The organism is Xanthomonas albilineans (genome assembly GCF_009931595.1).
Classification (GTDB): domain Bacteria; phylum Pseudomonadota; class Gammaproteobacteria; order Xanthomonadales; family Xanthomonadaceae; genus Xanthomonas_A; species Xanthomonas_A albilineans.
This window is the reverse complement of record NZ_CP046570.1, coordinates 2,106,359-2,164,029: the sequence shown is the minus strand read 5'-3', so window position 1 is coordinate 2,164,029 and position 57,671 is coordinate 2,106,359. Positions and strand designations below refer to the sequence as shown.

Here is a 57,671-nt window from a genome sequence, read left to right as displayed (position 1 = left end):
TGACCGAGCGCCTGGGCGATGCCGGGCGCAAGATCCACACCGGACGTAGCCGCAACGATCAGATCCTGGTTGCGACGCGACTGTGGCTGAAGGACAAGCTGACGCGTTTGGCCCAGCTCAGCGCCGAGATCGCCAAGGTCGCGTTGGACCGCGCGCAGGCCGAGCAGGATCTGCCGGTGCCCGGCTATACCCACATCCAACGTGCCGTAGTGTCGTCGGCGGGCATGTGGTGGGCTGGCTGGGCCGAGGCCTTCATCGACGATGCGTTACGCGCCGGCGATACGCTGCGGCTGGTGGACTGCAATCCGCTCGGCACCGCCGCCGGCTACGGTGTCAACCTGCCGCTGGATCGTGACCACACCACCGCTGCGCTGGGCTTCGCACGCCTGCAGGTCAGCCCGATCTACGCGCAATTGTCGCGCGGCAAGTTCGAAATGGCGGCACTGGAAGCGCTCGGTAGCGCCACCTTGGATCTGCGCCGTCTGGCCTGGGACCTGTCGCTGTTCACCAGCGGCGAGTTCGGATTCGTCGCGTTGCCGGCGCAGTACACCACCGGCAGTTCGATCATGCCCAACAAGCGCAATCCGGACGTGATCGAACTGATGCGCGCCACCCATGCCAGCGTGGCCGCGGCGCGGACCGAGATCGAACAGCTGCTCTCGCTGCCCTCCGGCTATCACCGCGATTTGCAAAGCAGCAAGGGGGCGATTTTCCACGGTTTCGGTCGTGGTCTGGCCGCACTTGAGTTGTTGCCGGCGTTGCTGGCCAATCTGGAGTGGCGCCAGGACATGCTGCGGGCGGCGATCGACTCCGGTATGTACGCCACCGACGTGGCCGTGGAAGCGGCGCTGGCCGGGGTGCCGTTCCGCGAAGCGTATCAGGCGGCGGCGGCCACCGCTGACAGCGCTGGGCAGGGGCGCACGCCGGAAGGCAGCCTGGCCGCGCGGGTGTCGCCCGGCGCCGCCGCAGATCTGCGCCTAGCGCAATTGCAGGCGCGTTGGCACGCGCTGGGTGGCTAATGCCGATCACCGCCGCGCCTGGCGCACACCGAACCGATCCAGCAAGGACACCTGACGATGACACACTACTTGGTCATGGCGATGCGTAAGCCGACGTTTCCGGAGTCGGTGATCCAGCCGCACCGCGATTTTCTCGCCGCCCTACGCGCGCAGGGGCTGTTGGAACTCACCGGCGGTTTCGCCGACGGCAGCGGCGGTGCCTATGTGTTGAAGAACGTCGCCAGTCTCGAACAGGCGCGGGCGATTGTCGCCGAGGATCCGTTGCTGTTGCAGAATGCGTCCGAGTTGACCATCTACGCTTGGAATACCCATTGAGCCGCACGAGGCCACGATGAGCGTACCGACCGCCCCCATCGCTGTGTCCGCCTTCGCCGAGCAGGTGCTGCCGCCATGGCGGCGCGCGGTGCTCAAGGTCGGTAGCAGCTTGTTGGCCGCCGATGGCGGCGGCGTCAGTCCGCGCTTCGCGCTGGGTCTGGCGCAGTTCGTCTCCGCCAACCTGGCGGCCGGGCGCGAACTGGTGATCGTCTCCTCCGGCGCGGTCGCCGCCGGCCGCGCGATTGTGCCCAAAGCGGCCGAGGCGGGCGCGGCGCTGGCCGCGCGGCAGGCGCTGGCCGCGCTCGGTCAGGCGCAACTGATCGCGTTGTGGCAGCGCTTCTTCGAGCGACCGGTGGCGCAGGTGTTGCTGACCCACGACGATCTGCGCAACCGCCGCCGCTACCTCAACGCGCGCGCGACGCTGTGCGAACTGCTGCGGCTGGGCGCGTTGCCGGTGGTCAACGAGAACGACACCGTGTCGGTGGACGAACTCATGCTGGGCGATAACGACAATCTTGCCGCAATCGTCGCCGCGCTGATCGATGCCGATGCCTTGTTCATCGCCACCGACATCGATGGCCTGTACACCGCCGATCCGCGTCGCGACCCGCAGGCGCAGCCGTTGCACGAGGTGCAGGAGCTGAGCGCGACGGTGCTGGCGATGGCCGGTGGTCGCGGCAGCGGTGTCGGCACCGGCGGCATGCGCACCAAGTTGGAGGCGGCGGCCAAGGCTGGCGCTGCCGGCATCGAGACCTATCTGTTCAACGGTCGCAGTGCCGAGGTGGTGCGCGCGCTGGCGCAGGACCGTCTGCGCGGCACCCGCATCCATGCCGCACGTACCCGCATCGCCGCGCGCAAGTACTGGTTGCGCCATGTGCCGGTGGAACCCGGTGCGATCCGGATCGACGCCGGTGCTGCGGTCGCGCTGGTCGAGAAGGGAGCTTCGCTGTTGCCCGGCGGCGTTGCTGGCGCCGATGGCGAATTCCGCCGTGGCGACATGGTGGAGGTACGCCTGCGCGACGCCGCTGGCGAGCGCTGCCTGGCACGCGGCATCAGCCAGTACGCGGCGCCGGACATCCGTCGCATCGCCGGTCGTCATTCGCGCGACATCGAGGCGATCCTGGGCTACAACTATGGCGAGAACGTGATCCATCGGGACGATCTGGTGCTGCAAGCGCCGTGATCGGGGATCCGGGAACGGCTGCATCGCGTTACGCTCGCGTGGTCGCGCCGAGATCGCGCCGAGATCGCGCCAGCGCGAGTGGCTCGGTTCGCACATCCGCCGAACGCGCGGCTTTTTAAGGATCATGCATCTCGCTTTAATTCAATCATCCGATCATCTGGAACCGCGCCATGACGTCCATCCGCTCCCTTGTCCTGCAATGCCGCGATGCCGCGCAGGTGCTGGCGCAGTTGTCGTCCGCGGCCAAGCAGGCGTTGCTGGAGGCGATGGCGGCGGCGTTGCAGGCCGATGCCGAGTGCATCCTCGCCGCTAATGCGCGCGATCTGGACGCGGCGCGGGCCAAGGGCGTCGGCGCGGCGTTGCTGGATCGGCTGGCGCTGGACCACCCGCGCCTGGACGCGATTGCCGCGGCGTTGCGCGAGGTCGCGGCGCTGCCCGATCCGGTTGGCCAGATCACCCGCGACGACGTGCGCCCCAACGGCATCCGGGTGCAGAAAATCCGCGTGCCGCTGGGTGTGGTGGCGATGATCTACGAGGCGCGTCCGAACGTGACCGCCGATGCCGCGGCGCTGTGTATCAAGGCCGGCAACGGGGTGATCCTGCGCGGCGGCTCGGAAGCGATCCACTCCAACACTGCCATCGCCGCGGCGCTACGCCGCGCGCTGCGAGAGGCCGGTCTCGGCGAGGCCGCGCTGACCCTGGTCGAGGACCTGCGCCGCGAGACGATGCTGGAGTTGCTGCAGCTCAACGATCTTGTCGATCTGGCGATCCCGCGGGGCGGCGAGGGCCTGATCCGCTTCGTCGCCGAACACGCGCGCGTGCCGGTGATCAAACACTACAAAGGCGTGTGCCATCTATTCGTGGACGCCTCGGCCGACTTGGACCTGGCGGTGAAGCTGCTGATCGACGGCAAGACCACGCGTCCGGCCGCCTGCAATTCCCTGGAGACGTTGTTGGTCCACGCCGACATCGCCGCGCGCTTCCTGCCGTTGGCGGCACGAGCGCTGCGCCAACGCGGCGTGGCCCTGCGTGGCGACACCGCCACCTGCGCGCTGCTGCCGCAGATCGAACCGGCCAGCGACGACGACTACGCCGCCGAGTACCTCGATCTGATCCTGGCGATCGCGGTGGTGCCTGATCTGGACGCGGCGATCGCGCACATCCGCCGCTACGGTTCGGACCACACCGAGGTCATCGCCACCACCGATGCCGCCAATGCCGAGGCGTTCGTGCAGGCACTGCGCGCGGCGGTGGTGATGGTCAATGCATCCTCGCGGTTTTCCGATGGTGGCGAGCTGGGCCTCGGGGCGGAGATCGGTATCTCGACCACGCGCCTCCACGCCTATGGCCCGATGGGCCTGGACGCGTTGACAGTGGAGCGTTTCGTGGTGCGTGGCGAAGGTCAGGTGCGGCACCCAGACACCGCGTCCTGACGGCCATCGCGTACCTGGGCGCGGCTTGCGCCAGCGGCATTGACGGCGGTGTTGGGCGATGTCCGGCGCGCATGGACGGCGGTCGCGTTCATCCGGCTGGGTCTGCTCGGCAGTCTGCCGTGGAGCGGCATGATCGGCTCGCGCTGCAATCGATGCCTGGCCTCGGCGCTGGTGGGTGTGGCGATTTGTGCTGGTGGTTTGCATCTGGCGTATCGGGAGGCCGGGTTATCTGGCGAGCGTCGAAGCCAGCAACCCGATACCTTTGACACTTTCCAAAATGCGCTTTGCCGTCTAGCGTGGCGAACTTGCCTTCTAATTCGATACGATCAGCCCATGCGCCGTTTTGCTCCCCGCCTGCTTGCCACTGCCATCGCCTTCATGATCGCCGGTGGTGCGATCGCTCAGACCGCGCCCATGACCCCGGACATCACCGGCAAGCCCTTCGTCGCGCCGACCGTGGCGGACGACTACATCAAGCGGGAGGTGATGATTCCGATGCGCGACGGGGTGAAGCTACATACCGTCATCGTGCTGCCCAAGAACGCGCACGGCGCGCCGATCCTGCTGACTCGCACGCCCTACGATGCCAGCGGCCGCGCCAGCCGTCTGTTCTCCCCGCATATGCGCGACCTGCTGCCGCAGAGCGATGAGGTCTTCGCGGAGGGCGGCTACATCCGCGTATACCAGGACGTGCGTGGCAAGTACGGATCCGAGGGCGATTACGTGATGACCCGGCCACTGCGCGGTCCGCTCAATTCCACCAAGGTGGATCACGCCACTGACGCCTGGGACACCATCGACTGGCTGGTCAAGCACGTGCCCGAGTCCAACGGCAAAGTGGGCATGATTGGCTCGTCTTACGAAGGCTTTACCGTGGTCATGGCGCTGACCGATCCGCATCCAGCGCTGAAGGTGGCGGCGCCGGAAAGCCCGATGGTCGATGGTTGGATGGGCGATGACTGGCTCAACTACGGTGCTTTCCGGCAAGTCAACCTGGATTACTTCACCGCCCAGCTGAGCAAGCATGGCAAGGGGACGAGCATTGCGCGTCAGGGTTACGACGACTACAGCAACTTCCTGCGTGCCGGTTCGGCCGGCGCCTACGCCAAGGCCGCTGGCCTGGAGCAACTACCGTGGTGGCACAAGCTCACCGAGCACCCGGCTTACGATGCGTTCTGGCAACTCCAGGCGCTGGACAAGGTCATGGCGCGCACCCCGTTGAAGGTGCCGACGATGTGGCTGCAAGGATTGTGGGATCAGGAAGACATGTGGGGCGCAATCCACAGCTACGCGGCGATGGAGCCGCGCGACACCGGCAACGACCGCAATTATCTGGTGATGGGGCCGTGGCGGCATAGTCAGGTCAACGCCAGTGGCGCATCGTTGGGCGCGTTGCAGTTCGATGGCGACACCACGCTGCAATTCCGCCGCGACGTGCTCAAGCCGTTCTTCGACCAATACCTGGTGGATGGCGCGCCCAAGGCCGACACGCCACCGGTGTTGATCTACAACACCGGTGCCAATCACTGGGATCGCCTGCAGCACTGGCCATTGAGCTGCGCGCAGGGTTGCGCGGCGCAGAGCAAGCCGCTGTACCTGGAAGCTGGCGGTAAGGTGTCGTTCGAGGCGCCGAAGGCCGGGCAGGGCGAGTACACCGAATACGTGTCCGACCCTGCCAAGCCGGTGCCGTTCGCGCCGCGCCCAGTCGCGTTCGAAGACCGTGGCATGTGGACCACCTGGCTGGTCCACGACCAGCGTTTCGTCGACGGTCGCCCGGACGTGTTGACCTTCGTCAGCGAGCCCCTGCAAGCGCCCTTGCGCATCGCCGGCGCGCCACAAGTGCACCTGCAGGCCTCCACCAGCGGCCGCGATAGCGACTGGGTCGTCAAGCTGATCGATGTGTACCCGGATCAGATGGCCTCCGATCCCCAAATGGGTGGCTACGAATTGCCGATATCGCTGGCGATCTTCCGTGGCCGTTACCGCGAGAGTTTCGAACATCCCGCGCCACTGGCGCCAAACCAGTCGCTGGCCTACACGTTCGGCTTACCGACCGCCAACCACACCTTCCAGCGCGGCCACCGCGTGATGGTGCAGGTGCAGTCCAGCCTGTTTCCGCTGTACGACCGTAATCCGCAGACCTACGTGCCGAACATCTATTTCGCCAAGCCCGGCGATTACCAGAAAGCCACGCAGCGGATCTGGCACACGCCACAACAACCCAGCTTCATCGAACTGCCGGTGTATTGAACATGCCGTGAGCGTTCTCGTGTTGCATTTGTGGGACGCTTGCTGGCGGGCGTCCCATCGCGGTGCCGCGCGCTACCGCTGTCGGCGTCGGATATCGTGGTTTGGCCAGGCACACTCGCAGGTAATGAAGGTGCTTGTGCTATCCAATCTGTGGGTGATGTCCCCAACGTTGTTGCGGGTCAGATTGCACGTCAACGTCGAGCGTTGTTGTGGGGTTATCTGCGTGCACGATGTCAGTTTCGCTAAAAAAGTGGAAGAGCTCGGCTCCACACGCAGGCATCAGCGGTAGAGCTGATCGAAAGCCTCAGGCTGAGAGTCTTACGTAGATCTCTACAGTGGCGAACCTGCATTGTCGCGTCGATTAAAGCGTCGGCCCTAAAAAACTCAACATAGTCTCGTCGCAAAAATCGTAGCTGTACTTGAGGTGCAGCAATCCGGCCATCGGCTGGATCGATGGCGCCTGGCGTTCACCGCGGACAGGGTCTGCCGGCATACACATTGAAAGCGTCTTTTGCAGTGCGGACCATGGCGTTTTCCCGATCAACTGGGACTGAGGTTGTCGCAGAGCAATCTGGTTCTCAAGAGCCGAACGGAGCAGGTTTTCACTGGGAAGCGTTATCGATGGCAGAACGAGGAAGGCGTTTGCTCGAACGTTGCAAGGAAGTCGATGTCAGCGTAACGAAAGTGGATGATCCATACGCGCCTCGCAGGGTACCAAGTGCATCAATTAAAAATCGATGCTGGGTTTATCATGGGTAATTAAGGGGATGGGTATCTCAATATTTTAGTGAAACAGATGATTTGAAATTTATGTTTCCTTTGTTTCATGGGTTGATTGGCGATGTTTTCACGAATTTTCTGGTGAATTTTTTGATCATTAGGAATGCGGCATGACGATGGCGTGAAACCCATAAAATTTTTTCATGGCTTTGTCTACGCTTAGTGCGCGCGTGGTGGTGTATAAGTTTATCTCTAATATTTCCTCTTAATTTTCGCTTTGAATTTTGGAAATACGTAAATTTCGAGAAGTAATAAGAGGTAGAGGTCATCTTTTCCTTGATATGAGGATGAATTCGACTTCATGGAGATGAGAGTGAAGTCGGCGCTCTGAGGATCCGATTGGGATCAAGTGTTGTTGAATCAAAGGGCGATGTGTCGTTCGTCGATAAATTTATAAATTATTTTTTGGGTTGAAGTGATTTGACCCTTGTGTCGTCGTTGCTGCATCTTGCTTCGTTGCTCGTCGTAGTGCGATATCGCGCATCGTCAAAGTTGCTTCGTTTTATTTTTATTGGAAAATCTCGGGCTCTAATTTTTCGCTGTGATGTTTCATCAGTGGTCTTATGTCTTTATTATGTAAAAAAATAAACATTCCGATAATTCATTGCCAATAGGGCGATTGATCGATAATTCCCATTGGCGCACACGCAGGGGAAATGAATGAAGACGCCATACAGCAATAGCTGGAACGCAGTCGTTGGACACGCAAAGATGATCTTGAAACTGGACGCGTGTGCTGTCGTGGCCGGCAGCGGCATTGACCCGCGGCGTCGATCGCGGTTGACCGCATCCGCGCTGGCGCTGGCGCTGGCAAGTGCGGGTTGCTCGGCGACGTGCTGGGCCAGCGTCTTTGCCCCGATTAATTCCAGTGGCACGGTCACTACCTGTAACTCTGGCGCAGGCGTTCTCGTCGGCAGGAACAATCCTGGGGCCACCAATGCCTACCCGGTCGATGGCTCGGGCACCTATGCAAACGTGGCCGGTTGCAATGCGACCGGTGCCGGCCTGGATGCGGTCAGTATTTTCGGTAGCTTCGGTCAGGCGACGGGTGCCGGCGCTTCCGTGTTCGGTTTCCAGTCCACGGCCGCGCGCTGGGCATCGGCCTTTGGCCTGCAGACTCAGGCTAGCGGTATCGCCAGCACCGCGTTGGGTTTCGGCAGCAATGCCACTGCATTGAACAGCGTTGCCATCGGCGGTGCCGGCGGCGCTGGCGGCGTGGGGACACTCCCGCTGTCTCAGGCCAATTCGACGACTGCTTCGGGAGACGGTTCAGTGGCAATTGGCAGTAATTCCACCAGCGGCGCGCAGGCCTCTGGCACCGGCGCCATCGCCATCGGTGGCCAGTCGGTGTCGTCGGCCAGTAACACCATCGCCATTGGCACGAATGCCCAGGCCACGGTGATCGCTGCGGTAGCGATGGGCACCAATGCGATGGCTGCACAGCAAGCCGTGGCGATCGGCAACAATGCGGTCGCCAATGCGCTGCTGGCAACAGCGTTAGGTAATGCAGCGACCGCAAGCGGTACGGGCTCGGTTGTGGTCGGCAGCGGCGCCAACGACAATGGCGCCACCAGCAGCGTGGTGATCGGCCGTGGCGCGAGCATCGCCGCCGGCATCGCTGGTGTCAGCGTGGCGTTGGGGCAGGGCAGCAGGGTGACCTCCGCGGGGGTTGGTACCACGGGTACCACGCTCAATGGAACCACCTATTCCTTCGCGGGGACCTCGCCGGTCGGTACGCTCAGCGTGGGCAGCGCTGGCAACGAGCGCACGCTGACCAATCTGGCCGCGGGGCAGATCGGGGGCAGCAGCACTGATGCTGTCAATGGCAGCCAGTTGTTCGCCACCAACAGCGCCGTGCAGAGCTTGGGCAGCACCGTGAACAGTATCAATAATGGTCTAGGCATCAAGTATTTCCATGGTAATTCGACGCAAACCGATGCGACCGCCACCGGCACGGACAGCGTGGCGATCGGTCCGGTCTCCAATGCGCAGGGCGTGTCGGGTATCGCCATCGGCAATGCCGCTCAATCCGGCACCACTGGCAAGAACGTGGCGATCGGCGCCACGGCGTCGGCCAATAGCGGCACGACGGCGGGCGGAGCGGTGGCGATCGGCCTGAGTCAAAACGCCAGTGGCGACGGCGCGGTGGCGATTGGCGATCCCAACGTCTCCAACGGGACCGGCGCGGTGGCGGTGGGCGCGGACAACACGGCTGCCGGTGATACCGCTGGCAACACCGCGGCCAACGGCGCAGTCGCCATCGGTAATGCCAATAGTGCGATCGGGCAAGGCGCGGTGGCATTGGGCAATGGGTCCACCGCCGGTGCGGCGAGCGCCATCGCGCTGGGCGATACCGCGACGGCCAACGGCTCGAACGCCATCGCGCTAGGCGGTAGCTCCACCGCCAGTGCGCAACGTGCGGTGGCGATTGGTAACTCCTCCACCGCCGGTGGCACCAACGCGGTTGCACTGGGTTTCTCCACCACTGCAAATGGTCTGGGTTCGGTGGTGATCGGCAGCGGCGCCAGCGACAATGGCATCACCAGCAGCGTGGTGATCGGCCGCGGCGCGAGCATCACCGCGGGCGTCACCGGGGTCAACGTGGCCTTGGGGCAGGGCAGTAGCGTGACTGCGACGGCGGTCGGCACCACGGGCACCACGCTCAACGGGACGACCTATTCCTTCGCGGGGACTTTGCCGGTCGGCACGCTCAGCGTGGGCAGCGCCAGCAATGAGCGCACGCTGACCAATCTGGCCGCGGGTCAGGTCAGCGCCAGCAGCACGGACGCCGTCAATGGCAGCCAGTTGTTCGCCACCAACAGTGCCGTGCAGAGCTTGGGCAGTAGCCTGGGTAATATCAATAACGGCGGCGGCATCAAGTATTTCCGTAGTAATTCGACGCAAGCCGATGCGACCGCCACTGGCACGGATAGCGTAGCCATCGGTCCGGTCTCCACCGCCAGTGCGCAGAGTGCGGTGGCACTGGGCAACGCTTCCAGCGCCGGTGCACAAAATGCGCTCGCGCTGGGTTTTTCCACCACCGCGAATGGTGTGGGTTCAGTGGTGGCCGGCAGCGGTGCCAGCGACAATGGCGTCACCAGCAGCGTGGTGGTTGGCCGCGGCGCGAGCATCACCGCGGGCGTCACCGGGGGCAACGTGGCGTTGGGCCAGGGCAGCAGAGTGACCGCAACGGCGGTCGGCACCACGGGCACCACAATCAACGGGACCGCCTATTCCTTCGCCGGGACCTTGCCGGTCGGCACGCTCAGCGTGGGCAGCGCCAGCAATGAGCGCACGCTGACCAATCTGGCCGCGGGTCAGGTCAGCGCCAGCAGCACGGACGCCGTCAATGGCAGCCAGTTGTTCGCCACCAACAGTGCCGTGCAAAGCCTGGCCAGCACGGTGCAGACCACGACCATCCATTACTACAGTGCCAACGACAACGGCGTGGCCGGCAGTAATTTCGCTAACGATGGCGCCACCGGTGGCAATGCGACGGCGGTGGGGAAGAATGCGCTGGCCTCGGGCCAGGGAGCGTTTGCGGCTGGCCTGGGCGCATCGGCCAGCATCGACAACAGCATAGCGCTGGGGTCCGGTGCCGTCTCCAATCGTGCCGTGGCCGCCGCTACCGGCACCATTCCCGCGGGAAGTTCGCTGATCAGTTACAACACCACGGACCGCACTTTGCTCGGTGCGCTCAGCCTTGGCAGCAGCACCAGTTATCGGCAGATCACCAATGTCGCCGACGGCACGCAAGCGCAGGATGCGGTGACCGTTCGTCAGTTGGCCGGCTCGCTGCAATCCTTTGCGGTGACCCCGATCCAGTATTTCCATGCCAACTCCACCGCGACCGATGCATTGGCGGTGGGCGCCGAATCGGTGGCGGTGGGGCCGCAGACCGTGGTCAATGGCGATAACGGCATCGGTGTCGGCAATGGCGCGGTCGTGCAGCAAACCGCACCGGGCGGCATCGCGATCGGTCAGGGCGCCAATGTTCAGCTGGCCGATGCGGTGGCATTGGGCACGGCGGCATCGGCGGCGGCCACACAAGGTGTGGCGGTTGGTGCTGGCAGCAAGGTGAGCCAGGCAGGTGGCGTTGCGTTGGGCGCAGGCGCGGTGGCCTCCACTGCCGCCGGTGCGGCGGGGTATGTGCCCAGCAATGCCACTGCCAGTCAGAGTGCAGCGATCAACGCCACCACCAGTACGCTGGCGAGTGTGTCGGTCGGCAATGCGGCCAACGGTGCTTATCGCCAGATCAATGGGGTGGCGGCAGGTTCGCAGGACAGCGATGCGGTCAACGTGGCGCAGCTCAAGGGTGTGCAGTCGCAGGTGCAGCAGGTGCAGAATGGTTCGGTCGGCTACGACACCAATGCCGATGGCAGCATCAATTACCAGAGCCTGACCCTGGGGCGTGGCAATGCCGCCGGAGTCAGTGCTCCGGTGACCGTGCATAACGTGGCCGCGGGTACGGCGACGACCGATGCGGTCAACGTCGGCCAACTCAATGCGGGTGTCCAGGCCGCGAAGGATTGGTCAAAGACTTATACCGATCAACGTTTCGCAAGCCTCGACAGCAATATCGGCAAAGTCAGTGAACGCGCCAATGCCGGCACTGCGGCCGCGATGGCGATGGCGAGCCTGCCACAGGCCTACCAGCCGGATCAGAACGCCATGGCGGTGGCATTGAGTAGCTACCACGGACAAAGCGGTATCGCGATCGGCCTTTCCACGGTTTCCGAAAGCGGCAGTTGGGTTTACCGGCTTAGCGCCAGTTCCAACAGCCGTGGCGATACCGGTGCGTCGATTGGTGCGGCACGGTTCTGGTAGTCGGTCTTGCAGTGCGATTGCTCCCATGGCAGGCGCGACAGCGCATGCCATGGGGGTAGTGACACACTCCAGCATGCGACACCATCCGGGCGTGAATCTCGCGACTGGGCTTGCGACCGTTATACGGATGAGTTCAAGGTTGAGGCGGTCCGCCAGGTGATCGATCGCGGGTTCAAATTGGCGCAGGTCGCCGAGCGGCTAGGCGTCACCGCGCACAGCCTGTACGCCTGGCTGCGCAAGTTCGGCAACCCTGGCGTGGTGCAGCGTGCCGAGTTGGACCAGAGCGTGGAGGTTCGGCGCCTGAAGGCCGAGTTGCACCGTGTGACCGAGGAGCGCGACATCCTAAAAAAGGCCGCCGCGGACTTTGCCAAGCGGTAAAGGCAAAGTCCGCTTTTATGTAGGCTCATCGCAAGGAATTCAGGCTGTGTGCGATGTGCCGCGTGTTGCGCGTCAACCGGGCTGGTTATGACGCCTGGTGACGCTCCCCCAAAGTGAGCGCGCCAAGCAAGACGAGCGCTTGCTGAGATTGATCGAGTACCACTGGCTTGCCAGCAGTAGTGTCGATGGGCATCGCAAGATCGCCAAGGATCTGCGTGAACGTTGCAATCGCCATCGGGTGCATCGGCTCATGCGCAGGCAGGGGTTGCGTGCCCAGGTGGGCGATGGTCGCAAACCGCGCTTCGATGGTGGAACGCAGTGTAAATCGGCCGCTAACCTACTTGATCGGCAGTTCGAGGTGACAGCCTGGGCGAGCGATTTCACCTTCATCCGCACGCATGAAGGTTGGATGTACCTGGCGGTTGTGATCGATCTGTTTTCAAGCCAGGTCGAGGGTCATGAGTGTTTACGGAACCCTGGGCGTATCAGCAGCACTGTCACGGGCTTTCAAGGCCCACAGTGGTATTTCTCCTCGTCAGTGGAGGCGTAAGCTCCCCCGTCAAGCATGCGCCTTACCGGGACTAGGCGGGGCCCTTGATGCCCATGCGCTTGGCCATGCGTGCCAAATTGGCGCGATCCAAGTGCAGCTCACGGGCCGCCGCTGCCCAACGGTAGTTGTGTCGGTCGAGGGCGTTGCGGATCAGGCTCTCTTCAAAGGCAGCGACTGCACCTCGAAAGGTGCCTGTGATGGAGGGTGGGCGTGTGGCCTGCAGTGGAGTGCTGAGTGGTTCATGCACTGCAAGACCAAGATCGCTTGCACTCAGAGATAGGATGCGGGGGCGCGTGGCTTGTTCGCCCAATGCGCGAATGACCGCTCGCCCGATGGTGTGCTCCAACTCCCGCACATTGCCAGGCCAGTCATACGACAACAGTGCCGCCTGGGCACTGGCATCTAGTCGCAGCCCGCCGAGCCGATGGCGTGCACGGGCCTCTTCCAAGAAAAAGCCGCTCACGGTCAGCACATCGCGGCCTCGATCCCGAAGGGGCGGCACAAAGAGTGGAAACACGCTGAGACGATGATAAAAATCGGCACGCATCAGGCCTTGGCGCACCTGTAGAGCCAAGTCGCGATTGGTGGCCGCAATGACGCGCACATCCACGCGGTGTTCGCGGTCTGAGCCTAAGCGCTGCACCTGTCCTTCTTGCAGCACGCGCAGCAGTTTGGCCTGGGTGGCAAGTGGGAGCTCGCCTACCTCGTCCAAAAACAGCGTGCCGGTATGGGCAAGCTCAAATTTCCCGCGCCGATCCGAAACGGAGCCGGTGTAGGCGCCTTTGACATGGCCAAAAAGCTCGCTTTCAACCAGTGTGTCTGGCAAAGCTGCACAGTTGATGCTGATCATGGGTTTGTCTGCTCGCATCGACGCGCCGTGAAGCGCTCGCGCGACCAGCTCTTTGCCAACCCCTGTTTCTCCTTGAATGAGCACAAAAAGATCACTGGGGCCGGCTAAACTGATGTCTTTGAGAAGTTGCTTGATCGCTTTGCTTTGGCCAATGAGCTGTCGCACTGAACGATGGTTTTCGAGCGCATAGGCTACTTGCTCTTGTGCTGCTTTCGCCTGGTCAGCCAGCGCCCGAATGCGGGATGAAGCCGCCACTGACGCACTTGCCAAACTTGCAAAGGCTTCAAGGAGGTCAAGTTCGACACAGGAGAAGCGTTCGGTTTCGAGCGCATCGAGGGTCAAGAGCCCCCAGGGCCTTCCTTCGACAGTGAGCGCGCATCCAAGGCAATCGTGGACGGGCAAATGCCCATGAATGCCTTCCACCAGCCCGTCATACGGATCTGGCAAAGGGCTGTCGGCAGGAAAGCGAATGGGGCCTTTGGCATTCAGAAGTTCAGCCAAACGCGGGTGCTCAGTGACTTGGAAGCGCCGACCCAGTGTGTCTGGGCTAAGACCATTGACGGCCACCGGCACCAACTCCTGACCTTCCAAGCGAAGCAGGGCTGTGGCATCGCAAGGCAAGAGAGCCCGAAGCCCTTGGAGAAGACGACGATACCGCTCGGCATCTGGCAGGTCCTGGGTGAGGTCGCTCAGAAGAGGCAATAGGGCGGCAAGTTGGTGGGCGTGAGTCATTTCGACGACCTAAGAGTCAAAGTGACTCCGTGACGACGAGGTCATTATGACTCGAATGGCCTTGAAGTGATTGATTTCACTGGAACGCTGTGTTGGCACAGTAACTGCGTAGGTAGTGGCTGACCCAATGAGAGATCGATCATGTTGTCTGACCCCCATCGTGCTGTTATTGCTTCAACTGAACCGCCCCGGTTTCCGCGGAGGCTCAACACTCTGAGAGGATTGAGCCATGAGCAAGTCGAACAAGTTCTCGCCCGAGGTACGCGAGCGCGCGGTAAGGATGGTGCAGGAGCAGCGCGGAGAGTACCAATCGCTGTGGGCGGCCATTGAATCCATAGCCCCAAAGATTGGCTGCGTGCCGCAGACTCTGAACGAATGGGTCAAGCGCGCCGAGGTCGATGCCGGTGCGCGTGAGGGCGTGACGAGCAGCGAGGCGCAGCGGATGAAGGAACTCGAGCGCGAGGTCAAGGAGCTGCGCCGGGCCAACGAGATATTGAAGCTGGCCAGTGCGTTTTTCGCCCAGGCGGAGCTCGACCGCCGACTGAAGTCGTGAAGGCCTTCATCGACCAGCATCGCAATGCCTTCGGGGTCGAGCCGCTCTGCAAGGTTCTGCAGGTTGCCCCGTCGGCCTATCGACGTCATGCCGCGCTACTGCGCGAGCCCAGCAGGCGCTGTATCCGCGCCAGACGCGACGAGCGGCTAATGCCGCAGATTCAGCGCGTCTGGCAAGCCAACATGCAGGTCTACGGTGCCGAGAAGGTGTGGCGGCAACTGGCACGCGAAGGCGTCGTCGTGGCCCGCTGCACGGTCGAGCGGTTGATGCGCAGCATGGGGCTGCGCGGCGTGGTGCGCGGCAAGGTCGTGCGCACCACCATCGGCGATGCCAAGGCCCCATGCCCGCTGGACCGGGTCAATCGGCAGTTCCGTGCCGAGCGGCCGAACCAGCTGTGGGTCAGCGACTTCACCTACGTCTCAACCTGGCAGGGCTGGCTGTATGTGGCCTTCGTCATCGACGTGTTCGCTCGTCGCATCGTAGGCTGGCGAGTGAGCAGTTCTATGCGCACGGACTTCGTGCTCGATGCTTTGGAGCAGGCCCTGTATGCCCGGCAACCTGAGCGCGATGGCAGCTTGGTTTGCCACTCCGACAGGGGCTCGCAATACGTCAGCATCCGCTACACCGAGCGGCTGGCCGAGGCCGGCATTGAGCCGTCGGTAGGCAGCAAGGGCGACAGCTACGACAACGCGCTGGCAGAGACCATCAACGGCTTGTACAAAGCCGAGCTGATTCACCGCCGGGCACCCTGGAAAACTAGGGAGGCCGTCGAATTCGCCACGCTGGAGTGGGTGTCCTGGTTCAACCACCAACGCCTGCTCCAACCCATCGGCTACATCCCGCCAGCCGAGGCCGAGGCAAACTACTACCGGCAACTCGCCAGTCAGACCGCCGCCGTGGCGGCCTGACTTAAACCAAACAGCCTCCGCGGAAACCGGGGCGGTTCACAACTGTGCCGCTCCTTGAACAAGGCGGCGAGGCGCTCATCACCCACTTCTATCAAACCATGCTCGCACAGCACCCTGAGGTGCGCCCTTACTTCAACGCCACGCATCAGGCCAGTGGCGACCAACCTCGGGCATTGGCCAATGGTGTGCTCATGTATGCCAAGAACATCAACCGTCTGGAAGCGCTTGGACCGTTGGTGTCCCAGATCGTCAACAAGCATGTGGCACTACAAGTCCAGCCTGAGCATTACGGTATCGTGGGCAAGTGCCTGATCGCGGCAATTGCCGAAGTTTTGGGACCGGCCATTGCAACACAAGCGGTCCTGGATGCTTGGACGGCAGCTTATGGGCAACTGGCAGACATTCTGATCGGCGCCGAGCGCACGCGCTATGAGGAGCAAGCACGCGCTCATGGTGGATGGCGTGGAGACCGCACTTTCGTTGTCTTGGCAAAAGTCAAAGAGAGTGAAGAGATCACCTCATTCTACCTGGTTCCAATCGACGGAAAGCCGGTCATGGATTTCAAGCCCGGGCAATACATTGGGCTCCATCTTTGGATCAATGATGAAGAGTTTCGCCGCAATTATTCCCTGTCCGCCTATCCAAACGGTAAGACTTATCGCATCAGCGTCAAGCGTGAGCCGGGTGGGGTGGTTTCGAACTACTTGCATGACCATGTGCAGGTAGGGAGCGAGCTGCTACTCAACGCGCCAAGTGGCGCATTTGTCTTGAAGCCGGGGACACGGCCAATTGCCTTCATCAGTGCGGGAGTTGGGGTCACTCCAATTTTGCCGCTGCTCCAAGAGGCTCTTGGCACTGGCCGACACATCACCTTCATTCATTGCGCGCGAGACAGCAAAGTGCATGCTTTCAAGGAGCAGATCGAAAATGCTGCCAAACGACATCCGATGCTTTCGCACTACTACTGCTATGACCGTGATGAAGGACTGGACGCGCCGCCGCACGGGATAGGCTACTTGACGCTGGACCATTTGAAAGCGTGGTTGCCACCTGCGCAAGAAGGCGTGCGTGATGTGGATGTCTACTTCTTAGGGCCTAAGCCTTTCATGCGGATGCTAAAAAAGCAGCTTGATGAAGTAGGCGTTCCCCGCGATCAGGTGCGCTATGAATTCTTCGGTCCTGCTGCTGCATTGCAGTAATTTCTGTCAACGCCGATTTAAATCTGACCCACCCCGGGGTCTTCATCGTCGCGCTACTCGCTCGCGCAGGGAGGTACGCCCAGAGTTTCCTAGACATCTCATGGCCATGGGAAATGGCAGATTCGGAGGTGTCCATGAGTAGCAAGCGGTATCCGGATGAGTTCAAGTTCGAGGCGTTCCGCCAGGTGATCGATCGCGGGTTCAAAGTGGCGCAGGTCGTCGGCTGGGCGATGCGCGATCGGGCCGATACCGAGTTGGTCATGCAGGCCCTGTTGTCGGCGGGTTTGGCGGCGCAAACCCGCATCCGGGTGCCTGGTTTACTCGGACCAAGGGTCGGTCTACACCAGCGATGACTGGCAGAGTTTCCTGGCGCCCCATGGCTTGGGGTGCAGTCGACGTCCCCCCGCTTTCAGTAGCGGGGCTCTTTAGAGTCCGGGTTTCATCGTAGCGGCTTTGGCCGCTAGCTGTTGGGCATAGGCGGCCGGGGTCAGGCCGCCCAAGATCTTCTTCGGTCGCTCCTCGTTGTATTCCCGTCGCCAGGTCTGGATCTCGGTGCGGGCGTGCAGCAGCGTCGGGAACCAGTGCTCGTTGAGGCATTCGTCGCGCAGACGACCGTTGAAGCTCTCGATGTAGGCGTTCTGGTTCGGCTTACCTGGCTGGATCAAGCGCAGCTGCACACCGCGCTCGTGGGCCCACGTCACCATCGTCTTGCCGCAGAACTCCTTGCCGTAGTACCTGTGGAAGCATGTTCGATTGGGCAGCCACCATTGAGCGGATCATCCTGAGGGTTCTCACACGCCACAGGAGATCGTCAATGATGACTGCCCGACAAGAGGTTACGCCTGCTGCCACATACGTGGCGATCGACATCGCCAAACGCACTCACGCGGTTTTGATCGAGACGTCCGACGGCAAACAGCGGCGTTTCAGGATGGCAAGCACGCACGAGGACCACCAGCGGCTGGTCGATCTGCTGCGTACCTGTCCGGCACCGGTTCGCGTCGCGATGGAGGCAACCGGCGATTACCATCGCACGCTCGCATACCGCTTGCTGCGGGAGGGTTTGGAGGTATGCCTAGTTTCTTCGATGGCCGCAGCGCGGTACCGGGAAGCCGTATTCAACTCGTGGGACAAGAACGATCCAAAGGACGCGGGCGTCATCCTGGCGTTGTTGAAGCAAGGTATCACGCAACGTTTCGTCGACCCACTGATGGCTGGACATCACGGGCTCCAGGAGCTGTCCAAGACGCACTACCAGATCAGCCTAGCGCGGACACGTTTGCAACACAGTCTGTTGACGCATTACCTGCCGCTGTACTTTCCCGAAGTCGAGCGTTACTTCTGCACCACGCAAGCGGCATGGTTCGCGCAATTCCTGCTGCGCTTCCCGACCGCCGCGTCGATCCGCGTGTTGTCGTTCGAGGCCTTCGAGCGCGAGGCCTGGGGCATCGTGGGCCGGAAGGTCAACAAACGGGCATGGATCCGGGAACTGTATGACGCTGCCTGCACCAGCGTAGGCCTACCGATCGCCGATGACGACATTGCGCTCGACACGTTCCGGTTGCAACTCCGGCGCTATCAGCAACTGATCGAGCAGCGCGACACCTTGGTCGAGACCGCACGCGGAGTACTGCAGGGTCGCACGGACTACGAAGCATAGTGTTCCCTGCCTGGTGTAGGCCCTGTGCTCGCTCTCACAATCCTCGCCGAGGCCGGCGATCTGCGGCGCTTTGCACATCACCGGCAGTTCCTGAAGTACTGCGGGTTGGACCTGGCCAAATGCCAGTCCGGTCAGTTTCGCGGTCAGGAGAAGCTCTCCAAGCGCGGCAACGCACGCTTGCGTTTCGCGTTCTGGTTCGCGGCTACGGTTGCAGTGCGTATGCGCGAGAACAGCTTCAGAGAAAAGTACGAGCGCTACATCCGGTCCGATCCGCTCAATGCTGATCGCAAACGTAAGGCACTCACGGCCGTGGCGGCCAAGATGGCGCGGGTCGCCTACAGTCTCGTCAAACACCAATCCAGCTACCGCTGCTACTTCGAAACGAGTTTACCCCCCGTGGATCGACCCCTCTCTGTTGGGCCGTCGGGACCGCTTAGGATCCTGTAGATAATGTTCGGGCCTTCCACGGGACCCCATGCTGTTTTAGGTACGGTCGAGGCCGTTCACTGGACCTCGTGTTCATTATGTTCAGATCAGGGGATCTTCTTGATCGTGGAAGCTCACGGGCGCATTTCGACAGTAGCGGATGCCGCGTGCAAAGGACGTCCGAGACGGCCTCGTTTGCTTGCGCCCGTAAGTCGAGACTTGACTCCACAGTTAGAACGTTGTCGGTGCGGATCACCTGCGGCAGATCCCGTGTCAGCGCCAGCCGATCCAGCACCCGGACCACGCCGTGGCCGGAGATGGCCCGCTCCACCTCGATCGCCACCGCCTCGTGCGTGGCATCGTCGACGATGGTCAGGGCCTTGAGCACCCGGCCCTCGGCGGTGCGGTCGAACACGAAGTCCATCGACCAGACCTGGTTGGCGGCTTCAGGCCGAAGCAACGGTTGGCGCTGGCCCAGCAGCACTTTCTTCCGCTTGCGCCGGCGCACCTGCAACCTGGCCTGCTGATACAGCCGTTCCACCCGCTTGTAGTTCACCGGCCACTGCTCCTGCCGCAGCTTCAGATAGATCATCCCGACGCCGTAGCGCTTGTGCCGCTGCGCCAGCGCCAGGATCCGCTCGCGCAGCTCGACGTTGCGATCCGGACGCGGGACGTAGCGCAGCGCGCTGGCGCTCATCCGCACCACGGCCAGCGCCCGCCGCTCAGTGAGCCTGCGCTCCATCAGGTGCCGCACCAGCATCCTGCGCGCCGGTGCGGTCACCACTTTTTTCGCAGGGCGTCCTTAATGACGTCGTTCTCGAACAACTGCTCGGCCAGCAGCTTCTTCAGCCGCGTGTTCTCCGCCTCCAGCTCCTTGAGCCGCTTGGCCTCCGGCACGCTCATGCCGCCGAACTTGCTGCGCCACAGGTAGTAGGACCCCTCGCTGAACCCGTGCCGCCGGCACAGATCCTTCACCGCCACGCCGGCTTCGGCTTCACGCAGGAAGCCGATGATCTGCTCTTCGGAAAAGCGCTTCTTCACGTCCAATCTCCGTCTCGTTGGGGATTGGACTCCAAATCGCCGCGCTACTCAAAACCGGGGGGACGTCGCAGTATGAGCAGGCGCGGCAACTGCCACGAGCGCGAAGCCTGTCCCTGGGGCACAACGCCCCCGTGGAGAGCTTCTTCGGCCTGCTCAAATGTGAGCGGATCAGGCGGCGAGCCTATCCCGCCAAGGACGCCGCACCACCGAGGTGTCCGACTGCATCGAGATGTTCTACAACCCCAAACGCCGCCATGGTTCAACTGGCGACCTGTCCCCTGTAGAGTGCGAGCGGTGCTACGCGCAACGAGGGTCATGGGTGTTTACGGAACCCTGGGCGTATCAAATTGCGTCAGATGGGCTGCAACGCCGACACCATGCAGCAACGCCTGGGCGATGGATACTATGAACAGAAGCTGGTGCGCGAGCAGATCGGACAACTGACTGGGCGTCGCTTCCTGGATGGGTATAGCAGCGACGAAGCGCAATACCAGGCGCTGCTGGGTATCTACGAAAACCGTGAGCAATCGCGGCGTTCGTCTTTTCAATCCGGTGCTAGGCACGACCGTTCTCCTTTCGCTTTGACCGAGCGCGTCCGGCCGCTGTTGTTTACCACAACCGTGGCGCGTAGCCGTCCGCGCTCACATATCCTGACCGTGAGATTGCTGCCACTGCTGAGCCCGTCCGGGAAGAAGCGGATCGCAGACCTGTCCTGACTGGATAGCACGACCAGCGAGCCGATGGCTGGTGCGGTTTCCTGGCTGAGGATGCTGGTGGGCGTATCGGGCTGACCTCGCCGCTCAGGGTCGCGGAACACCATCCAGCCCTGGCTCCAGTCGCTGTCGCGCCGACAGCGGCCGTCCCCGCGAGAAGGGCAGACGCTGACAGGGATGCCTGAACTGATGGCGCTGTTGCGCGCCAATGCGAAATAGGTGCTGATTTGGTGGATGGTCGCCGTCAACCGATGGCTCGATCGCAATTCTCTGAACCCCGGCAGGCCGATCCCGGTGACGATGCAGATCAGTGCCATCACGATCATGGCTTCGAGCAGTGTGTAGCCTTTGTTACAGACTTTCCGCATGATGGCCGTTCTCCCAGTGAGAGGCTGCCAGTCTCATGGTCAGGTGACAGGACTTGAATGAGGGGGTGCTGCGTTCCCATGTAGGAGATTTACTCGGCGCGAGGTCAGTCGATACCCGTTGCCGTCTCCCACCTTTGAGGTGTGCGTATGTCCGACCGTTTCCAGCTCGTATCGCCGTATTCTCCAGCGGGTGACCAGCCGCAGGCGATCGAGAAGCTGGTCGCTGGCTTCGAGGCCGGCCTGGCCAAGCAGACCCTGCTGGGTGTGACCGGCTCGGGCAAGACCTACACCATCGCCAATGTGGTCCAGGCGATCCAGAAGCCGACATTGGTGATGGCGCCGAACAAGACGCTGGCGGCGCAGCTCTACGGCGAATTCAAGGCGTTTTTCCCGAGTAATGCGGTCGAGTACTTCGTCAGCTACTACGACTACTACCAGCCCGAGGCGTATGTGCCGTCCTCGGATACCTTCATCGAGAAGGACAGTTCGATCAACGAACACATCGAACAGATGCGGCTGGCCGCGACCAAGACCCTGCTGTCGCGCCGCGACGCGCTGGTGGTGGCCACGGTCTCGGCGATCTATGGTCTGGGTGCGCCAGAGGACTATCTGTCGTTGCGTTTGATCCTGTCGATCGGCGAGCATATCGAGCAGCGTCAATTGATCCGCCACCTGACCGATCTGCAATACACCCGCAACGAGTACGAACTGCATCGCGGCAGCTTCCGTGTGCGCGGCGAAGTCATCGACGTGTTCCCGGCCGAGTCCGATAGCGAGGCGCTGCGGATCGAACTGTTCGACGGCGATGTCGAACAGTTGGCGCTGTTCGATCCGCTGACCGGCGAGACCCTGCGCAAGTTGCAGCGCTACACGATCTACCCGAAGACTCACTATGCGACCACCCGCGAGCGCACGCTCAGCGCGGTGGATACGATCAAGCTGGAGCTTAAGCAACGGCTCGAACAGCTCTATGCGCAGAACAAGCTGGTGGAGGCACAGCGGTTGGCGCAGCGCACCCAATTCGACCTGGAGATGATGGCCGAGGTGGGCTACTGCAACGGCATCGAGAACTACTCGCGGCACCTGACCGGCAAGGCGGCGGGCGAGCCGCCACCGACCCTGTTCGACTACCTGCCGCCCGACGCCTTGCTGGTCGTAGACGAGTCCCATGTCACCGTGCCGCAGATCGGCGCGATGTACAAAGGCGACCGCTCGCGCAAGGAGACGTTGGTCGAGTTCGGGTTTCGTCTGCCCTCGGCGCTGGACAACCGGCCGCTGCGCTTCGAAGAGTGGGAGGCGCGCTCGCCGCGCAGCATTTATGTGTCGGCGACCCCGGGGCCCTACGAGTTGCGCGAGTCAGCAGGCGAGGTGACCGAGTTGGTGGTGAGGCCAACCGGGTTGATCGATCCGCAGGTGGAGATCCGTCCGGTCGCCACCCAGGTCGACGATCTGCTATCGCAGATCAACTTGCGCGTGGCGGATGGAGACCGGGTGCTGGTGACCACTCTGACCAAGCGCATGGCCGAGAACCTCACCGAGTACCTGGGCGAGCACGGGGTGAAGGTACGCTATTTGCACTCGGACATCGATACTGTCGAGCGTGTGGAGATCATTCGGGATCTGCGCCTGGGTAAGTTCGATGTGCTGGTCGGTATCAATCTGCTGCGCGAAGGTCTGGACATGCCCGAAGTGTCGCTGGTGGCGATTCTGGATGCGGACAAGGAGGGGTTTTTGCGCTCCACCGGTTCGCTGATCCAGACGATCGGCCGCGCCGCGCGCAATCTGCGCGGCAAAGCCATTCTGTATGCGGACAAGATGACGCGCTCGATGCAGGCGGCGATCGACGAGACCGGTCGGCGCCGCGAAAAGCAGGTGGAGTACAACCTTGCGCATGGCATCACTCCGAAGTCGGTGGCGCGGCCGATCGTGGATATCCTAGAGGGGGCACGCGAGTCCGCTGCCGAGGCCAAGTCAGGTAAGGGGAAGGCGCGTCGCGTGACCGAAGAGCCGGCCGACTACCGCGCGCTTGAACCGGCGGAAATCGCGGCGCGGCTCAAGGCGTTGGAGCAAAAGATGTACCAGCACGCGCGCGACCTAGAATTCGAGGATGCCGCGCGCGTGCGCGACCAGATGAAGAAGCTACGCGATACCAGTCTGGTCGGTTAGTCTTCTGTCTGGCCGGCAGCGCGCCCTCGGCTATTGTTCTTGCCCGTCAGGTGGGCTAAAATGCGCGCCCCTGCGACAGTGTGCTGTTGCAGAGAAGGGCGGTTAGCTCAGCGGTAGAGCACTACCTTGACATGGTAGGGGTCACAGGTTCGAACCCTGTACCGCCCACCAATCAAATCAGGAACTTACGGTGATTTGATTGATCTTCAAAGTCGTAGTATGGAAGGAATATGGAAAACCGCCCTTCAATAGGCGGTTTTTCCGTTTTGGGGTTCACAGCGCTACGTGCATCACACGTCCCGCTGCCCATGTGGGCGACGCCAGCGCACGCCTGTGACTCTTCTAGCGTTTGTTGAGCAACATTAAGTTCCTTGCGCGTCACATTAGGCAACAGGTGTTTGCGGTCATTTTCTTCTTGGCCACCGATGGGATGGCCTCGCGCGCGCGATTGCGGCGGATTGTCTGCTAAGGCCATATCCAGTCGGCACAGGACGGTCAGTCGGTAGCCACGCCAAGTCTGTACCTCGCTGTCCCTGGCTGCTGATCGAGCGACGTCCCTCCGGGTGTTGAATGGCGGCCTCAGCACGCCCAAACCGTGTCGGCTGATTGCCGGCAGCGTCAGCATGGCGGGGGCGGTGATCCAGTGCCGGGAGCGCGCGCTGCATCCCCCAGCTGGCCGTGCGTTGACAGCCCCGGCACAATGTCGTATCCAATAAGACAACGGTTTGCACATCGGCATCACCTGCGCATAAGGACCATGGCTTGAGCAGGCACCCCATCTCCGAATCAGCTTCAGGACGCCCCCAGCCCTTGTCGGCCGTGGGCGCATGCATGTGTGGGCAATCTACGTGCCTGGCGCGTCCATTGCGCTAGGTATCTGCAACGCGCGCTGCATCTGGTTCGGGTCGTGCCAACGCCTTACTGGTATCGCCCCTGTCCAACTGATCTCCCCCTTCACTAGATTTCGTTTACCACTCTCAATAAAGGCGCAAGGCCATGAGCATGTTCGATGGATCGATGAACTGGTTACACCCCTTGGCGGACACAAGCCTGGGGGATTACGTCTTCTTCCGGCTGATCAACAACTACCTCAGTAACCAGATCGACACCTTCGGCATGGACGTGATGGCCCGCGCCATGCAGTGGGTAAGTGTCATCGCGCTGACCGCCACCACCTTCTGGGTGCTGTTGCTAGGCTATCGCATCGCCAGCGGGCAATTACGCGAATCGGCCATGGCGACCATGATCAAGGCCGGCAAGGTGACGGTGATCCTGGGCATTGCCGCCGGGATAGGCGCCAACGGCACGATGCTGCATAAAACCATGACCGACGGCCTGGACAAGGAAATCCATTGGCTGTTCACCGGTCAGAAGGACAGCACCGCCGCCGACGCCATCGACGAGAACCTCGCCTACACCCAATTGGCGCTGAGCACCTTGGACGCGGTGCAGGTGGACGCGCGCGACACGGAAGCCATCGAGCAGAAAGGCCGCGCGCTGCTGATGGCCGGCTTCGGCACCGCCGGTCCGCCGATCATGGCCGGGGTGATGCTGCTGATGTTCAAATTCACCATGGCCTTCCTGATCGGGGTGGGACCGATCTTCATCCTGTTCCTGATCTTCGACCAGACCAAGGACCTGTTCAAACGTTGGTTGTTCTACGTGATCGGCACACTGTTCTCGATGTCGGTGCTGTCGGTAGTCACGGCGATCGCATTGAAGATGACGGCGAGGATCGCGGCGGCCTACTGGGGAGCGAAGATCATCTCGCTAGGCAATGCGGAAGGCTTGTCTTCGCAGGCATTGCAGCAGGGGTGGGCAGGGTTGATCGCCACCACACTGATCGTCGTCCTACCCCCGATTGGGGCTGTATTGTGGCAGGGCAGCATGGCCAACTTCATGCACTTCTCCGTCTTCAATCCCGCCTCGGTCCCAGGACCACAGGGGCAACCGCCTGGTTCGTATACGCCGCCGCAAGCAAGAGAAAACACTTCTAATGCCTCGCGCGAGCAGTCAGGAATCTCTCAAACACCAGTCAGATTCAAAGGCCCTGAATCTACCCAATCCACGCACCCTCCCGGCTCACGTGGACAAGCTGGGAAAGACTGAAATTAAATATAAAAAATACACCAAATAAACAAGGACCATGAGTATGAAGAATGCAGCTTTTCTGACTATCACAACGCTTCTATTCTCAATGAACGCCTATGCAGAAGGCGGTTGTCCACCAGGACAACTGCCTGCGCAAGCTAATGGCAACATGGCATCTTGTGTACCTATCCCACAAGATAACCCGGTACAACAACAACCACGCCCTACAGGGAAATGGCTTAAGACGTGGGGGGCAATTGCAGCAGATGACGGTGATGACTTCGGTATATCAACAGGCAAAATGAGCAAAGAAGATGCTGAGAATGACGCCACAATAAACTGTGAAAGAGGAATTGAAAAAAAGTGCCATGTCATCCAGGCCTATAAAAATCAATGCGTAGCAGTTGCCGAACCGCAAAAAAAAGGAAGTGTCATCAGAAGCATCGAATCCGGCCCGTCTATTGATGAAATAAGCAACAGAGCAATAGTTAACTGTGAGAAAAAAAATCCAGGGAGCAAATGCACGATTGGATACACGGATTGCACTAAGCAGATATTTCAGAGATTCTAAATTTCCCAAAAATTTAGAGTCTCGCTTCTCCACTGCTGAATCAAACCTATCAACAAGGAACAAGGAACATCGCAATGGACTACGGCAAACAGGCAGTGGAGCAAGTGCCATCACCTCCCTTCCAGTGGCAGAAGGCAGCGCAACAGATCACCGACCTGATGACCATCACCATCCTGTCCCTCTCGGTTACCACGTGCTTGACCATTCTGGCCTACCGTGGATCAGGCAGCATGGCGCTTTTACTTGCCCAGGCGCTGGCCAGCGTGGTCGTCCTGCTGCATGTTGGCGTGGGGGCGATGCTGACACGGCTAGTGGTGCATGCAGCAGTGACTTGGAAGCGCTTACAATCGGGTGGCAAGCGCACGGCACAATCTAAGCACTTGCGCAAAGTCTTAATGCGTTTAGCCGGCATAACACTGATGACGTGGATATGGGCCATCTGCATGACGGGATTTCCATTTTCAATTTCAGTAGTAAAGTGGTCGCCTGAAACTGGTGCCCTGTTAATATTTCTTATGCCTCTTATGCTGATTTTCTTGTTAATGAAAAAAATCCTCATTAATCAAGCCTGCACCAAGTTGATCCATGCCATCACAAACGCCGAACAAGTGGCGAAGTGCACATTAGTCGTTTAAGAATGACTGAATCGTCCAGGGTTCTGTAGACACTCATGACCCTCGTTGCGCGTAGCGCCGCTTGAACTCTACAGGCGACAGGCCGCCATTGGAACCATGGCAGCGTTTCGGCTTGCGACGTCCCTCGACGTCGCCTCCGCCCTGAGTAGCAGTAGGATTTAAGTGAATTTCCCCCAATTCTTTGGGGGCAGCAGAAAGCCTGACATTCCATTCCGGGAAGCTTGCTTCACAACCTGCAATGAGAGTGTCACCGCTATGGTCTCGGCTTCACCAGCCGATACTGCTTCTTGTCGCCGACCTTTGGTGCCTTTTCATCGATGTTGACGCATAACCGGCCATCACCGCAGGGCACGATGTCCGAGCGGTTGATCGCCTCCAGGTAAGTCAACTGCGCCCTCAGTGCGTCATAACGGGTCGCGTAGTCGCCGTAAAGCATTTTATACGTTCCCACCAAAGCGACGAGCGCACACATCAACGACACGCCGCCCCCGATCCACACCCAACGCACGATGGAGATCATGTCGCGCCGGGTGAGTTGCAATGCCCGCACCGTCTGATCCGCCGCCGTGGTAATCCCCTGCACCCTGTCTCGCGCCTCGGCGAGGGGCGGCTCCAGTCCGGCGCGGGTGACGCTTTCCAGTTGACCCGAAGCGCTCTGCAACCAGCGCACCAGATGTTCCTGGACCTGCGATGGCAGCTGCTCGGCCAGTGCGCCAAGACGGTGTTCGATCAGGTCGCAGCGTGCATCGAACCGCTTGATCATCGCCGCAATGTGGACATCCAAATCGGCCTGTTCATCGTCGTGCATGCAGGTAATCCTTCTTGTCGATTCCAGTTAACGTCCTTGCGATGGCCCCTGTCGGGACTGCGCCATTTGCTGTTGGATCATCTGCTGCGCATCCGCCTGACGTTGCGTTTCAGCTGCCATCTGTTGATACGCCTGCTCGGGGGGAGTCTGCATCGCTTGCTGGATGTTCGTGCTGCTGAACCGGGGCAGGAAGTCTAAGCCATCACTTTTTCTCTCGGCCACAATGACGCTTTTATCGGCGTTGAAGTGCAACTGATCCACGCGCGTCAGTCCACTTTCCCGCGCATTCAAGGCCACGCTTGCGGTCAGGTAATCGAGCGTCTTGTTCGTCGGGCATATCCCATTGCGTGTATGCAGCTTCTCGACCTGCGCGCGGATGCTTTGGTTCAACGCATGATCGGGATGGCCGGCTTCGCGCGGATCGCGCGGTGGTCGTTGTGCCTCCTGCCGTGCGCGCTCCTGTTCTTCCCGCTGCACGATCGCGCTTGCCTTCGCCATGATGGCCTGGCCACGCGGGGAGTTGGTGAAAGCTTCACTCTCCTTGCTTAGGGTTTCCATGTCGCCGTTTTCTATCGCCGTCGTAATGCGCTGTATCCGAGCCAAGGCAACCAGATATTCCGGCGAATGTGGCCGTGGCGGCGCTTCGACTGTCTTCGCCTGCTCTGCCGCCACATGCGGGGTAGCCTTGGGTGGCATTGCGCCTTGCTGCAAGTACGCCGGCAACGGTGGTGCCGCTAACGCATGCGGATGCGGTCCCTCCCGGAAGAACGCCGGCAGCGCCGGATCGGTGCGCTCAGGCGACACCGCCACCGGGCGCAGGGGCAAGTGTGCGCGCAACCCGGCATCCAGAGTTTGGGCGTCGTTTGGGGCCTGGGTCATGCCCGTGCCATCCAGGTTATGCACATGTACGCGATGCCCGAGCGTCGTCGCCATGGTGGTGGTGTAATAGGAGCCGTGTTGTTCGGAGCGGTGGATGACGTTCATTTCCGGCGCGCTGGGCACAGTACGCGGTTGCAGGAACGGTTTATCGCTGAGGCTGTTGACATAATCGATCAACAGATTGCCGTTGCGCACGGACAAACCATTGAGTAGGTAGTAACCACCGATATCGGAATGCGCGCCGGGATGGGTCAGATTGAGGAAGCGCCCGTCGTGGGAATGGCCCGGGTGCAGGATATCCTTGGCCGGAAAAAGATCGCGGCGTTCGTCGCGGGCGGTGAGTTGTAAACCCGACACCACCGAAGGCGGCAAGCGCACATCATGCAGATTCATGTCGCCGGTGGCGACCGGGTCCAGCAAGCCGACGGTCTGCGCGGTGCGACCGGGTGGCACCAACGGCGGATGCCTGGGAGTGAGCTTGAGGATTTGGCCGTGTGAGTCACGGTCGATTTTCATGTCAGTCGGGTTCTGGATGCCACGCTCATGGACCATCCGGGTGAACATGGCCGCAGTGACCGCACCACGACTGAAGCCAGTGGACACAATGCTGATCTCGGCTTGTGGATCCTTTTTCTGCCACTCTTTTGCTTGGTTGATGAACTTCAAGTACATCTCTTCCATCCGTGGGCCGTAGCTATAGCCCATGGCGCCGTCGAGATTTCGCGTTAAGGCATCGTCCTGGGTGCCTACGCCGGGGACGTAGTAGCCGTTGACGTTGTGAAGACCAGCGAAGTTGGCCGCGTGTACTTGATCGTACAAGATCCCAATATTGGTGATGTGCTGAGGATCCTTATGCTTGTCGTTGCCGGTGCCATCGAAGCAGGCCACGAACAAACGGGTGTGCGGGTTTTGTTGGCTGACCAGGAGTGGCGCTTGGAACTGCGCCAATGCATGGCGACTGTGTGCATATGCTGCCAAGTCTTGCGCCGTAGCCGGATACGTTTCCACCTCGTCCGGCCATGCCTTTGCATCGGTATGCTCGTTGCTCATTACATGCTCCCTGGCAAGAACGCCATCAGTAGGTTTTGGTGTAGGCGAGGATCAGGTCGTTGCGGAAGTCACTATATTTATTACCTGGCTCCTGTAGCACCGTTGTCTGTACCATCGCCTTCATATACACATTGATGGTGCGATCGTTCACTTCCAGGATGATGTCCGGAGAGATATCGGCCTGCAGGATTGGCGGCAACTGATTCTGCGGCACGTGGTGCAGGATCACCTTATCCTTGAAGATGGCTTCTAGATCGACCAGAGCATGGTGCGGCTGGCCGTCCTTGGAGCGCCATGTCACCTCCGCAGGAGGCGGGAAGTGTGGGAAGTTTCGGATGCCAATCGTACCTGCGGTCATATTGTCAGGATAGATATCTCCCAGAGACGCGGAGGAAATCTGTTTGACATCGTCCGGATAATTGGCCTCGTACCTGTCGTTGTACAGCACCTTGCAGCCGTAGGTGTCGTAACAGCCAGCCCCGAACGCATGGTCGGCGAATGGAATCGGCTTACTGGTATCGATATGCACGGTGCCATGAGCATCGACGGGAAGATTCCCGATCAGGTGGATGCCGGGAGGGAGATTGGTCGGAGCGTTGGTCGGCGTGTTCATGCGCGAACATCCAGTCAGAGAGTGAGCGAAGACGGCGGTCAGCAGCAGGGGAAGCGCTGCACAGGACGGCGTGGCAAAAGGAGGTCGCACAGCCATAGTTCCACCTGTGGGAAGGGAGAGAAACAGCCTACTACCCAGGGAGTGATCGCGATAGCGCGATGCCGGCTTGGCGCTGCTCAGGCGCCACGCGGGGTGAGCGGCCATCATGGCTCCGCGTCCGGCATGCGCGTAGGTGGCAGCCGATGGACATCAGGGAACTGACTTTCGTGGCGTCAGAATTTCCCTACAGCGTCAGCGGTTGCGTATTCCGATGAATCTGATCATTGATTCCGATGATGGTGATCAGTTGCGCTGAGGGGATAGCGCGATCACGTTCAAGTATATCGCTCCAGATCGATGATCACCGTTCCGGAACCTCTGATCACCGATTCCGATAGCCACTGATCAGCGATCAGCTTCCATCGGAAGCGGTGATCAACTTCACCGGAATACGCATCTGGGTTCCGCAGTTTGGCGGGATGCAATGATGCCTGTGTTGTGTTGGCGGCGTCACGTTCGATCTACCTGCATGCACACAGGTAGCAACGTCATGAAAAGCCCATCCGCACCGTGGCGACACGATGCCTGCGGGGGTAGTTCGGGCAAGCTGATGGCGTTCATTGATCCCAGGTCTGCATGCAAGCGATGGAGTGATACGACTCCACTGGAAGGAGCACTTCATCGCCTGAAGGGGATACGGCGCATCGTGACCCGCCGCTCCCGTTGCAGTTCGGTCGGATGGGCCTTGTCATGGCTCAGCTATCGGTCATTGGTCATGACTCTGCCCGCTTGGCAGGAAGTACGGCGAGCCGGTGGTGTTTTCAGCGTCTTGCCTTGCCCAGCGGTCGAGCGGTGATTCCACGAAACTGGCGATGGGCTTGCCAGCCTTTCGACGGAAGCACCACGGGCACGCCTTCACCATGCGCGGGCACTCGGGCCACAGCAGAACCTGGCCACAGCCATCGCAGGTGACTGCCACGGGTTCGCCCCAGACTGGCGGAGTAAGTCCACGATCCAGGAACGTGCGAGCTTCCAGCGCGCCCAGGTAATCTCGCAAGACCATGTCGCCATGCCCCTCACAGCCGGCCACTTCCTCATCAGGCAAGGCATGGACCAGACCGGCATCGATGCCTTGATCCTCGGCCAGGGCTAGCAGGTGGGCGCGCATGTTTCCCGTCCCCGCGATTTTTCTGGAAGAGCCATCCTGCTTACTGTCAAAACTGACAGAAGGGGCTTTTGGCAGTTTTGTCAGTTGGCACGATGGCGGTTCCAGGACTGTTGCGCCGGTCAGCTCGGCCAGCCGTGCACGCCACGCGCTCATGCCGCCCACCGGTAGGCCACGGACGGGCGCCCCCTTGTCATCTGGGCCAGCTCGATCACATGGTGATGGTCGGCCAGCGCCGCCAGCGCCTCGGCCACGGTGTCCGGATCATCCAGGCCAGCCCAGCACTTGCGGTACACGTCGCGGGCGGTGAATCCATCGGGCAGGCTGTCGCGCTTGCGCAGCAGCAGGTGGGCAGCGGTCAGGCCGTTGTCGGTGGCCGGGGCATAGACGCGGCGCGCATGGCGTTCCAGATGCTCGCACCAGCCAAAGGCCTTTAGCATGGCGTCGGCTGATACCGCTCCGGTGCCGTTGTCGGCCAGATGCAGCACCAGCGCCAGCCGGCCCGCCAGGGCTGGATACTTGGCTAGGTGCGATTCCATGAATGGTGGTTCGTCACCAGCGCGAAGCCGCTGCATCAGATCGGTTTGCCACTCGACGAACAACCCTTGGGCATCATCGGACAGGCGCAGGAACGGCACGTCGCAGGCATCAGCGGTCGCTGCCTCCACGTCCGCAGGATTCAGCGCGCGAAGCCGATTGAACGCAGCGCGCGCGCGGTCCTCGGCTTCCCGGTCCAGCGGTCTGTCGGTGTAGCGCCACGATGCCGGCAGGTCGGGGTAGACGGCCAACTGGAACCGCTGCATCAATCCATCGTCGGAGAATCCACCACGCACCGCCCCGCGCACGTACTCGGCCAGCTTGCCCGGCTGCATCCCGCCCAGGATCGACACGGCGCATGCCTCAATGCGGATCGTTCCCCGGCCAATGCGGTCGGACGTGTACGGGCCTGTGCCGTTCCAGCATTCCAGCCAGAACGCACGGTCCTGCTCGCGGCCTTCCCGGTCCAGAGATGCCAGCCACCCGGCCAGCTCATCGCGAAACTGGATTAGCCCGCGCGGGTTCTCGTTCAACAGCTCGCCCAGCTTCTCCACCGTAGCGTCGTTGACCACCAGGCGGGGTTCTGTCGGCGCCTCATCATCAAAGCGTGCTGATTCGCCCAAGGCCTCGGGGTCGATGGGCATCCCCTTCTTGATTGCTTTGCGGGCTTCCTCCTTGGCTTGCGCCTTGCGCGCATCGGCCAGGATGGCCTTGCCCTCATGCATCTTCCGGGCACGTTCGTACTCGTCGCTTTCGGGGCCGGTCACGCTCTCCAACAGGCGGCGCGCTGGCGATAGGGCTGGACTCTTGCCGCTACTCGGTCGCCCAATCACGCAGCCCCAGAGGATGGGCCTTTCGTACCAGTGCCCATGCCTCCTGAGCCGCACTGCGAGGTGTCGCCCACCCAACGCAGCAGCCAATCCCACCATTGCTGGCACCGCCGTGAAGTCCAGTGGTACTTGCAAGCTGTCGGCTGCGTCCGTACACCAAGTACGTATGCAGTCGGGTAGCAGCGCAGGATTGAATACCGGCACTGCCGGCAGCGGATCGGGTAGCGGTGCCGGAGCGAAATGCTGTACAGAGCCGCCCGCGTGCGCCGTCTCTGCCAACGGCAAAGCATTCACTGCGACTGCATCGGCATCAGGACGGGCAGCCAGCCAATCCACGCAGTCGCCTTTCTCGGGCAAACCGAGGGTGTCCACGTCGATGCATTCCACGGCGCAGCCCAGCGCGCGCAAGCGCTCGGCCACATCGACGGCATACTTGCGCCCCGACGCGTCGTTGTCGGGCCACAGGCGCACCCGACGACCGCGCAGTGGCGTCCAGTCTGTCCCCCCGGCGCTGGAACTACTGCCGGACGTGGTGGCCAGCAGGTCCAGGGCGGTCAAGGCATCAGCGCAGGCTTCGCCCTCGGCCACGTAGACGATGGCCTCGACATTGGCGGCCAGCAGTTCGGGCAACTGGTACAGCACCTTGCCCTCCGGTGGCGCGGGCGGTTCGCCGGGGACGTAGCGCGTCCCGTTCCAACGAAAGGGCCGGATTTCCTTCCGGCCATCGGGGTGCTTGCAGCGCGCGCGCCAGAACACCTGATTGCCCTGAGCATCGCGGTATTCGTGCAGGCCGGTCGGCAGGTAGCCCTCGGCCAGGAAGTGGCCCAGGATGCGGCGTGCGGCGGCATGCGGGGTCTCAACAGGAATCGCGTTCATCGGCGTACCCCAGCCAGCAGGTCGGCCACGGCTTCCTTGAACGGCTTGCCGGTCAGGCGCATGTGGAAGCTCACCAGATCACCGGTCTCGCCCGTGGCGAAGTCCCGCCAGGGACCGCGCGGATTGCTCTGGCAGACGGAAAAAGACGGCTCACGCTCATCCCGGAAGGGGGAAACACCCTGCGCCCAGCCGCTCCCATTCGGTCTGCCCAGCTTGGCAACATGTTGGCGGTAGTAATCGGCAGGGTCCGGCAGCCGGTCGCGCCAGTTGTCCGGCAGCCGGGTAGAGTGGTGGTGTAGTGCTTTGAGCTTCGCGATTTCGCCAAGCTGCTGGCCTTGGCGTTGTTGTTTTTGGTCCATGGTTAGGCCACCTTTGCGGAATCATCCGCCAAGCGCTCGGGTAGGGTGCGCAGGCTGTCCAGATAGACATAGCGGCGGCGGCCAATGCTGAAAGTTTCAAGCTTGCCGTTGCGGGCCAACTCAAAGGCGACGGTGCGGGAAATGCCCCACGCGGCGCATGTTTCAACCAAAGGCCCAAAGGCGGGAGAGGTGTTGTCGGTCATCACTGATTCCTTTCGTCTCGCTTGCTGCGTCCGTGCTGGATTGCCCGGACGGCTGCGAATCAGTGATTGCCTATTGTGGGAATGGTTTGGGCCGCGTCACGGAGATTGGGCGTGAATTTTTGGCGCGAATCTTCCGGGGCTCCGGAAGATTCGCGGGGAAAAATCAGTTCGAATCTTCCACAGGTCGGGCTGCAATAGCCTTTCGGACGTCATCTGTCGAGACGTCTAGACGGGCGTCATTCAGCACCACGTTTGCAGTGCCCGCCATCGCCGTCACGATGGAGCCGGACAGGATTACGCCGGGTAGATCGCGCCGCAGGTGCTCCGAGAAGGCCCGCAGGTATTCAGTGGTGGGAGACGCCTTGCGGCTGGCGATGGCTGCGCCAATTGCTCCGCTCTCGCGTGGTGCCCATCCTTCGGCAGCCTGCGCCACTGTTTCCAGGATCGTAGGCAAATGCGGGGCCTTCCCCCATGCGTAGTGCAGCATGTTCCGCGCTTCCTCTTCCGGGGCGCGTTCCGATTTGTCACCCGCCTTCATTGGCACTACAACTACACGAATCAGCTTCGCATTCGGCTCTGCTTGCTGTGCGGCTTCGGCTTCTTCATCCGAAAAAACTGTCTTCACGGCGCGCGGTGCTGCATCGGCTTTCAGTTCGGTATCGTCGGATGTTGGTGCGTGACGTGTGCCGGTGATGGTTTTGCGCACAGCGGCCCAAATGTACTGGTTGTGCCCGCCGTTTTCGGTATTGTCGGTTTTGTCCAACAGTTCGCAAATAGAGAAAAATTCATCCGGCGCTACGCCGCCGCCCACTTCGCCGGCTTCGTTCAATAACGTGGCAAGTTCTCGCGCAGCCTTGGCAATCTTCGGTGCTAGACCTTTGGCTTTCTTCATGTGCTCACGGAACGGGGTGTAGTCCATGTGCGCGTGCCATGCCGCGCTTAGGAATTCCCCGTATTGGTCATCTTGTGTGAACACTTTTTGCAGCTCGGCGTAAACGTCACGCATCCGCGCATCGTTCGAGAATCGTAGGTAGCAGGCGCGTTCTTGTTCAAGTGCATCGCTCGTATCGGGATTAGCGCGGTACTCCTCGATAAGGGCGTTAACGCCTTGCCAGTGCCCTGGGCCGCCACCTTCCAGCGTCCAGACGATATGGGCGCGCGCGCCCGCAGGAACGTAAGCCGGGAAATCCATGGTGCACCTTCTTTGTGCCCTTCAAAGGAACACCACGGCAACGGGTGAGGGTTTCCCGCTTTCGGATGGCCGTCCTGGCCGTGGTGGGTTTCGTTATAGGGCCAAGGTCGCCAGTGCCGCAGCCGCATGTTCGCGGCGCAGGTGCCCGTAGTGTTTCTCGATCATCGCCACGCTCGTCCCGCTGATTTGCGCTACGGTCAGCAGGTCAAGCCCACCGGTCACCAGGTCGGTAATCGTAGAATGGCGCAGTGCGTAGGCGGTGGTGTTCTCGGGCAGGCCCACGACACGAGCGGCGGTCTTGATCGGCCCCTTCCATGCGTCCTTGTTCCATGCTGCGCCATCGGCGCGCATGAACAACGGTGCGCCCGGCAGCTTGTCCTTCGACTGCTCTTTCAGCATCGCCGCGGTTTCGGCGGGAATCAGAATGCTACGGTTGCCGCCTGCCTTGTCCTTGCCGATGGTCAACACGTTGCGGCGCGCATCGAAGTCGGAAACGCACAGTTTTGCCAGCGCACCCGGTCGCAATGGCAGCAGGGACAGGCCGCGAACGAAGGCTCGAACATCAGTATGCAAGGCGTCCAGCAGGTCGCGGCGCTGCTGGCGGTCTAGGTACACGTCACGGCGTCCTCCCGCATCCTTCGGCGGTTGCAGTGCGGTTCGCCATGCGAGTGAAGTCAACACTTCGCCACGGCGCAGGGCGGCGTTCAACGCGGCGCGGAACGGCACCATGTCCCGGCCTACGGTTGCTGGGTTGCGCGGACGGTAGCACTTGGGGCCGTGCTTCTTGTTCGCGTTCGTCACGGCTGGCGTGGCTTCCAGCTTCTTGCGCCAGGCCATGACGTGTTGTTCCCGTAGCTTTTGCAGCTTGATCCGGGCAATAGGTTCGTCATAGACGTAGCGGGCAAACCGGATTGCCGCGTCGGGATTGTCGGTGGCGTAGCGTTCGCATGCTTCGCGCACGGTTACGTCATCGGTGGAACCGCCGTGCGACAGGTGCCTGAACCATTCCTCGCCATCCCGTTTCGCGGCGTCAAACCGTGAGCTGGCGGGCAGGGTTCCGTAGTCGCCCAGGGCCCTGTTCGGCTTCTTGCCGGTTTCCGTGTCATGGAACCGGGCCAGCCATGTCCCCAGGCCATCGGGTCGGGTTGAAGGCCGGAAGCCCAGATAGCGGCCTGCGGCCAGCGGTTGCCAATAGGGTTCCTTGCTCGCGCGCGGTTTCAGCTTGTCGCGAGCGTCAACCTTCTTCAGGTCAATGGAAGCGGTTCTCCGCTCGGTGCGGCGTGCCATGTTCTCGGTCCCAAGGGCTGGCGGGAATGCCAGTATGGAAAGAGTATGGAAATCCGCCCTGGTCCGCTAGTGTCCTGTGGTATATGTAATCAATGATTTACAGTTCGCAAGCATTCTCGAAAGTCCGCCTTTCCAGCTTTGACATGGTAGGGGTCACAGGTTCGAACCCTGTACCGCCCACCACTCGAAACCCAAGCAGCACAGCGGTTTCGGTGGATCGATCATCCCCATATGGGCCATTGGCTGACCCCGGACTGACACCAAGTGCAGACAGCCGAGTGGTGTCGCGCGCGAGGTCTTGCACGATTTCTTGAAGCGCCTTGCGTGCCTCGCCCAGGTAAGTGGGGTCGAACTTGGCGTATCAATCCTGCATACACCCACCTCGCGACTGCTTTTTCCGCGATGTTTCCAGGTGCTCGCGGAGCACGTCGCGGATGTGGCTGACGTTCGCGGATCTGGGCGGCAGCTTCTCTCCGTGCTCGCGCGCGCGACACTGATTTCATCATCAGGCACCATTCCTGTTTGATGCTGACGGTGAGTGAGAGCCAGCGTAAATCTTCTGGGCCGAAGTATCGATTTTCTGCTGTGATACACCCAGGATTTCTTAGACACTCATGACCCTCGTTGCGCGTAGCACCGCTCGCACTCTACAGGGGACAGGTCGTCAGTTGAACCATGGCGGCGTTTGGGGTTGTAGAACATCTCGATGCAGTCGAACACCTCGGTGGTGCGGCGTCCTTGGCGGGATAGGCAGCCGCCTGATCCGCTCGCGTTTGAGCAGGCCGAAGAAGCTCTCCACGGGGGCGTTGTGCCCCAGGGACAGGCTTCGCGCTCGTGGCAGTTGCCGCGCCTGCTCATACTGCACACCAAGCCATGGGGCGCCAGGAAACTCTGCCAGTCATCGCTGGTGTAGACCGACCCTTGGTCCGAGTGAACCAGACACCCGGTGTGGGCTTGCGCCGCCACACCGCCGACAACAGGGCCTGCACGACCAGCTCGGCGTCGGCCCGGTCACGCATCGCCAAGCCGACGACCTGGCTTGAAAACAGATCGATCACAACCGCCAGGTACATCCAACCTTGCCGCTGCCTGCGCATGAGCCGATGCACCCGATGGCGACTGCAACGTTCACCCAGATCGCGCAGATCCTTGGCGATCTTGCGATGCTCATCGACACTACCGCCGGCAAGCCAGTAGTGCTCGATCAATCCCAGCAAGCGCTCGTCTTGTTTGGCGCGCTCACTGTTGGGCGAGCGTCACCAGGCGTCATAGCCAGCCCGGTTGACGCGCAACACGCGGCACATCGCACACAGCCTGAATTCCTTCCCTGCGATGAGCCTGCATAAAAGCGGACTTTGCCTTTACCGCTTGGCAAAGTGCGCGGCGGTCTTTTCTAGAATGTCGCGCTCCTGGGTCACACGGCGCAACTCGGCCTTCAGGCGCCGAACCTCCAGGCTCTGGTCTAACTCGGCACGCTGCACCACGCCAGGCTTGCCGAACCTGCGTAGCCAGGCGTACAGGCTGTGCGTGGTGACGCCTAGCCGCTCGGCGACGTGCGCCACCACCTGGCGGACCGTCTCGACCTTGAACTCATCCGGATACCGCTTGCTACTCATGGACACTTCCGAATCTGCCATTTCCCATGGCCATGAGATGTCTAGGAAACTCTGGGCGTATCAGACGGTTCTGCGTGCGGCGAGCAATTCCCACAACTGAGCATCAGGGATAATCAGGTTTACTTACTCTCGCGCTCCAGGTCCTTCATGCGCTGGGCCTCGCTGGCCGTGACGCCGTTTCGCACGTCGGTATCGACTTCCACACGGTTGACCCATTCGTGCAGCGTCTGCGGCACGCAGCCAGTCTTGAGTGCGATCGACTCGATGGCCGCTCATAGCGACGGGTAATCCTCACGCTACTACTGCACCGTCCTCACCACATTCTCACGAACCTCAGGTGAGAATTTGTTCGAACTCTTCATGGCTTCATTTTGTCAAGAGTTGAAGCCTGCTCAAGCCCGGGGCGATTCAATGGGCGGGAAGGTTGGCAACGTACGTCGCATCGTCCTGGTGACCAAGTTCACGCGATAATGTCGACGTACTGTGCCTGAGGTGTCTGGTAATCGATCTGATGCTGACGCAATGCAGGACGGGGCGCTCCTCGGGACTTAATGGCTGTACTGCTTTCCCGTGCGGGCATCCTGCGTTAGTGCGGTTTTTTGCACTTTGAAGTTGAGCTTGTGTTGCTTGACTGCTATTATGGTTGGCTAACTCTGCTACTTCGAACATCCTATGGATCCACTACGTAAATATGCTGGCCGCACGATTTCGATGCGAATGGACATAAAAGGGCGCATGAAAAATTCATGACGCGACAGGGGTTTCTCCGTAAAGCGACATCTTTAAAGAAATTTATTCTATTATTAAATTCGGGAGGTATTCCGTGCTAAAAACGCCGCCCGTTTCGGACATTGACTTGTTTTCAGAAGGTTGTCTGTCCGACCCGTATGATAGCTATGAAATATTGCGAGTCCTCGGACCTGTCGTCTTTCTGTCTTGCTGTAATGCCTTTGCTCTTACCCGTTACCAAGTGGCAAAGCAGGCTCTTGAGGATCATGATGCGTTCTCAGCCGCAAAAGGTGTAACACTCAATGCCGTGATGGATTCCTACCAGGTCGGCGTTACCATACAGGCAAGTGACCCGCCAGAGCATGACCGGTTGCGAAGGGTCCTGCATTCGGCACTCATGGCTGAGAGGCTATCAATATTAGAGTCAAAGATCGATGTGATTGCCGATCAGACGGTCAAAAGCCTTGTCCAACAGGAGCAGTTTGATGCCATTTCGGATCTGGCGCGAGCCGTTACCCAAAATGCGATCTACGATCTTCTCGGCCTTCCGCAAACCGGTAGGCATAGGTTAGCAGCTTTCACTGACGCGCATTTCAATGCCTATGGTCCGCTCACAAATACTATCGAGAAGACCGCCAGGGAACGGGTCAATAACGGATTGGCGGCGATGCAGAAGGGGCAATCCCTTCTCGGTTATTTCATCAACAGGCTCGAACCCGGTAGCGTCGGTGCGGCGATAAAGGATGCTGTCACGCAAGGTGTTATTACCGACTTCGAAGCCGACAAACTGCTTTCGACGCTAATCGTTGCAAGCGTCGATACTACGGTGCATTCGATCGGAAACGCGATTTATTGCCTAGCAACCCATCGTGACCAATGGGAAATGCTACGTGCAAATCCTTCACTAGTCCCGGCCGCCTACAATGAGGCGCTTCGATTCGATTCTCCGTCGCAGATCATAGCGCGTACTACGAAACGGGCCTTTGTGGTAGATGGCTATAGCCTTCCAGTCGATGCGAAAGTCGCGATACTCTTTGGTTCCGCGAACCATGATGAAGCAGTTTTCGATAACAGTCGAGATTTTCGTATCGACCGTCCCATGTCACGTCCGCTCAGTTTCGGCAGCGGTGTCCATGCCTGCATCGGTCAAAGGCTGGCAAGACGGTTAGGCCGCGCGGTTATCGCTGCATTGGTGAGGCACGCAAGACTAATAGTCTTATCGGAACCTCCTGAGCGGCAACTCAACAGCGTTTTAAGAGGCTTTTCAAAGTTGCCGATCAAGACGGTTTCTGTTGATGCCATTCTTCCTCCTCGTCTTGCATGTCCGCTTCCAGCCACGATGGCGACACCATGAAAGAGTCTGCCCGATTGAAATCCGAACGGGAGCCAGGTTCCGTCAGAGCGATGGATAGATATTTCGAGCGATGGCATCTATTTCATCGCTCGAAACGTCCACTGGAAGAGAGTCGATTTTGGTCAACCCTTCCTGAGCGTGGCTTTACACTAAAATCTACGCGGGTGGGTCTGCGCAGCATGGGAGATGGCCCGAATATTCTGCTCGTCCATGGGGTGAGCGGAAGGGGAAGCCAATTCGCCTCGATCGCTCATGCGCTTGCAGAATCAGGTTGGCGCACCTTGCTTATCGATTTTTCCGATGAAAGCAATAGCAACAGTTATAAACTTTCGACAGATGATGTCGCTGCTGCTTTCGCAGAAATTATCTGCAGGGAAGGGGCGCTGCACGGTGTTGTGGCCCATTCGATTGGCAACCTTTGGATTTGGTATGCGATCGCCCGCGGGTTGCGTATCAATAATTTTGTCACGATATCGGGTGTCTTTCACGCTTCTATGGTGTTTGAGTATTTTCAACGCATGCATCGCTTGACTGATAAAGAGATGAGCACTCTTAAGGTCATGCTGAATTCCCATCAGGGCTGTGATGATCTGACGATGCAGGATCCATCATCCATCATCGCGAATATGCCACGACCACAGCGTGGCCTAATCATCCAGGGTCGAGACGACGAAGTGGTTAATTTGGCTGAAGGTCAAGCCTATGCGGCAGCCTGGCGGGAGGCGGATTATTTGGAAATTTCCGGAACCTCACATGCCAATATTTTGAAGATGCCGCACGTGGTGACCGCAGTGAAAAACTTCTTCGTTTCTTTTTCCGAGTAAAAAACAGAAAAATCGCTATGATAAATCCAATTGAACTACTTTTGAACGACAATGAGATGCCATGCCATCTATCCAGCCAGTGGCTCATAGCTGCGGACGGCCACCGGATCCGGGTCGACGTATGCCTCGACCCGGATAGTTCTTATGCCAATGTCATTATACTGCCAATCGGCGTTACAGCAGACCCCTTGTTGCCGATGATCCGGCAACTGCGTCGATGGTCATCCGTCTATGTAATATACAGCCGATTCGTTCTGGATGGTGCGATGAGCAGTCTGACTGATGAGGCCATCGACGCCTCTGCTCATGCTCGGGATCTCATTACGCTTATGGATCACTTCGCTCTATCTCGTGCCGGGTTGTTCGGATATTGCACTGGTGCTTTGATCGCCGTACGTGCGGCCTTGTTACTGGAAAATCGGTTTTCTGCGCTGGTGTGCTGCAACGGAGCATTTGAAAGTAGTAGCCGCACGGCCTACGAACGCGAATTCTATGATCTTGTCAAAAGCTGTGCGGGACGACCCCGAGTTGCTTCGACCGTAAGAGATATTCTCGCCGCAAAAGTCGATGTTAATCAGGAGTTCTATCAGTACACGAGCATCGCGCTACGTGATGCTGAAACATTCTACAAATATGTAATGTGCGTGCATGCTGTCTATGCTGAAGGTTTGTCGGGCCTCCGCACTACAATAGATACGCCAGCGCTCTTGATCGCAAGCGCTGAAGATAAGATCGCTTCTCCGCAAGGTTCCGATTTACCTCTTGCATTTCTCAGTCAGGCCGAACAACTCATTCTCGATGGTGAAGACCATTATTTGCCGTGCCGTGCAGACACTCCTGCCCTTGTCGCAATGGATAATTTCATGCGGTTACAGGCAGAAAAGCCGTTAATTGAGGCACTAGCAGCATGACTGAAATTATTGACGCTTTGAGGCGCTCATGTATCGATAGAGAACGTGACGGTCGCGTGCGAATCGTGGAACATTCGTTGAGCGGGAATGCTGCCAGGGCGGTGCATAGCTTGTCTGCTGCATTTGCCGTAAGCCCAGCAGATGTACTGACGGCAGCAACAACTGCACTTCTATATCGGTATACACACGTCGAGCGTCTGGAAATTCAGGTAGCAATCTCTACGAAAGATCCCGGCAAGAGAGTTGTTCCAGTTTTACTAGCCTATCAAATAGATCAACCTGGCCAGCAACACTTTTCTGTTCTGCTTGAACATCTGAGTGTCGCCAATGGCACATATCCGACCCAGGATGCACTTACACCCGTCATTGCACATGTGTTCGACAGTTTGGAGATGGCATCGCTCGACGTGGCGGGCTGCGTCCTCAAAATCGCCTTTTCCGATCTATCCAAGTCAAGTGTGATGCGTCTTTCTTATCGTGATGATTATTTGCCGCATGCAGTGGCAGATCGTTTTGCGGCTCATCTATCCCACTTGCTTGAAACGATTGTGGAGCGGCCTAATCGCGCGATTGACGAACTCTATTATGTTTCAGACACGGACCTGAAGGTGCTCGTTGAATCGGGCTTCGGCCCAAGGCGGCCGTACCACATCGTGCCCGTGATTGACCTCGTTGCTCGCTATGCAGAAAATGAGAAATCTCGGGCACCGGCGGTGCTGGACGATAAAACGCAGATGACATACGGCACCTTGTGGAGCAGAGCAGGTGCTATAGCACACGGCTTGATAAGATTAGGATTGCCTGCACGCAGCCGCGTTGGCGTGTTGATGGAGCGCTCACCAGACTGGATCGCCGTCATCATCGGTATTTTTCGGGCAAACATGGTCTACGTACCGTTAAGCATGCGCAATCCACCCGCACGCAATGCCTATATCGTTGCCGATTGTTCAGTAGCAGTCGTTCTGTGCGAAAGTTCAAAGCGCGCTCGTTTGGACAACATCCAGTGTCCTGTCGTCGACCTCCATCGAATGCCGGTCTCGACTGACATCGAAACCATCACTCTACCAGAAGTCTGCCTTGATGACGATGCCTGCGTTATTTATACGTCAGGAAGTACAGGTCATCCCAAAGGTGTTCGTATTACCCACGGCTCGTTGTCGCATCATATGTTTGCTGCGCGGGAGGTATTTAGACTGCAGGAATGTGTACCAAGAATAGGACAATTCACCGAAGCATCCTTCGATTTTTCCTTGCTCGAAATCTTCATGGGCCTATGTCATGGTGGTGCTATTTATATCCATTCACGATCTGAATTGCTTTCGATGACCGAGTATTTCGCCATGCTGGATAAGCATCAGGTGAATGTTATATGTCTACCGACAGCAGTTTGGCATGAATGGGCGCCGAAACTCGCAGCCGCCCCGAGTTGCCTGCCACGCACGCTTCACACCGCTATTGTTGGTGGAGAAGCAGCAATTGCGAGCCGATTTTATCCGGCCGGGCCTGCAAAATTTTTGCGCCTCTTTAACATATACGGCCCGACAGAAACGACGATCTGCGTGTCAACCCATGCTTGCGATTTCAACAAGAGTGCGAAGCGACATGTCCCCATAGGCCGTTCCCTGCCCAATGTGCGGACTTATTTGCTCGACCAAATGATGATGCCGGTGGCTGCTGGTATCGTTGGTGAGCTTTGCATCGGTGGACCTATCGTGTCACCCGGCTATATAGGGAGGGAAGATCTCAATGCGAGCCGTTTTTCAATCCTTAATCTGCCCGGAATAGTCGAGGGCGAGCGGATATACAGAACTGGCGACCTAGCGTTTTTCGACGATGACGGCAATCTCGTCTTCGTAGGGCGTCGTGACGACCAAATCAAAATTGATGGTGTTCGGATCGGTCTGAACGAAATCGAGATGTGCCTGAGTGCTTGCGAGGATGTACGCCACGCTGTCGTGACATGGAACGACATGGACGGGACGGATGGGGTTCTTGTGATGCATCTACAGATGGGAGAAAGCTCCCGGGCACATGACCGTGCCGCGCTTGAACGCATTACGTCGTACCTGAAGGAACATTTGCAGCCAGCAATGATCCCGCGCCATTATACCTTCATTGATGAGTTTCCTCTTAATGCTAACGGGAAAATCGATCGCGGAAAACTTCGTGTTCTTCCGGTCTTTGCCACGCAAATACAAACGGTAGAATTGCCACAAGATCCTATCAAGCAACAACTGTGGGCGCTTTGGCACAGACTCATGCCGGATTATCCACTGGCATCGGTAAACGATGATCTTTTTGCCATGGGGGCATCGTCACTGAGACTTGCCTTCTTCTTTGTGGAGATCGCGATCGCCTGGAATATCGATATCGACATTCACGCTTTGGACGGTCGCAACACGGTGACAGGGATTGCAAAGCATATTCAGATGATGCTTAGACTGGCTAACACGACCGCTAGGGAGATTCTCTGCACGAATCCGTTGGGAACCTCTCAAAACCCAGCCACTTCCATTGTGGCAGAGAACGCCTGATCCTTGCCTTGTATTGCCATGATCATACCCCGCAGTGCGCTGAAGTTTGACTTGTTCGCAGAGGCGTCGCGCCAGCACAAGCGCGATGAGGTGGGCTGGTAATCCCCCACAGGTTAGCCGACGCCATGAATGGAACTTTCTCGTACGCTTTCCCGAGAAGGTTTCATGAAAAAGTCCCGTTTCACCGACAGCCAGATCATCGCCGTGCTCAAGTAGGCCGAGGCCGGCACACCCGTGCCGGAGCTGTGCCGCGAGTACGGCATCAGCTCGGCGACGTTCCACAAGTGGTGTAGCAAGTTCGGCGGCATGGAGGTATCCATGGGAAGGCGCTGGAGGAAGGGAGCCGGCGCCTGAAGAAGATGTACGCCGAGGCCCGACTCAGTACTGAATCGCTTAAGAAAGCGCTGGCAAAAAATGGTAAGGCCATCTCAGCGGCGCGAGATGGCCCAATCAGCGGTCGTAGAAGGGCGCGCGACCATCCGACACGCCTGTCAGACATTTGCGGTGAGCCAGACCTGCTTCCGGTACAAAGCTAAGGCCAGCGAGGACAATGCCCAGATCGTTGACTGGCTGGTCCGGCTGAAGACGGCCCATCGCGACTGGGGGGCCGTGCTTTCTGTACCTGCGCAATGTGAAGGGGCGGGTTGGAACCACAGGCGGGGTCTATCGAATCTACCGCGAGTTGGAGTTGAACCTGTGGATCAAGCCGAAGAAGTGGCTGGTTCGGGAAAAGCCCGAGTCGCTAGTCGTACCGCAGACCATCAACCAGGTCGGGTCGATGGACTTCATGCATGACGAGTTGGCCGATGGTCGCAGCTTTCGGCTGTTCAACGCGCTGGACGACTTCTCAACCGCGAAGGGCTGGGGGATCGAGGTCGATCTGTCGTTCCCTGGGGAAGGTCTTAACAAGTCCATCTTCCCCGTCTTTTGCGCGAGCAACCCATTGAATCTTAAAGTCGCTGATCTCGAAGGCCTGACTTGTTCAGGCATTCCTTAGCTCCACTTATGGCGATTGTTAAAATCGGGGGGGATTACCCTAACAAAACGTCGCGAGCCGCCGTCAGATGGGTGCAGATGGTACGCAGGAACCGCAGTGTATTCGTGGTATGTGAGGGTTCTGAGCACCGTACGCGCCCGCCTGGCGGCGGCGCAATAGTTTTGTTAGCTGATCTAATGCTGTCAGTTCACTAAACGGTTCATGTCAGTCGCCGGCATTCCGTCGCAACCTTTTGGATTTGTGATGAAATTCTCGCAATTTTACCGTTTTCCGAGTAGTTGAACGTTTTTTTGCCAAATACTTGACGTGGCAATGCCTATGAGGCAAATTCCATCGAGTAGTTTTTGATTGCTCGGTAATTAGTAATAGGAACAGGGACGTGCATTCAAGCCGATGCACGCAAGGGTGACATGGAAAGTTTGCTATCACATTCTGCTTTTTTAGGCGTCTATCGCTGCGTCATGGGCATTTCCAGTGTTCATCCGATTGCGTGTACGTCAGCCGTTCGCGGTTTTCTCAATCAAACGATGCGCGTGCTGTGCAGGGTCGGAGGAAGGTTCCTTGACCAGGCGGGCGGCGGGCTGGATTTTGCTTTTCCATTCAGAAACGTTTCCGTAATTCAGAGGCCTGCGTGAAAAGAACGCATATATTTCGGCTGATCGCTACGCTGAGCGCTATTACGCTGTTGAACGCCTGCGCAACCAGTTCTGCACCGGACTTCCGTGGTAGCTGGAAGCCGGTCAACCGATTCTCCGCATCGACGATGGAGATTCCGCTCTACTCCTCTTACGTATATCAGGCTGTGCCAGTGGATGGCACGTTGAAGACGATGCTCGAGCGTTGGTCTAAGGATTCCAATATGGAATTGTCCTACGGCATCCAGTCCGATTACACGCTCTATGCGCCAGTGGCCAAGATCAATACTGTCAGCATCCAGCAAGCAGTTGCCGAATTGAGCGTGATCTATGAGTCGGAGGGTGTAACTGTCTCTGCTGCTGGTAATCGTATTCTAGTACAACCTTCGTCGTCGCTCAGTAGCACTCCTGCGGTCAGCGGCCGAGCAAACGCAAAGTGACGGCATGCGGGAGCCTGTATGTGCTTCCGCAGTCACATTATGAACCTGGTGAAGTCTGATGTTTGGTAAAAATCCCATTGAGAGCGAGAGCGTTAACAAAACTGTTGCGAAGGCGGTTAATTACGAGGTCAGTATTGCTGATTTGGCACGGCGCAGCGAGCGTCGTGCGTGGTGGGTCGCGTTCAGTGCAATTATCCTGTGCTTGTTGCTCGGTGGCGGTTACTACTACATGCTGCCGCTGAAGGAAAAGGTTCCCTACCTGGTGATGGCAGATGCGTATACCGGTAACTCGACGGTGTCGGTGTTGCGGGATATCGGTGACGTTAGGAGCATCACTACCAGCGAGGCGTTGGCCAGAAGTAATGTCGCCAGATTCATTGCTGCAAGGGAGTCCTATGACTCCGAGATGATGGCCCTGAACGACTGGTCGACAGTGTTTTCGATGGCGCCAAAAGATACTTCGGTGGGAGAAGAGTACTATGCGTTGCATGCGCCAAATAATCCATCGGCGCCATATTATACTTACGGCAGGACGCGATCCATTCGTGTGGCGATCCTGAGTATTACCCTGCAAGGTGGCGGTGGAAAGCCGTATGACGGCGCGAATGTTCGCTTCCAGCGCAGTATCTATGATAAAAAAAGTGGGCAGTCTACTTTATTAGATAATAAATTCGCTATCCTGGGTTTTCGTTATAATAATAACCTGGTGATGAATGAAGATCTTCGCGTGCAAAACCCGTTGGGTTTCCAGGTGACAGATTATCGAGTCGATAACGATTACTCGGCGATGCCGGTGCCGCCATCGCCGTCCTTTCAGTCGCCGACGGTGAGCGCGCTGCAGTCGCATACGGCTGGATCGACAGCCGGACAGCCTTCTATGACTGGTGGCAGTGGGGGGGCTCCTGCCCAGCAGCAGATGCCGGCTGCAAACCCTGGTAGTGCACCTGTTTATCCGGCGGCGCAACCTGTTCCTGTCCCGTCTGCGCCCAATGTTGCACCCCAGAACAATGGCAATGGAGCGAATGTTCGATGAGTTTCTTGACGAAAATTGGTTCTGTGCATATTGCGTTGCTGGCCTTGTGGCTGTTCGCGCCGTTGGCATCAGCTCAGGTGGTTCAGCAGTACGAGTATGAGCCTGACAAGATCTATCAGATCCGTACCGGCCTTGGCATCACCACCCAGGTTGAATTGAGTCCGAACGAAAAGATCCTTGATTACAGCACTGGTTTTACCAGCGGTTGGGAACTCAGCCGTCGCGAGAACGTCTTCTATCTGAAACCGAAGAACGTCGATGTTGACACGAATATGATGATCCGGACTGCCACCCATTCCTATATTTTGGAATTGAAAGTGGTCGCCACAGATTGGCAGCGGCTGGAGCAGGCCAAGCAGGCCGGCGTCCAGTACAAGGTGTCCTTTACCTATCCGAAGGATACTAGTTTCGCTGCGGCGAGTGAGAAAGTGAAGGATGAGTCGCAGCTGGATACGCGGCTGACGAAAGATCGTCATTATTATTTCGATTACGACTACTCCACGCGTTCTAAGCAAGTGTGGATCGTACCAAGTAGTGTTTATGACGATGGAAAGTTCACTTACATAAAAATGGATCTGGCACGTTTCCCGACGGGAAATTTTCCGGTCGTGTTCGGTCGAGAGAAGGAAAACGATGAGGATTTTTTGGTCAATACCACAGTCGAAGGTAATACCTTGATTGTTCATGGGACCTATCCATTTCTGGTCATCCGTCATGGAAAGAATGTTGTCGGCCTGCGTAGGAATAAGCAAAAGTGAATTCGAACATGCCTCCCTCTGACGAAAATAACGGCCATGATCAGGGTCAGCCGCGTTCTCCGCAATCGGGTAACGCTAACCGAGAGAATCCCTATTTCGCTCGTCATCGACAGGCCACCGATCCGGATCTTGACGCTAATGAGCCAGTTCTCAGGTCAAGCGACCTAAAGAAGCTCAATCGCAAAGCATTGGTCTTCTTGGGGGGCGTTGCATTGCTGTTGGTCCTGGCGATTTTCTGGATCGTCGGTGGCGGGCGTGATTCAGCACCGCCGCCCAAGCCACGCCAGGAAGCAGTGGTTGCGCCCGCCTTACCGCAGACCGCCGCTCCGCCGCCGCCGCCGCAGGCGGAACCGGTCCCGTTGGCTGAGCAGCCGAATTTGCCACTCATGCCCCCCATGCCACCCGCTACTGTGGCGCAAGATATGCGCCCTTCGCGTCAGGAGCGGGGGCCCTCGCTGTTGGAGCGGCGTATGGCGGGTATGCAAGACGCTGGTGGCGGCCAGCAGCAAGGCACCGCAGGGCTATTGCCTGGGCAAGAACAGGGCGCAGCTCAGCAAAAGCAACAGGATCAGGAAACCTCGGCCAAGCCGATCGCCAATCCGGACGGATTGTTGGTGCGTGGTACCTACATTCGCTGTGTACTTGAGACGCGCATCATTACCGACTTCCCGGGCTTCACATCCTGCATCATCACCGAGCCCGTATATTCCATCAACGGCAGACGCCTATTGCTGCCAAAGGGGTCCAAGATGTTGGGTCAGTATGGTGCAGTAGAACCGACAGGTCCGCGAATGCAGGTGGTCTGGGATCGCATCACGACCCCGACTGGGATCGACGTCACTATGGTGGGGCCTGGTGTCGACAATCTTGGCAGTGCAGGTCATCCCGGCCAGTACAACGCACATTGGCCAAGCCGTATCTCGTCCGCTCTGATGATCAGTCTTCTCAGCGATGCGTTCAAATGGGAGGCGGCTGAACACGGCCCGAAGACGACGTCGGTCGGTCTCAATTCCGGCGTCGTCACCCAACAGCCCTATGAGAGTAATACGGCGCAATCTATACAACGTCTGGCGGACCAAGCGTTGGATCATCGCCACCCAGCGACTGTCACCATCAATCAAGGCACCGTGATCAATGTGTATGTTGCCAAGGATGTTGATTTCACTGCGGTGTTGCCGCGATGACCGCCTGAGGAATCTGATGTGACTTTCGAAGAATCTCCGACCGCACAGATTTCGACGGATTTTCTGGATTACCAGTATTCGGTGCTGGGAATCCTAGATTATCTCAATTCTCCAGAAGTGACGGAAATCTGCATCAACCGTCCTGGTGAGTTGTACCTGGAGACGCTGCGTGGCTGGCAGCGAATGGAAATACCGTCGTTGACCTTCGAACGTGCGCGGCAGTTCTGCACTTCGGTGGTCAACGAGAGCAACACCGGTCAGCGCATCACCGATGTAGATCCAGTCGTGTCGCTGACCTTCCCGACCGGGCAGCGTGCCCAGTTTGTCATTCCTCCCGCTTGTGATGCGGGGAAAATATCGATCACGATTCGTCTTCCGTCCAAGCATACCAAGACCTTAGAGCAGTATCAGCAAGACGGGTTTTTCCAGGAGATCCTGGAAATGCAGGTAGGAGTCAGCGAACAGGATCTTGAGTTGCTTGAATTGAGGCGCCAGCGCGATTATGCCGAGTTCTTCAAGAAAGCTGTCTTGTTCAAGAAGAACATTGTCGTCGCAGGTGCTACCGGTAGCGGCAAGACGACGTTCATGAAGTCGCTGGTTAATCACATTCCCAATGAAGAACGCCTGGTAACGATCGAGGATGCGCGCGAACTGTTTATCACGCAACCAAATGCGGTACATTTGCTTTACTCGAAAGGTGGGCAAAGTACGAGTAATGTGACGGCGAAGAGTTGCATGGAAGCCTGCCTGCGAATGAAGCCGGACCGCATTATTCTGGCTGAGTTGCGTGGTGACGAATCGTTTTATTTCATCCGTAACTGCGCTTCAGGCCATCCTGGTTCCATCACCAGTTGCCATGCCGGTAGCATCGGGCAGACTTGGGATCAGTTGGCCCTGATGGTCAAGGCGTCGGCCGAAGGTTCGGGATTGGAGTTCTCGGTCATCAAACGCTTGCTGATGATGACCATCGACATTGTGGTGCATATCAAGTCGCATGCTGGGCGGCGCTATATCACCGGTATCGATTTCGATCCGGAACGTACGCTCTCCGGCGGGATGAGTGATTTTCATTGACACTATAAGTTTCTTGAATGTTGATTGGTGTTACATTTTTCTTCAACGATGTCTCATCTGTGACTCCTAGGTATTTGGCTATGGAGTTTATACATACGGAGTAAAGGCTGCATGTTACCAGGCATGGAACTACTGAGTTGTCCTGAAATGGCGGTTTCGGCCGAAGTCATGCAGCACGTTGTGCGGGTGGAGTCTTCACGCAATCCGCTCGCGATTGGTGTGGTTGGTGGGCGTTTGATCCGGCAGCCGAAGAATATCTCCGAAGCGGTCGCTACTGCACGCATGTTGGAGCAGAAGGGCTACAACTTTTCTCTCGGGATAGGGCAAGTCAATCGCTATAATTTGATGAAGTATGGATTGGATTCCTATGAAAAGGCATTTCGGATCTGTCCAAATCTTCAGGTCGCTTCCAGAATTCTCGCGGAATGTTATGGCCGCTCTGGCGGAAACTGGGGTAAATCCTTCAGTTGCTACTATTCCGGGAATTTTGAGGCCGGGTACAGGTATGGCTATGTGCAGAAAATCTATGCGTCCATCAATCAAGAGCGCGCGCAGGCTGCAACTCCGATAGCGGCGATTCCGGTAATCCCGGTCGGCATACGCCACCCCGTGAGCGCAACTGCAAAAGCTGCGGTAGTGCATGAGGTCGATTCAATCATCGCGCGTCGCATCGCGGCATCTAACAATCAACTGGCCGATGGTTTGATCCAGAAGGCGCAAGTCTCAACGCAATACCGCACTGCGGTGAATACGTCGGAACAAGGGAAGTCACCGGCTAGCGCGACTGCACCCACGCTCGCGCCCACAGAAGCAAAAGATGCCGACCTTTATATAATACAGTCAACAGGTGGCGGCAAAGGAGTGGCTGTTCCTGCGGGCAGTGGAGCAAATTCAGCTTCGGAGACTTCCGCGAATAGATCGTCGGTTGTTACAGGGGCGACCGTTACTGGCACAACTGCACCACCATCGATTTCTGATGATGGAGCTTTCGTATTTTAGCCAGTTTAAGTGGCACTGAGATGTGAATTATTAAAAGATTTACCCCGTTTTTCAATTCAAGGAGATACCCATGATGTTCAATAATAACCATATCAAATCGAACGCCAATGCCATTGGTATGGCCGCGTTGAAGGCTGCGATTTTCACTGCCGCCGTATTTGCTTCCGGTGTTGCCATGGCGGCGGGCGGAAGTGCTGACTATGCAGGCGCTGATCAGAAAGTCTGTGGCTTTCTGGGTAAGACGAACAACATCCTGAATATGGCCTCGGTCGTAGTCGTCACCATCGCGACGGTCTTCTCGGGTTACCAGATTGCCTTTGCACACAAGCGTGTTTCCGAAGTCGCGCCAGTTCTCTTGGGGGGCGTGCTAATCGGTGGGGCCGGACAGTTGGCGAAGATGCTGATCGGCGAAACAGGTCAGACAGCTTGCCAGGCGAGTATCGACCTCATTCAGCACGCGCTGCAGTATGCATAAGAACGTACTTTTTCGAGGCTGTACCCGGCCTGCGATGTTTTTCGGGGTGCCTTACATTCCGTTTTTCATCGGGGCAGGAGGTGGCTTCCTGATGGGGGTCTATTTCGACATGCGTTTTCTGCTTCTAATTCCAGTCATTGTTTTTGTTATGCAACAAATGACTAAGCGTGATGAGATGATCTTTAGAATGCTTGGGTTGCGTTGGATGTTCAGAATGCGTGTGCGTAACCAGCAGCGTTACTCTGGCATGTGGGTATTCTCTCCCAACGAATACCGGAAAGATGCGCCAGGTACAAAGCGTTAAATTTCTTTGATGCCAGGTTCAATCCAGTGCACGAGCATTTATATCGTGCACTGGCCTTCTTTTATTATCTGCTTGTGCGCGATGCTTTCGTGTAATGAATTCGACTTTTCCCGAATCGTTTGAGTCGGTTATTTTTAATGTGAAACGTATTTCGAGTTATCCACTATTATGTTCATCCCAGATACTTCGATCAGTGAATTCATTTCCATCTCAACGCACGTGGCGCCGTCCGTGCTCAAGACGACGGGAGGGGATTTCATGTTGACTTGGCATTTTGGTGGCTTGCCGTTCGTGGGGCGAGAAGAGTGGGAGATCGAACATCGTCATAACACATTCAATCGGATGTTACAGACTTTGCGTGCACCGGATTTCGCAAACGTGGCGTTCTGGGTTCATGACGTGCGTCGTCGCCGTCGGATCAATGCCAGTGGCGAGTTTCGACAAGCCTTCAATCAGGAACTTTCCGATCAGTATTACAGTGCGCTTTCTTCGCAAAAGATCATGCAAAACGAACTCTACATGACCATCATCTATCGCCCGGTTGTGACTGGTAAGCGATTGATGAACAAATCCTCTAGCATCGTGCAGCTGCAGTCCGAACAGGATCAGGCGATCGCTAAGCTTCTGGAACTTGTGGGCAATGTCGAGGCCGTTCTCAAGGATTATTCGCCTTACCGGTTGAGCATGTACGAGGCGAGCAATGGTGTGGTTTTCTCCGAAGCACTTGAGTTTTTTGGTTACCTCATCAATCGCATCGACGAGCCGGTGCCAGTGTTGCAGGCACCGGTATCTGCTTATCTTCCTGTCAGCAAACACATGTTCGCCAATAAGACGGGTGACTATGTGATTAAGACTCCAGAGGGCATTAATCATTTTGGCGCAATTTTGAATATTAAAGAATATGCCGATGGTACTTATCCGGGGATTCTTAATGGTATAAAATATCTTGATTTCGAATATGTCATGACGCATTCCTTTAGCCCTATGGGGCGTCACGACGCACTGAAGGTGTTGGATCGGACCAAGGGCATGATGGTATCCTCGGGTGATAAAGCGGTTAGCCAAATTCATGAGCTCGACTTGGCGATGGATCAGTTGTCGTCGGGCAATTTCGTGCTTGGTGAGTACCATTTTACGGTCGCTGTCTATGCCGATACCCAGGAGAAGTTGTCGCAGCAAGTCGCCACAACGCGTGCAGAACTGTCCAACGCTGGTTTCGTTTCGACAAAAGAAGATCTGGCGATTGTCTCATCCTTTTATGCGCAGTTACCGGGTAATTGGCGCTACCGGACGCGATTGGCTAATCTCAGCTCGTTGAATTTTCTCGGACTTTCACCCTTGCACAACTTTGCACAGGGAAAGCGCGATAACAATCCGTGGGGCCAGTGTGTCACGACTCTACAGGCCACCAACGGCCAGCCTTATTATTTCAATTTTCATGCTACGCATCCGGCGGAGAATTCGTTGGGCGAAAAAGCCATTGCCAATACGATGGTTATCGGCAAGTCAGGTACAGGTAAGACCGCGCTTATCAACTTCCTGCTCAGCCAAGTGCAGAAATTCGATCCCGTTCCGACCATTTTTTTCTTCGACAAAGATCATGGTGCTGAGATTTTCGTGCGTGCATGTGGTGGTAACTATCTTGCACTGGAAAATGGCCAGCCCACTGGATTCAATCCGTTCCAATGCGAACGTACGGAAGCAAATGTTCAGTTCTTGTCCGATCTGATTAAGGTCCTGGCTGGAAAGCCCGAATACACCTCGCGTGAGGAAGAGGACATCTTCCGTGGAGTGGAGGGCATGCTGGATACACCCATGAAATTACGGAGTATGACTAACTTCCGCAAAAGCTTGCCGAACATGGGTGATGATGGCTTGTATGCGCGCATTCGCAAGTGGACTGCAGGAAACTCGCATGGCTGGGTATTCGACAATCCGGTCGATACGATCGATTTTGAAAAGGCCAGCATCATCGGTTTCGACTACACCGACGTGATCGACAATCCGGAAGTCCGCGTCCCGGTCATCAACTATCTATTGCATCGCTTGGAGGCATTGATTGATGGCCGGCCGTTGATCTATGTGATGGACGAGTTCTGGAAGATCCTCGACGGGAAGGGGGGGCTGAAAGAATTTGCCAAGAACAAGCAGAAGACCATCCGTAAGCAAAATGGTCTGGGTATCTTCGCGACTCAGAGCCCGGAGGATGCGTTGGCCAGTGATATCTCTGCCTCGCTGGTCGAGCAGACTGCGACCATGATCCTGCTGCCCAATCCAAATGCCAGCAAAGAGGACTACATGCAGGGCCTCAAGCTCACCGAGGCTGAATATCAAGTGGTCGTCGCCCTGGATGAACGTTCGCGTTGCTTTCTGGTCAAGCAGGGGCACGGATCGTCGGTGTGCCAGCTCAACCTACGCGGTATGGACGATGCGCTATCTGTAATTTCCGCTTCGACCGACAACATCGATATCATGCATCATGTGTTGAATCGTAAGGCCCAGGAACATGGCGTGGCCCCGGGCGATTTAAAGCCCGAGCAGTGGTTGAGCGAATTCTATGCAAGGCGTAAGGGATCCGGGAAATCGGCATCCGGGAGGTCGTCGTCTTCGGATAGCCGTGGCACCGCAACACTTCCTTGACGGTGCCCATCTAGATTGGGATGGCCAGTTTTTCTTGATTGGCGTCGGCTCTCAGTGATTAGTGCGGGCGTCGTTTGAACAGCGACGCATGCAGAGCGGCGACGGAGTGTCTATATAATTCTGGCCGTTCCGCACTGTAGTGCGGTTGCGATTCGAGCTTGTTGACTTTACCGGGTTCCGGCAACGATCGCCGCCGCCTTGGCTGAGCTCTCGCGGACCTTGTCCCAATGGCCGTTGGCTAGCCACTCTTTCGGCACCATCCACGAGCCACCGATGCAGACCACGTTCGGTTGCGTCAGATATTCGGCAGCAGTGTTCTCGCCGATTCCTCCAGTGGGGCATAGCTTCAAGTCGGCCAGTGGACCGGCCAGTCCCTTCAGCATCGCCAGGCCGCCGACCGCCGAGGCGGGGAATAGCTTGCACACGCGGAAGCCACGCTCCATCAGCGCCATCAGTTCGCTCGGGGTGCCCGCACCCGGTACCACCGGTAGTGGCGCCCGTGCCAATGCCTCGGTCAGCATCGGCGTGGTTCCCGGGGTCACGATGAAATCGGCACCGGCATCGATCGATTGTTGCAACTGACTCGCGTTGAGTATGGTGCCGGCGCCGATGACGATATCCGGCAATTCGCGTTTGAGCATTGCGAGTGCTTCCAAGGCAATGGGCGTGCGCAGTGTCAGTTCGATTGCAGGCAGTCCGCCTTCCAGCAGCGCGGCAGAAACACGGCGGGCTTCTTCCAGGCTGTGCACGGTGACGACGGGCAGGATGCCGGCTGCGCGCAGCAATTGCTCGGCCTTGGTCTGATGTTCGGCGATGCTCATGAGGGCCTCAGGTTGAAGTGCGGGTCAAGGCCCAGGCCGCGAATGGCCTGGGGCAGGGTGGGGTAGGGCGATCGAAGTCGCTCAGGCGTCCTTGGCCTCGTGTGGCGCGGAAGCGGCCTCCGCGTCGTGGCCAAGCTCGTACTCTGCGTCGTAGTTCCACAGGTCGCCGTCGGCCGCAGGTGGGCCACAGGAGATCGATAGCGCACCTTGGTCGGCGGGGCCGACCACGCGGCGGTTGATTCCGAACAGATTACGACCGATGTCGTGCGCGGCTGGCGCGGTGTTCGGCGCGCGCGCGCGTGCGGCCCATTCGGCGGCGTCCACTAACACTTCCAGGGTGCCGGCTTCGCCGTCCAGGCGCACGATATCGCCTTCGCGCACGCAGGCGATGGGGCCGCCGCGCGCCGCTTCCGGGGTGACGTGGATGGCCGCCGGGAACTTGCCCGAGGCGCCAGACAGGCGTCCGTCGGTGACCAGTGCCACACGCCGGCCTTGGTTCTGCAACAGGCCCAGCAGCGGCGCCAGCGAGTGCAGTTCGGGCATGCCGTTGGCGCGCGGCCCCTGGTAGCGCAGCACGACCACGAAATCGTGCGGCAGCGCGCCAGCGGCGTGCAGTTTGTTCAGCGCTTGCGGCGCATCGATGACGACCGCTGGTGCCTCGATGGTGCGGAACTGCGGTTTCACCGCCGACAACTTGATCAGTGAGCGACCGAGGTTGCCACGTAATAGGCGCAAGCCGCCTTGCGCTTCGAACGGGGCGGCGGCCGGGCGCACGACGGTTTCATCGCCGCTCTTGGCCGGACTCGGCACGTAGGCCAGTGCGCCGTCCCGCAGGCATGGCTCGTCGGCGTAGGCGCGCATGCCGCCAGGGACCACGGTTGGCAGGTCGTCGTGCATCAGTCCGGCGTCCATCAGTTCGCGGAACACGAAGCCGATGCCGCCCGCCGCGGCGAAGTGGTTCACATCGGCGTCGCCGTTCGGATACACGCGGGTCAGCAGCGGCACCATTTGCGACAGTGCGTCCAGGTCGTCCCAGGTCAATACGATGCCGGCCGCACGCGCCACCGCCAGCCAGTGGATGGTGTGGTTGGTGGAACCACCGGTAGCCATCAGCGCGACCACGGCGTTGACGATGGCACGTTCGTCGATGAGCCGGCCAAGCGGGCGGAAGTCGTTGCCCAGCGCGGTGATGCGTAGCGCGCGTTCGGTCGCCTGCTGGGTCAGCGCCTCGCGCAGCGGGGTGCCGGGATTGACGAACGAGGCGCCGGGGAGCTGCACGCCCATCGCTTCCAGCAGCACCTGGTTGGAGTTGGCGGTACCGTAGAAGGTGCAGGTGCCGGGGGCATGGTAGGAGGCCGATTCGGCAGCCAGCAACTCCTCGCGGGTGGCCTGGCCGGCGGCGTAACGCTCGCGCACTTCGGCTTTCTGTTTGTTGGGAATACCGGGCGGCATCGGCCCGGCGGGAACGAATATCGCCGGCAGGTGACCGAAGGCCAGTGCGCCAATCAGCAGGCCCGGCACGATCTTGTCGCACACGCCCAGATAGAGGCTGGTGTCGAACATGTCGTGGCTGAGGCCGATCGCGGTGGCCTGTGCGATCACGTCGCGCGAGAACAGCGACAGTTCCATGCCCGGTCGGCCTTGAGTCACGCCGTCGCACATCGCCGGTACGCCGCCGGCCACCTGCGCGGTGGCGCCGAGCGTGCGGGCGGTGTTGCGGATGAGTTCTGGGTAGTGCTCGAACGGCTGGTGGGCCGAGAGCATGTCGTTGTAGGCGGTGATGATGCCGAGGTTCGGGGTGATCCCGCCTTCGAGGCGACTCTTGTCGGTGGGGCCGCAGGCGGCGAAACCGTGGGC

40 protein-coding genes, 1 tRNA gene, 1 other RNA gene, 9 pseudogenes and 1 other annotated feature (2 of these 52 running past the window's edge) are annotated in these 57,671 nt (G+C 58.8%); of the genes and pseudogenes, 31 read left to right on the top strand and 20 right to left on the bottom strand.

Annotated features, from left to right (window positions below; all coding sequences use genetic code 11):
* From argH to XaFJ1_RS09060, 7 genes and pseudogenes are all read left to right on the top strand, one after another.
* Positions 1-1,019 carry the 3' portion of an argininosuccinate lyase gene (argH, locus tag XaFJ1_RS09090; protein WP_012916377.1) on the top strand. 280 nt of this gene lie to the left of the window's left edge, so 1,019 of the gene's 1,299 nt are visible here — the last part of the coding sequence; its start codon lies off the left edge, out of view; its stop codon occupies positions 1,017-1,019.
* 57 nt (positions 1,020-1,076) lie between these two features.
* The gene (locus tag XaFJ1_RS09085; protein WP_012916376.1) at positions 1,077-1,334 is read left to right on the top strand and encodes a YciI family protein; all 258 of its coding nucleotides are present in this window, start codon (positions 1,077-1,079) and stop codon (positions 1,332-1,334) included.
* 16 nt (positions 1,335-1,350) lie between these two features.
* Positions 1,351-2,517 (top strand): glutamate 5-kinase, encoded by a 1,167-nt coding sequence (gene proB / locus XaFJ1_RS09080; protein ID WP_012916375.1) that lies wholly within the window; start codon positions 1,351-1,353, stop codon positions 2,515-2,517.
* Between the two features lie 170 nt (positions 2,518-2,687).
* Complete coding sequence (locus XaFJ1_RS09075; RefSeq protein WP_012916374.1) at positions 2,688-3,950, top strand: glutamate-5-semialdehyde dehydrogenase; 1,263 nt, start codon at positions 2,688-2,690, stop codon at positions 3,948-3,950.
* Between the two features lie 333 nt (positions 3,951-4,283).
* Positions 4,284-6,200, top strand: a complete 1,917-nt coding sequence (locus XaFJ1_RS09070) for a CocE/NonD family hydrolase (RefSeq protein WP_012916373.1) — start codon at positions 4,284-4,286, stop codon at positions 6,198-6,200.
* Positions 6,201-7,691: 1,491 nt separating this feature from the next.
* On the top strand, positions 7,692-11,807 hold the full coding sequence (locus XaFJ1_RS09065; RefSeq protein WP_161525168.1) for a YadA-like family protein: 4,116 nt from the start codon (positions 7,692-7,694) through the stop codon (positions 11,805-11,807).
* 156 nt (positions 11,808-11,963) lie between these two features.
* Positions 11,964-12,642: pseudogene (locus XaFJ1_RS09060) on the top strand (IS3 family transposase); the annotation flags it as partial.
* Positions 12,643-12,766: 124 nt separating this feature from the next.
* Here XaFJ1_RS09060 and norR read toward each other — a convergent pair.
* Positions 12,767-14,317 carry a nitric oxide reductase transcriptional regulator NorR gene (gene norR / locus XaFJ1_RS09055; protein WP_012916369.1) on the bottom strand — a complete coding sequence of 517 codons (1,551 nt, stop codon included), beginning with the start codon at positions 14,315-14,317 and terminating at the stop codon, positions 12,767-12,769.
* Positions 14,318-14,546: 229 nt separating this feature from the next.
* On the opposite strand from norR, the gene XaFJ1_RS09050 reads away from it, so the two are divergent.
* The 3 genes and pseudogenes from XaFJ1_RS09050 to XaFJ1_RS09040 form a co-directional block, all read left to right on the top strand.
* A protein-coding gene (locus XaFJ1_RS09050; protein WP_425477003.1) for an IS3 family transposase occupies positions 14,547-15,778 on the top strand; the annotation gives its coding sequence in 2 pieces (ribosomal slippage) (positions 14,547-14,838 and positions 14,838-15,778; 1,233 coding nt in all).
* Positions 14,825-14,941, top strand: a sequence feature (AL1L pseudoknot). (Overlaps the previous gene by 117 nt.)
* A gap of 44 nt (positions 15,779-15,822) precedes the next feature.
* Positions 15,823-16,977 carry an NO-inducible flavohemoprotein gene (gene hmpA / locus XaFJ1_RS09045; RefSeq protein ID WP_012916368.1) on the top strand — a complete coding sequence of 385 codons (1,155 nt, stop codon included), beginning with the start codon at positions 15,823-15,825 and terminating at the stop codon, positions 16,975-16,977.
* Between the two features lie 212 nt (positions 16,978-17,189).
* A pseudogene (locus XaFJ1_RS09040) lies at positions 17,190-17,370 on the top strand (DDE-type integrase/transposase/recombinase); the annotation flags it as partial.
* Positions 17,371-17,402: 32 nt separating this feature from the next.
* Here XaFJ1_RS09040 and XaFJ1_RS09035 read toward each other — a convergent pair.
* Positions 17,403-17,705 (bottom strand): annotated as a pseudogene (locus XaFJ1_RS09035) (integrase core domain-containing protein); the annotation flags it as partial.
* 89 nt (positions 17,706-17,794) lie between these two features.
* Here XaFJ1_RS09035 and XaFJ1_RS09030 point away from each other — a divergent pair.
* Positions 17,795-19,084: pseudogene (locus tag XaFJ1_RS09030) on the top strand (IS110 family RNA-guided transposase).
* 217 nt (positions 19,085-19,301) lie between these two features.
* Here the strand turns inward: XaFJ1_RS09030 and XaFJ1_RS09025 are convergent.
* Positions 19,302-20,104: pseudogene (locus tag XaFJ1_RS09025) on the bottom strand (IS3 family transposase); the annotation flags it as partial.
* Positions 20,105-20,173: 69 nt separating this feature from the next.
* Here XaFJ1_RS09025 and XaFJ1_RS09020 point away from each other — a divergent pair.
* Positions 20,174-20,414, top strand: a pseudogene (locus tag XaFJ1_RS09020) (IS3 family transposase); the annotation flags it as partial.
* A gap of 13 nt (positions 20,415-20,427) precedes the next feature.
* On the opposite strand, the gene XaFJ1_RS15810 reads toward XaFJ1_RS09020, so the two are convergent.
* The gene (locus XaFJ1_RS15810) at positions 20,428-20,667 is read right to left on the bottom strand and encodes a hypothetical protein (protein WP_162484471.1); all 240 of its coding nucleotides are present in this window, start codon (positions 20,665-20,667) and stop codon (positions 20,428-20,430) included.
* Positions 20,649-21,185, bottom strand: coding sequence for a GspH/FimT family pseudopilin (locus tag XaFJ1_RS09015; RefSeq protein ID WP_012916361.1), 537 nt, complete (start codon positions 21,183-21,185; stop codon positions 20,649-20,651). The genes XaFJ1_RS15810 and XaFJ1_RS09015 overlap by 19 nt, the downstream gene beginning before the upstream one ends.
* Before the next feature lie 147 nt (positions 21,186-21,332).
* Here XaFJ1_RS09015 and uvrB point away from each other — a divergent pair, with 147 nt between their 5' ends.
* A complete protein-coding gene (uvrB, locus tag XaFJ1_RS09010; RefSeq protein ID WP_012916360.1) occupies positions 21,333-23,351 on the top strand; it encodes an excinuclease ABC subunit UvrB in 2,019 nt (672 codons plus the stop codon).
* A 96-nt stretch (positions 23,352-23,447) separates the two neighbouring features.
* Positions 23,448-23,522: transfer RNA gene (locus XaFJ1_RS09005), tRNA-Val, on the top strand.
* Position 23,523: 1 nt separating this feature from the next.
* Here the strand turns inward: XaFJ1_RS09005 and XaFJ1_RS09000 are convergent.
* Complete coding sequence (locus XaFJ1_RS09000; RefSeq protein ID WP_012916359.1) at positions 23,524-23,976, bottom strand: hypothetical protein; 453 nt, start codon at positions 23,974-23,976, stop codon at positions 23,524-23,526.
* Between the two features lie 371 nt (positions 23,977-24,347).
* Here XaFJ1_RS09000 and XaFJ1_RS08995 point away from each other — a divergent pair, with 371 nt between their 5' ends.
* The 3 genes from XaFJ1_RS08995 (at position 24,348) to XaFJ1_RS08985 (ending at position 26,648) form a co-directional block, all read left to right on the top strand.
* Positions 24,348-25,460, top strand: coding sequence for a TrbL/VirB6 family protein (locus XaFJ1_RS08995; RefSeq protein ID WP_012916358.1), 1,113 nt, complete (start codon positions 24,348-24,350; stop codon positions 25,458-25,460).
* 43 nt (positions 25,461-25,503) lie between these two features.
* Positions 25,504-26,013, top strand: a complete 510-nt coding sequence (locus tag XaFJ1_RS08990) for a DUF4189 domain-containing protein (protein WP_012916357.1) — start codon at positions 25,504-25,506, stop codon at positions 26,011-26,013.
* A 74-nt stretch (positions 26,014-26,087) separates the two neighbouring features.
* Positions 26,088-26,648, top strand: coding sequence for a hypothetical protein (locus tag XaFJ1_RS08985; protein WP_012916356.1), 561 nt, complete (start codon positions 26,088-26,090; stop codon positions 26,646-26,648).
* 253 nt (positions 26,649-26,901) lie between these two features.
* Here the strand turns inward: XaFJ1_RS08985 and XaFJ1_RS16165 are convergent, their stop codons facing one another.
* From XaFJ1_RS16165 to XaFJ1_RS08930, 11 genes and pseudogenes are all read right to left on the bottom strand, one after another.
* Positions 26,902-27,456, bottom strand: a complete 555-nt coding sequence (locus XaFJ1_RS16165; RefSeq protein WP_012916355.1) for a hypothetical protein — start codon at positions 27,454-27,456, stop codon at positions 26,902-26,904.
* A gap of 27 nt (positions 27,457-27,483) precedes the next feature.
* Positions 27,484-29,385 (bottom strand): XVIPCD domain-containing protein, encoded by a 1,902-nt coding sequence (locus XaFJ1_RS16160; RefSeq protein ID WP_012916354.1) that lies wholly within the window; start codon positions 29,383-29,385, stop codon positions 27,484-27,486.
* 25 nt (positions 29,386-29,410) lie between these two features.
* Positions 29,411-29,998 (bottom strand): hypothetical protein, encoded by a 588-nt coding sequence (locus XaFJ1_RS08970; RefSeq protein ID WP_045756903.1) that lies wholly within the window; start codon positions 29,996-29,998, stop codon positions 29,411-29,413.
* 805 nt (positions 29,999-30,803) lie between these two features.
* Positions 30,804-31,358, bottom strand: a complete 555-nt coding sequence (locus tag XaFJ1_RS08965) for a hypothetical protein (RefSeq protein WP_155393673.1) — start codon at positions 31,356-31,358, stop codon at positions 30,804-30,806.
* Positions 31,355-33,445, bottom strand: a complete 2,091-nt coding sequence (locus tag XaFJ1_RS08960) for a YfjI family protein (RefSeq protein ID WP_012916351.1) — start codon at positions 33,443-33,445, stop codon at positions 31,355-31,357. Before XaFJ1_RS08960 ends, XaFJ1_RS08965 begins: the two co-directional genes overlap by 4 nt.
* Positions 33,442-33,804: a CHC2 zinc finger domain-containing protein gene (locus XaFJ1_RS08955; RefSeq protein WP_012916350.1), complete on the bottom strand. Its 363-nt coding sequence runs from the start codon at positions 33,802-33,804 to the stop codon at positions 33,442-33,444. The genes XaFJ1_RS08960 and XaFJ1_RS08955 overlap by 4 nt, the downstream gene beginning before the upstream one ends.
* A gap of 2 nt (positions 33,805-33,806) precedes the next feature.
* Positions 33,807-34,007: a hypothetical protein gene (locus tag XaFJ1_RS08950; protein ID WP_012916349.1), complete on the bottom strand. Its 201-nt coding sequence runs from the start codon at positions 34,005-34,007 to the stop codon at positions 33,807-33,809.
* A 163-nt stretch (positions 34,008-34,170) separates the two neighbouring features.
* Positions 34,171-35,199 (bottom strand): hypothetical protein, encoded by a 1,029-nt coding sequence (locus XaFJ1_RS08945; protein ID WP_045762305.1) that lies wholly within the window; start codon positions 35,197-35,199, stop codon positions 34,171-34,173.
* Between the two features lie 93 nt (positions 35,200-35,292).
* Entirely contained in the window at positions 35,293-36,486 is a 1,194-nt protein-coding gene (locus tag XaFJ1_RS08940; protein WP_012916347.1) for a tyrosine-type recombinase/integrase, read from the bottom strand.
* A gap of 612 nt (positions 36,487-37,098) precedes the next feature.
* Positions 37,099-38,102 (bottom strand): annotated as a pseudogene (locus XaFJ1_RS08935) (IS3 family transposase).
* Between the two features lie 122 nt (positions 38,103-38,224).
* Positions 38,225-38,464: pseudogene (locus XaFJ1_RS08930) on the bottom strand (IS3 family transposase); the annotation flags it as partial.
* Positions 38,465-38,925: 461 nt separating this feature from the next.
* Here XaFJ1_RS08930 and XaFJ1_RS08925 point away from each other — a divergent pair.
* The 5 genes and pseudogenes from XaFJ1_RS08925 to XaFJ1_RS08905 all read left to right on the top strand — a co-directional run.
* Positions 38,926-40,185, top strand: a complete 1,260-nt coding sequence (locus XaFJ1_RS08925; RefSeq protein WP_012916342.1) for a cytochrome P450 — start codon at positions 38,926-38,928, stop codon at positions 40,183-40,185.
* Entirely contained in the window at positions 40,182-41,009 is an 828-nt protein-coding gene (locus tag XaFJ1_RS08920; RefSeq protein WP_155393672.1) for an alpha/beta fold hydrolase, read from the top strand. Before XaFJ1_RS08925 ends, XaFJ1_RS08920 begins: the two co-directional genes overlap by 4 nt.
* A gap of 266 nt (positions 41,010-41,275) precedes the next feature.
* On the top strand, positions 41,276-41,920 hold the full coding sequence (locus XaFJ1_RS08915; protein ID WP_158250769.1) for an alpha/beta fold hydrolase: 645 nt from the start codon (positions 41,276-41,278) through the stop codon (positions 41,918-41,920).
* Complete coding sequence (locus XaFJ1_RS08910) at positions 41,917-44,454, top strand: amino acid adenylation domain-containing protein (protein WP_012916339.1); 2,538 nt, start codon at positions 41,917-41,919, stop codon at positions 44,452-44,454. Before XaFJ1_RS08915 ends, XaFJ1_RS08910 begins: the two co-directional genes overlap by 4 nt.
* A gap of 165 nt (positions 44,455-44,619) precedes the next feature.
* Positions 44,620-45,370, top strand: a pseudogene (locus tag XaFJ1_RS08905) (transposase); the annotation flags it as partial.
* A gap of 118 nt (positions 45,371-45,488) precedes the next feature.
* Here the strand turns inward: XaFJ1_RS08905 and XaFJ1_RS08900 are convergent.
* Positions 45,489-45,564, bottom strand: a non-coding RNA gene (locus XaFJ1_RS08900) — sX9 sRNA.
* Positions 45,565-46,082: 518 nt separating this feature from the next.
* Here XaFJ1_RS08900 and XaFJ1_RS08895 point away from each other — a divergent pair.
* The 9 genes from XaFJ1_RS08895 to XaFJ1_RS08855 all read left to right on the top strand — a co-directional run bounded on the left by XaFJ1_RS08895 (position 46,083) and on the right by XaFJ1_RS08855 (position 54,993).
* Positions 46,083-46,526: a hypothetical protein gene (locus XaFJ1_RS08895; RefSeq protein ID WP_012916334.1), complete on the top strand. Its 444-nt coding sequence runs from the start codon at positions 46,083-46,085 to the stop codon at positions 46,524-46,526.
* A gap of 58 nt (positions 46,527-46,584) precedes the next feature.
* Positions 46,585-47,559 (top strand): VirB8 family type IV secretion system protein, encoded by a 975-nt coding sequence (locus XaFJ1_RS08890; protein WP_012916333.1) that lies wholly within the window; start codon positions 46,585-46,587, stop codon positions 47,557-47,559.
* Complete coding sequence (locus tag XaFJ1_RS08885) at positions 47,556-48,317, top strand: TrbG/VirB9 family P-type conjugative transfer protein (RefSeq protein ID WP_012916332.1); 762 nt, start codon at positions 47,556-47,558, stop codon at positions 48,315-48,317. The genes XaFJ1_RS08890 and XaFJ1_RS08885 overlap by 4 nt, the downstream gene beginning before the upstream one ends.
* Positions 48,314-49,501 (top strand): TrbI/VirB10 family protein, encoded by a 1,188-nt coding sequence (locus tag XaFJ1_RS08880; RefSeq protein WP_045756897.1) that lies wholly within the window; start codon positions 48,314-48,316, stop codon positions 49,499-49,501. The genes XaFJ1_RS08885 and XaFJ1_RS08880 overlap by 4 nt, the downstream gene beginning before the upstream one ends.
* An 18-nt stretch (positions 49,502-49,519) precedes the next feature.
* On the top strand, positions 49,520-50,575 hold the full coding sequence (gene virB11, locus XaFJ1_RS08875) for a P-type DNA transfer ATPase VirB11 (RefSeq protein WP_012916330.1): 1,056 nt from the start codon (positions 49,520-49,522) through the stop codon (positions 50,573-50,575).
* Between the two features lie 111 nt (positions 50,576-50,686).
* A complete protein-coding gene (locus XaFJ1_RS08870; protein ID WP_012916329.1) occupies positions 50,687-51,574 on the top strand; it encodes a lytic transglycosylase domain-containing protein in 888 nt (295 codons plus the stop codon).
* 73 nt (positions 51,575-51,647) lie between these two features.
* Positions 51,648-52,049 (top strand): TrbC/VirB2 family protein, encoded by a 402-nt coding sequence (locus XaFJ1_RS08865; RefSeq protein WP_049887213.1) that lies wholly within the window; start codon positions 51,648-51,650, stop codon positions 52,047-52,049.
* The gene (locus XaFJ1_RS08860) at positions 52,042-52,353 is read left to right on the top strand and encodes a VirB3 family type IV secretion system protein (protein WP_012916327.1); all 312 of its coding nucleotides are present in this window, start codon (positions 52,042-52,044) and stop codon (positions 52,351-52,353) included. The genes XaFJ1_RS08865 and XaFJ1_RS08860 overlap by 8 nt, the downstream gene beginning before the upstream one ends.
* Positions 52,354-52,521: 168 nt before the next feature.
* Positions 52,522-54,993, top strand: a complete 2,472-nt coding sequence (locus XaFJ1_RS08855; protein ID WP_012916326.1) for a VirB4 family type IV secretion/conjugal transfer ATPase — start codon at positions 52,522-52,524, stop codon at positions 54,991-54,993.
* A 167-nt stretch (positions 54,994-55,160) separates the two neighbouring features.
* Here XaFJ1_RS08855 and XaFJ1_RS08850 read toward each other — a convergent pair whose 3' ends face one another.
* Both XaFJ1_RS08850 and edd read right to left on the bottom strand, forming a co-directional pair.
* Complete coding sequence (locus XaFJ1_RS08850; RefSeq protein ID WP_012916325.1) at positions 55,161-55,814, bottom strand: bifunctional 4-hydroxy-2-oxoglutarate aldolase/2-dehydro-3-deoxy-phosphogluconate aldolase; 654 nt, start codon at positions 55,812-55,814, stop codon at positions 55,161-55,163.
* An 81-nt stretch (positions 55,815-55,895) separates the two neighbouring features.
* Positions 55,896-57,671, bottom strand: the 3' portion of a protein-coding gene (edd, locus tag XaFJ1_RS08845) for a phosphogluconate dehydratase (protein WP_012916324.1). Its footprint extends 141 nt past the window's final position; only the last 1,776 of its 1,917 coding nucleotides appear in the window; its start codon lies beyond the right edge, outside the window — the gene reads right to left on this strand; its stop codon occupies positions 55,896-55,898.

Excerpts from the sequence above, each read along its gene's own strand:
- XaFJ1_RS08860 (WP_012916327.1), top strand. The coding sequence starts at position 52,042 with ATGCATAAGAACGTACTTTTTCGAGGCTGTACCCGGCCTGCGATGTTT.
- XaFJ1_RS08995 (WP_012916358.1), top strand. The coding sequence starts at position 24,348 with ATGAGCATGTTCGATGGATCGATGAACTGGTTACACCCCTTGGCGGAC.
- XaFJ1_RS08920 (WP_155393672.1), top strand. The coding sequence starts at position 40,182 with ATGAAAGAGTCTGCCCGATTGAAATCCGAACGGGAGCCAGGTTCCGTC.
- XaFJ1_RS09085 (WP_012916376.1), top strand. The coding sequence starts at position 1,077 with ATGACACACTACTTGGTCATGGCGATGCGTAAGCCGACGTTTCCGGAG.
- XaFJ1_RS08955 (WP_012916350.1), bottom strand. The coding sequence starts at position 33,804 with ATGGACCAAAAACAACAACGCCAAGGCCAGCAGCTTGGCGAAATCGCG.
- XaFJ1_RS09070 (WP_012916373.1), top strand. The coding sequence starts at position 4,284 with ATGCGCCGTTTTGCTCCCCGCCTGCTTGCCACTGCCATCGCCTTCATG.
- XaFJ1_RS09065 (WP_161525168.1), top strand. The coding sequence starts at position 7,692 with ATGATCTTGAAACTGGACGCGTGTGCTGTCGTGGCCGGCAGCGGCATT.
- XaFJ1_RS09075 (WP_012916374.1), top strand. The coding sequence starts at position 2,688 with ATGACGTCCATCCGCTCCCTTGTCCTGCAATGCCGCGATGCCGCGCAG.
- XaFJ1_RS08965 (WP_155393673.1), bottom strand. The coding sequence starts at position 31,358 with ATGAGCGCGTGGCGTGCACGGCTGGCCGAGCTGACCGGCGCAACAGTC.
- XaFJ1_RS16165 (WP_012916355.1), bottom strand. The coding sequence starts at position 27,456 with ATGCACGACGATGAACAGGCCGATTTGGATGTCCACATTGCGGCGATG.
- XaFJ1_RS08990 (WP_012916357.1), top strand. The coding sequence starts at position 25,504 with ATGAAGAATGCAGCTTTTCTGACTATCACAACGCTTCTATTCTCAATG.
- XaFJ1_RS08960 (WP_012916351.1), bottom strand. The coding sequence starts at position 33,445 with ATGAACGCGATTCCTGTTGAGACCCCGCATGCCGCCGCACGCCGCATC.
- XaFJ1_RS08885 (WP_012916332.1), top strand. The coding sequence starts at position 47,556 with ATGAGTTTCTTGACGAAAATTGGTTCTGTGCATATTGCGTTGCTGGCC.
- XaFJ1_RS08940 (WP_012916347.1), bottom strand. The coding sequence starts at position 36,486 with ATGGCACGCCGCACCGAGCGGAGAACCGCTTCCATTGACCTGAAGAAG.
- uvrB (WP_012916360.1), top strand. The coding sequence starts at position 21,333 with ATGTCCGACCGTTTCCAGCTCGTATCGCCGTATTCTCCAGCGGGTGAC.
- XaFJ1_RS08910 (WP_012916339.1), top strand. The coding sequence starts at position 41,917 with ATGACTGAAATTATTGACGCTTTGAGGCGCTCATGTATCGATAGAGAA.
- XaFJ1_RS08850 (WP_012916325.1), bottom strand. The coding sequence starts at position 55,814 with ATGAGCATCGCCGAACATCAGACCAAGGCCGAGCAATTGCTGCGCGCA.
- XaFJ1_RS08970 (WP_045756903.1), bottom strand. The coding sequence starts at position 29,998 with ATGAACACGCCGACCAACGCTCCGACCAATCTCCCTCCCGGCATCCAC.
- XaFJ1_RS09000 (WP_012916359.1), bottom strand. The coding sequence starts at position 23,976 with ATGCTGACGCTGCCGGCAATCAGCCGACACGGTTTGGGCGTGCTGAGG.
- XaFJ1_RS08855 (WP_012916326.1), top strand. The coding sequence starts at position 52,522 with ATGTTCATCCCAGATACTTCGATCAGTGAATTCATTTCCATCTCAACG.
- XaFJ1_RS08945 (WP_045762305.1), bottom strand. The coding sequence starts at position 35,199 with ATGGATTTCCCGGCTTACGTTCCTGCGGGCGCGCGCGCCCATATCGTC.
- XaFJ1_RS09015 (WP_012916361.1), bottom strand. The coding sequence starts at position 21,185 with ATGCGGAAAGTCTGTAACAAAGGCTACACACTGCTCGAAGCCATGATC.
- proB (WP_012916375.1), top strand. The coding sequence starts at position 1,351 with ATGAGCGTACCGACCGCCCCCATCGCTGTGTCCGCCTTCGCCGAGCAG.
- XaFJ1_RS08915 (WP_158250769.1), top strand. The coding sequence starts at position 41,276 with ATGAGCAGTCTGACTGATGAGGCCATCGACGCCTCTGCTCATGCTCGG.
- XaFJ1_RS08950 (WP_012916349.1), bottom strand. The coding sequence starts at position 34,007 with ATGACCGACAACACCTCTCCCGCCTTTGGGCCTTTGGTTGAAACATGC.
- XaFJ1_RS16160 (WP_012916354.1), bottom strand. The coding sequence starts at position 29,385 with ATGAGCAACGAGCATACCGATGCAAAGGCATGGCCGGACGAGGTGGAA.
- XaFJ1_RS08870 (WP_012916329.1), top strand. The coding sequence starts at position 50,687 with ATGTTACCAGGCATGGAACTACTGAGTTGTCCTGAAATGGCGGTTTCG.
- XaFJ1_RS08890 (WP_012916333.1), top strand. The coding sequence starts at position 46,585 with ATGTTTGGTAAAAATCCCATTGAGAGCGAGAGCGTTAACAAAACTGTT.
- XaFJ1_RS08985 (WP_012916356.1), top strand. The coding sequence starts at position 26,088 with ATGGACTACGGCAAACAGGCAGTGGAGCAAGTGCCATCACCTCCCTTC.
- norR (WP_012916369.1), bottom strand. The coding sequence starts at position 14,317 with ATGACTCACGCCCACCAACTTGCCGCCCTATTGCCTCTTCTGAGCGAC.
- XaFJ1_RS08865 (WP_049887213.1), top strand. The coding sequence starts at position 51,648 with ATGTTCAATAATAACCATATCAAATCGAACGCCAATGCCATTGGTATG.